General features: G+C 67.6%; 47 protein-coding genes, 1 tRNA gene and 2 pseudogenes (1 of these 50 running past the window's edge). 30 read left to right on the forward strand and 20 right to left on the reverse strand.

Annotation, left to right across the window (positions count from 1 at the left end):
* Window positions 1-506: 506 nt before the first annotated feature.
* The 3 genes from mksF to mksB are packed head-to-tail and all read right to left on the reverse strand — an operon-like array spanning window position 507 to window position 5246.
* Complete coding sequence (gene mksF / locus FSV73_RS10050; RefSeq protein WP_145007323.1) at window positions 507-3308, reverse strand: Mks condensin complex protein MksF; 2802 nt, start codon at window positions 3306-3308, stop codon at window positions 507-509.
* The gene (gene mksE, locus FSV73_RS10055) at window positions 3305-3994 is read right to left on the reverse strand and encodes an Mks condensin complex protein MksE (RefSeq protein ID WP_145007324.1); all 690 of its coding nucleotides are present in this window, start codon (window positions 3992-3994) and stop codon (window positions 3305-3307) included. Before mksE ends, mksF begins: the two co-directional genes overlap by 4 nt.
* Window positions 3984-5246 (reverse strand): Mks condensin complex protein MksB, encoded by a 1263-nt coding sequence (mksB, locus tag FSV73_RS10060; RefSeq protein WP_145007326.1) that lies wholly within the window; start codon window positions 5244-5246, stop codon window positions 3984-3986. The genes mksE and mksB overlap by 11 nt, the downstream gene beginning before the upstream one ends.
* A 159-nt stretch (window positions 5247-5405) precedes the next feature.
* Between mksB and FSV73_RS10065 the strand changes: the two genes are divergently transcribed.
* The 3 genes and pseudogenes from FSV73_RS10065 to FSV73_RS10075 all read left to right on the forward strand — a co-directional run.
* Window positions 5406-6236, forward strand: coding sequence for an energy transducer TonB (locus FSV73_RS10065; protein WP_145007328.1), 831 nt, complete (start codon window positions 5406-5408; stop codon window positions 6234-6236).
* Complete coding sequence (gene rimI, locus FSV73_RS10070) at window positions 6233-6685, forward strand: ribosomal protein S18-alanine N-acetyltransferase (RefSeq protein ID WP_145007330.1); 453 nt, start codon at window positions 6233-6235, stop codon at window positions 6683-6685. Before FSV73_RS10065 ends, rimI begins: the two co-directional genes overlap by 4 nt.
* Before the next feature lie 100 nt (window positions 6686-6785).
* A pseudogene (locus FSV73_RS10075) lies at window positions 6786-6914 on the forward strand (leucine zipper domain-containing protein); the annotation flags it as partial.
* A gap of 53 nt (window positions 6915-6967) precedes the next feature.
* On the opposite strand, the gene FSV73_RS10080 reads toward FSV73_RS10075, so the two are convergent.
* Complete coding sequence (locus FSV73_RS10080; RefSeq protein ID WP_145007332.1) at window positions 6968-7501, reverse strand: hypothetical protein; 534 nt, start codon at window positions 7499-7501, stop codon at window positions 6968-6970.
* Between the two features lie 127 nt (window positions 7502-7628).
* Here FSV73_RS10080 and otsB point away from each other — a divergent pair, with 127 nt between their 5' ends.
* Both otsB and otsA read left to right on the forward strand, forming a co-directional pair.
* Window positions 7629-8387, forward strand: coding sequence for a trehalose-phosphatase (gene otsB, locus FSV73_RS10085; protein ID WP_145007334.1), 759 nt, complete (start codon window positions 7629-7631; stop codon window positions 8385-8387).
* Between the two features lies 1 nt (window position 8388).
* Window positions 8389-9837 carry an alpha,alpha-trehalose-phosphate synthase (UDP-forming) gene (gene otsA, locus FSV73_RS10090; RefSeq protein ID WP_145007336.1) on the forward strand — a complete coding sequence of 483 codons (1449 nt, stop codon included), beginning with the start codon at window positions 8389-8391 and terminating at the stop codon, window positions 9835-9837.
* Window positions 9838-10130: 293 nt separating this feature from the next.
* Here the strand turns inward: otsA and FSV73_RS10095 are convergent.
* Both FSV73_RS10095 and FSV73_RS10100 read right to left on the reverse strand, forming a co-directional pair.
* A tRNA-Met gene (locus FSV73_RS10095) sits at window positions 10131-10207 on the reverse strand.
* 129 nt (window positions 10208-10336) lie between these two features.
* Entirely contained in the window at window positions 10337-11383 is a 1047-nt protein-coding gene (locus FSV73_RS10100) for a LacI family DNA-binding transcriptional regulator (RefSeq protein ID WP_145007338.1), read from the reverse strand.
* A 137-nt stretch (window positions 11384-11520) separates the two neighbouring features.
* Between FSV73_RS10100 and FSV73_RS10105 the strand changes: the two genes are divergently transcribed.
* From FSV73_RS10105 to FSV73_RS10115, 3 genes are all read left to right on the forward strand, one after another.
* Window positions 11521-12447: a sugar phosphate isomerase/epimerase family protein gene (locus FSV73_RS10105; RefSeq protein WP_145007340.1), complete on the forward strand. Its 927-nt coding sequence runs from the start codon at window positions 11521-11523 to the stop codon at window positions 12445-12447.
* 14 nt (window positions 12448-12461) lie between these two features.
* Window positions 12462-13631: a Gfo/Idh/MocA family protein gene (locus FSV73_RS10110; protein WP_145007341.1), complete on the forward strand. Its 1170-nt coding sequence runs from the start codon at window positions 12462-12464 to the stop codon at window positions 13629-13631.
* Window positions 13632-13692: 61 nt separating this feature from the next.
* The gene (locus FSV73_RS10115) at window positions 13693-14619 is read left to right on the forward strand and encodes a sugar phosphate isomerase/epimerase family protein (protein WP_145007343.1); all 927 of its coding nucleotides are present in this window, start codon (window positions 13693-13695) and stop codon (window positions 14617-14619) included.
* Window positions 14620-14661: 42 nt separating this feature from the next.
* Here FSV73_RS10115 and FSV73_RS10120 read toward each other — a convergent pair whose 3' ends face one another.
* Window positions 14662-15573: a MurR/RpiR family transcriptional regulator gene (locus FSV73_RS10120; RefSeq protein ID WP_145007345.1), complete on the reverse strand. Its 912-nt coding sequence runs from the start codon at window positions 15571-15573 to the stop codon at window positions 14662-14664.
* Between the two features lie 226 nt (window positions 15574-15799).
* Here FSV73_RS10120 and FSV73_RS10125 point away from each other — a divergent pair, with 226 nt between their 5' ends.
* From FSV73_RS10125 to FSV73_RS10155, 7 genes are read left to right on the forward strand one after another with little or no spacing between them, the layout of a single operon-like run.
* A complete protein-coding gene (locus FSV73_RS10125; protein WP_145007347.1) occupies window positions 15800-17737 on the forward strand; it encodes a bifunctional 5-dehydro-2-deoxygluconokinase/5-dehydro-2-deoxyphosphogluconate aldolase in 1938 nt (645 codons plus the stop codon).
* 25 nt (window positions 17738-17762) lie between these two features.
* On the forward strand, window positions 17763-18662 hold the full coding sequence (gene iolE / locus FSV73_RS10130) for a myo-inosose-2 dehydratase (protein ID WP_145007349.1): 900 nt from the start codon (window positions 17763-17765) through the stop codon (window positions 18660-18662).
* Between the two features lie 11 nt (window positions 18663-18673).
* Window positions 18674-19489 (forward strand): 5-deoxy-glucuronate isomerase, encoded by an 816-nt coding sequence (iolB, locus tag FSV73_RS10135; RefSeq protein WP_145007351.1) that lies wholly within the window; start codon window positions 18674-18676, stop codon window positions 19487-19489.
* A 51-nt stretch (window positions 19490-19540) separates the two neighbouring features.
* Window positions 19541-21040, forward strand: a complete 1500-nt coding sequence (locus tag FSV73_RS10140; RefSeq protein ID WP_145007353.1) for a CoA-acylating methylmalonate-semialdehyde dehydrogenase — start codon at window positions 19541-19543, stop codon at window positions 21038-21040.
* A 24-nt stretch (window positions 21041-21064) separates the two neighbouring features.
* Complete coding sequence (locus FSV73_RS10145; RefSeq protein WP_145007355.1) at window positions 21065-21904, forward strand: TIM barrel protein; 840 nt, start codon at window positions 21065-21067, stop codon at window positions 21902-21904.
* Between the two features lie 39 nt (window positions 21905-21943).
* Window positions 21944-23881, forward strand: coding sequence for a 3D-(3,5/4)-trihydroxycyclohexane-1,2-dione acylhydrolase (decyclizing) (gene iolD, locus FSV73_RS10150; protein WP_145007357.1), 1938 nt, complete (start codon window positions 21944-21946; stop codon window positions 23879-23881).
* A 43-nt stretch (window positions 23882-23924) separates the two neighbouring features.
* The gene (locus FSV73_RS10155) at window positions 23925-24935 is read left to right on the forward strand and encodes a Gfo/Idh/MocA family protein (RefSeq protein WP_145007359.1); all 1011 of its coding nucleotides are present in this window, start codon (window positions 23925-23927) and stop codon (window positions 24933-24935) included.
* Between the two features lie 81 nt (window positions 24936-25016).
* On the opposite strand, the gene FSV73_RS10160 is transcribed toward FSV73_RS10155, so the two are convergent.
* Window positions 25017-25229 carry a hypothetical protein gene (locus FSV73_RS10160; RefSeq protein ID WP_145007361.1) on the reverse strand — a complete coding sequence of 71 codons (213 nt, stop codon included), beginning with the start codon at window positions 25227-25229 and terminating at the stop codon, window positions 25017-25019.
* Here FSV73_RS10160 and FSV73_RS25570 point away from each other — a divergent pair.
* From FSV73_RS25570 to FSV73_RS10185, 6 genes are all read left to right on the forward strand, one after another.
* The gene (locus FSV73_RS25570) at window positions 25228-25392 is read left to right on the forward strand and encodes a hypothetical protein (RefSeq protein ID WP_186309209.1); all 165 of its coding nucleotides are present in this window, start codon (window positions 25228-25230) and stop codon (window positions 25390-25392) included. The two genes, FSV73_RS10160 and FSV73_RS25570, sit on opposite strands and share 2 nt — an antisense overlap.
* 128 nt (window positions 25393-25520) lie before the next feature.
* Window positions 25521-26450: a sugar ABC transporter substrate-binding protein gene (locus FSV73_RS10165; RefSeq protein WP_145007363.1), complete on the forward strand. Its 930-nt coding sequence runs from the start codon at window positions 25521-25523 to the stop codon at window positions 26448-26450.
* Between the two features lie 266 nt (window positions 26451-26716).
* Window positions 26717-27076, forward strand: a complete 360-nt coding sequence (locus tag FSV73_RS10170) for a hypothetical protein (protein WP_145007365.1) — start codon at window positions 26717-26719, stop codon at window positions 27074-27076.
* 46 nt (window positions 27077-27122) lie between these two features.
* Window positions 27123-28673 carry a sugar ABC transporter ATP-binding protein gene (locus tag FSV73_RS10175; protein ID WP_145007367.1) on the forward strand — a complete coding sequence of 517 codons (1551 nt, stop codon included), beginning with the start codon at window positions 27123-27125 and terminating at the stop codon, window positions 28671-28673.
* A 60-nt stretch (window positions 28674-28733) separates the two neighbouring features.
* On the forward strand, window positions 28734-29759 hold the full coding sequence (locus FSV73_RS10180) for an ABC transporter permease (protein WP_145007369.1): 1026 nt from the start codon (window positions 28734-28736) through the stop codon (window positions 29757-29759).
* 204 nt (window positions 29760-29963) lie between these two features.
* The gene (locus FSV73_RS10185; protein WP_145007371.1) at window positions 29964-31079 is read left to right on the forward strand and encodes a Gfo/Idh/MocA family protein; all 1116 of its coding nucleotides are present in this window, start codon (window positions 29964-29966) and stop codon (window positions 31077-31079) included.
* Here FSV73_RS10185 and FSV73_RS10190 read toward each other — a convergent pair.
* Genes FSV73_RS10190 through FSV73_RS10220 form a run of 7 tightly spaced genes read right to left on the reverse strand, consistent with a single transcriptional unit; the run spans window position 31076 to window position 38785 of the window.
* Window positions 31076-32665 carry a gamma-glutamyltransferase family protein gene (locus tag FSV73_RS10190; RefSeq protein ID WP_145007373.1) on the reverse strand — a complete coding sequence of 530 codons (1590 nt, stop codon included), beginning with the start codon at window positions 32663-32665 and terminating at the stop codon, window positions 31076-31078. The genes FSV73_RS10185 and FSV73_RS10190 overlap by 4 nt on opposite strands.
* An 11-nt stretch (window positions 32666-32676) precedes the next feature.
* Window positions 32677-33549, reverse strand: a complete 873-nt coding sequence (locus tag FSV73_RS10195; protein WP_145007375.1) for an ABC transporter permease — start codon at window positions 33547-33549, stop codon at window positions 32677-32679.
* Entirely contained in the window at window positions 33546-34493 is a 948-nt protein-coding gene (locus tag FSV73_RS10200) for an ABC transporter permease (protein WP_145007377.1), read from the reverse strand. The genes FSV73_RS10195 and FSV73_RS10200 overlap by 4 nt, the downstream gene beginning before the upstream one ends.
* Before the next feature lie 2 nt (window positions 34494-34495).
* Entirely contained in the window at window positions 34496-35998 is a 1503-nt protein-coding gene (locus tag FSV73_RS10205) for an ABC transporter substrate-binding protein (RefSeq protein ID WP_145007379.1), read from the reverse strand.
* On the reverse strand, window positions 35995-37083 hold the full coding sequence (locus FSV73_RS10210) for an ABC transporter ATP-binding protein (RefSeq protein WP_145007381.1): 1089 nt from the start codon (window positions 37081-37083) through the stop codon (window positions 35995-35997). Before FSV73_RS10210 ends, FSV73_RS10205 begins: the two co-directional genes overlap by 4 nt.
* Window positions 37080-38066: an ABC transporter ATP-binding protein gene (locus FSV73_RS10215; protein ID WP_145007383.1), complete on the reverse strand. Its 987-nt coding sequence runs from the start codon at window positions 38064-38066 to the stop codon at window positions 37080-37082. The genes FSV73_RS10210 and FSV73_RS10215 overlap by 4 nt, the downstream gene beginning before the upstream one ends.
* Window positions 38063-38785: a FadR/GntR family transcriptional regulator gene (locus FSV73_RS10220; protein WP_145007385.1), complete on the reverse strand. Its 723-nt coding sequence runs from the start codon at window positions 38783-38785 to the stop codon at window positions 38063-38065. Before FSV73_RS10220 ends, FSV73_RS10215 begins: the two co-directional genes overlap by 4 nt.
* A gap of 339 nt (window positions 38786-39124) precedes the next feature.
* On the opposite strand from FSV73_RS10220, the gene FSV73_RS10225 reads away from it, so the two are divergent.
* The 5 genes from FSV73_RS10225 (at window position 39125) to FSV73_RS10245 (ending at window position 45558) form a co-directional block, all read left to right on the forward strand.
* Entirely contained in the window at window positions 39125-40393 is a 1269-nt protein-coding gene (locus FSV73_RS10225; RefSeq protein ID WP_145007387.1) for a DUF445 domain-containing protein, read from the forward strand.
* Between the two features lie 373 nt (window positions 40394-40766).
* Window positions 40767-41843 (forward strand): UV DNA damage repair endonuclease UvsE, encoded by a 1077-nt coding sequence (gene uvsE, locus FSV73_RS10230; protein WP_145007389.1) that lies wholly within the window; start codon window positions 40767-40769, stop codon window positions 41841-41843.
* A gap of 287 nt (window positions 41844-42130) precedes the next feature.
* Window positions 42131-43048 carry an aldo/keto reductase gene (locus FSV73_RS10235; RefSeq protein WP_145007391.1) on the forward strand — a complete coding sequence of 306 codons (918 nt, stop codon included), beginning with the start codon at window positions 42131-42133 and terminating at the stop codon, window positions 43046-43048.
* Complete coding sequence (locus FSV73_RS10240) at window positions 43049-44341, forward strand: NTP/NDP exchange transporter (protein WP_145007393.1); 1293 nt, start codon at window positions 43049-43051, stop codon at window positions 44339-44341.
* A 98-nt stretch (window positions 44342-44439) separates the two neighbouring features.
* A complete protein-coding gene (locus FSV73_RS10245) occupies window positions 44440-45558 on the forward strand; it encodes a metallophosphoesterase (protein WP_145007395.1) in 1119 nt (372 codons plus the stop codon).
* Here FSV73_RS10245 and FSV73_RS10250 read toward each other — a convergent pair.
* On the reverse strand, window positions 45530-46441 hold the full coding sequence (locus FSV73_RS10250; protein ID WP_437179279.1) for a LysR family transcriptional regulator: 912 nt from the start codon (window positions 46439-46441) through the stop codon (window positions 45530-45532). The two genes, FSV73_RS10245 and FSV73_RS10250, sit on opposite strands and share 29 nt — an antisense overlap.
* Window positions 46442-46602: 161 nt before the next feature.
* Between FSV73_RS10250 and FSV73_RS10255 the strand changes: the two genes are divergently transcribed.
* The 3 genes and pseudogenes from FSV73_RS10255 to FSV73_RS25920 all read left to right on the forward strand — a co-directional run.
* Entirely contained in the window at window positions 46603-48105 is a 1503-nt protein-coding gene (locus FSV73_RS10255) for an MFS transporter (RefSeq protein WP_145007399.1), read from the forward strand.
* A gap of 233 nt (window positions 48106-48338) precedes the next feature.
* Entirely contained in the window at window positions 48339-49292 is a 954-nt protein-coding gene (locus tag FSV73_RS10260) for a GlxA family transcriptional regulator (RefSeq protein WP_186309210.1), read from the forward strand.
* 205 nt (window positions 49293-49497) lie between these two features.
* Window positions 49498-50163, forward strand: a pseudogene (locus FSV73_RS25920) (winged helix-turn-helix domain-containing protein); the annotation flags it as partial.
* Window positions 50164-50787: 624 nt separating this feature from the next.
* Here the strand turns inward: FSV73_RS25920 and FSV73_RS25785 are convergent.
* The 4 genes from FSV73_RS25785 to FSV73_RS10285 all read right to left on the reverse strand — a co-directional run bounded on the left by FSV73_RS25785 (window position 50788) and on the right by FSV73_RS10285 (window position 54388).
* Window positions 50788-51237, reverse strand: a complete 450-nt coding sequence (locus FSV73_RS25785) for a helix-turn-helix domain-containing protein (protein ID WP_145007403.1) — start codon at window positions 51235-51237, stop codon at window positions 50788-50790.
* A gap of 275 nt (window positions 51238-51512) precedes the next feature.
* On the reverse strand, window positions 51513-52100 hold the full coding sequence (locus FSV73_RS10275; protein ID WP_145007404.1) for a DedA family protein: 588 nt from the start codon (window positions 52098-52100) through the stop codon (window positions 51513-51515).
* A 179-nt stretch (window positions 52101-52279) separates the two neighbouring features.
* Window positions 52280-53002 (reverse strand): pirin family protein, encoded by a 723-nt coding sequence (locus FSV73_RS10280; RefSeq protein ID WP_145007406.1) that lies wholly within the window; start codon window positions 53000-53002, stop codon window positions 52280-52282.
* A gap of 162 nt (window positions 53003-53164) precedes the next feature.
* Window positions 53165-54388, reverse strand: a complete 1224-nt coding sequence (locus FSV73_RS10285; protein WP_145007408.1) for an MFS transporter — start codon at window positions 54386-54388, stop codon at window positions 53165-53167.
* 97 nt (window positions 54389-54485) lie between these two features.
* On the opposite strand from FSV73_RS10285, the gene FSV73_RS10290 reads away from it, so the two are divergent.
* Window positions 54486-55181 carry the 5' portion of a LysR family transcriptional regulator gene (locus FSV73_RS10290; RefSeq protein ID WP_145007409.1) on the forward strand. The gene runs 225 nt beyond the window's last position, so only the first 696 of its 921 coding nucleotides appear in the window; the start codon lies at window positions 54486-54488; the stop codon falls past the right edge of the window.

A 55181-nucleotide genomic window follows, 5' to 3' on the forward strand; every position in this document is an offset into this window, starting at 1 on the left:
GTTTCCCCATGTGAGAGTAGGTCATCGTCAAGCGCCTAACACCCAGCACCCCCGCTCAGTTCACTCTGGCGGGGGTGTTGTCTTTGGGGCGGAGAAAGTTTGGCTGGGGTGCTAGGAGCGCTTGGGGGCGAAGCCGGCAGGTCAGGTGGCTGGGGTTGCCCTCACCCCAACCCTCTCCCCGGGGGGAGAGGGGGCTAAGAGTTGCTGCGGGGGACTTGAGTGCGGCCTGTTGGCCCCTGTACCTGCTGAGCCCCCAAGAGCAAGAGCAACCATAGCCCGGCTGCGCCGGGCCATGGCCGTGATCAGGACGACCACACAACCGTAGGTTGGGCTGAGCTTGCGAAGCCCAACGTTCGAGCGGTACGTGGGCTAGGGGCTAGGGGCTAGGGGCTAGGGGCCACGGAGCGGGCCTGGATGTTGGGCTTCGCTGGGCTCAGCCCAACCTACCAAAACAAAGACATGAAAAAGCCCGGCATTGGCCGGGCTTTTTGCGTTCTGGAGGAGACTCAGGCGGGTTCGGGCAGGGCCAGGTCGCGTTTGGCGATGTATTTCCAATCCGCTTCGTCGATGTAGATGCCACCGGGACCGCTGCCGCCTTCGAGGTCGATGGCGACCTGGGCGCTGACCTGGGGTTTGACGCTGGCCAGGATGGGCACGAAGCCCAGTTGCTGGCTGGTCTCGATCAGGGCCTGCTGGTTGCGTTCGTCGATGTCGGCGGCTTCGTCCAGGTAGTAGGGCAGGCGGATCTTGGCGGCCTGTTCCCGATCCATCAGGTGCAGCAACAGGTACATGTTGGTCAGCGCCTTGATGGTCATGGTGGTGCCGTTGGAAGCAGCGCCATCGATGTCGGTGTGCAGGATCGGCTGGCCACCCTGCTTGGTGATCTCGAAGGCCAGTTCAAAGAGGTCCTTGAGGCCAAGCTGGTTGCCGTTGGCGGCCACCAGGCGTGCCAGGTATTCCTTGGCGTCCTCGTTCTTCTGGTCCTGGCTGCTGTCCTGAGTGAGATCAAAGACCGAGAGGGTCTCGCCTTCCTCGTACTGCCCGGCGCTATGGATGATCTGGTCGATGTGCTTGAGGGCATCCTTGTTCGGGGCGAGGACGATGCGGAAGCTCTCCAGGTTGGAGACCTGCTTGCGGTTGATCTCGCGGTTGAACAGCTGCAGCTGGTGTTCGAGGTTGTCGTAGTCGCTGCGGATGTTTCTCAGGGTCCGGGCGATGTCGGTGACGGCGGCGCGGCGGGCCTTGGCCAGGGTCAGGGCTTCGTCCTGGCGATGGGCATAGGCATTGACCAGCAGTTGCAGGCGGCGCTCGGGATCTTCTTCGTTGTCGAACTTGGCCACGCCCTTGAGCCGGACCTGGGCGTAGAGGGCCTCGATCTGGGTGTCGGCGCGCTGCAGGGCCTGCCAGGTGTCCTGGTAGTCGTTGAGCAGCGGCAGCAGGTTCTCCAGGGAGTCGTCCACCCCTTCCATGAAGGGCGTGCCCAGGGGCAGGTCGGTGGGTAGCAGCTGGCGACGCCGCAGGGCGTCGGCCAGGGTGCGGTCCTTGGCTTCCAGGTCGGCCAGTTGGCGACCAATCAGTTGCAGCTTGGCGGAGAGTTGCTGGACGCGTTCGGTGAAGGCATCACCGGCGCGGCGCAGTTCGTCCTGGGCGGCTTCCAGCTGAGCCAGCTGTTCGAGCTTTTCGTTTTCCTCAGCGCTCAGGGTCTGGCAACGGCGGAAGCCTTCCAGGGCCTTCTGGGCATCCAGCACCTGATGGTACAGGGCCTCGGCCTGGGCCTTACTCGCCTGGCGGTCGGCGCTGACGCCCTGCTGGGCCTTGAGCTGCTTGAGTTCGCGATCCAGACGATCCTTCTGATCACGCAGGGTAGCACGGTCGGCCAGGGCCTGGAGGGTGGGCGGCTCGATGCCCGACAGGTCGAGGGACAGGCCGGGGAGTTCGAAGCGGTCACCCTGGAAACCTTCCAGTATCCCTTCGAGGGTCTTCAGCCAGCTGCCGTCCTCGGCCAGTTCGACGCCCTTGGGACCCAGCGGCAGGCTGAACAGCTGGCCATTGAACAGGCGCATCAGGCGGTCGACATCGGCCTGGCTGAATTCCTCGCGCAGGCGGGCGTAGCTGTTGTTGTCGGCGTGGTCGAGTTGCTGGCGCAGGCCCTTGAGACGTTGTTCCAGTTCGCGGACGCGCTGGTCGAGGTCTTCGCTGCTGAACTGCCGCGACTGGGAAAGGGCGCCGGCCAGTTCGTCATGGGCGTCCTTGGCCGCCAGGAGCTGGGCTTCCAGGGGCGCGGTGGAGTCCACCAGGGCGAAGCGGTGCTTGAGCTGGGCCAGTTCGGCCAGCCAGCGCTGCAGGCCGCTGATCTCGCGTTCCAGGCGCATCAGCTCGTTGGTGCCGCTACGTTGGTTCTGCTGCAAGCTGTCCTGCTCCTGGCGGTAATGTTCGCTCTGGGCCAGGAGTTCGTCGCGGCGGTCGAGGGCGTAGTGTTGCCAGGTGCCGAGCAGGCTATCTAGTAGCGGCGAGAGGCGATGCAGCTTGCCTCTCAGGCGGTCGCGCTGTTCGACGCCGTTGGCCAGGGCTTCCACCAGGGGACCGGCGGCCACCAGGGACTGGTAGTCCTGCTCCATGCGGCGCACGTCGCGGAAGGCTTCTTCGCAGGCGGCGATGTAGTCGACGCTGCCGGATCTCAGGCTGTGCTCGAAGGCGTCGAGGAACAGCTGCTTGAGCTTGGCCGCGGTGATCTCGCGCATATGCAGCAGGTTGATGAACAGGGCGCGGAAGGTCTTGAGGCTCTGCTCGCTGGTGGACCTGAGCGGAATGAGGGTGAGGTCCAACGGGATGCTGGTGTGGCCGCCGACCAGCAGCCGGCGCAACTCCTCGGGCTTGACCTCGTAGGCCTTGAGGCCGGCGCGTTCCAGGCTGGCGAAGAGTTCGCGCTGGCGCAGGCAGGCGCCGTCGCGCTGGTAGTGCGCCAGATCCAGCTCGCCGGCATAGGCGAAGAACTGGTGGCCGAAGCCGCCGCCCGGGCCGCGTCCGGCCACGCCGATGACGTGGGGGCCATGGGCCAGGCGCAGTTCGATGAGGATGTAGCTGGTGTCGGTGGCGAAGTAGAACTTGCGCGACTGTTCGTTGCTGTACTTGCCGAAGCTCATGTCGGAGAGCCGCGCCAGGATGGGGAATTGCAGGGCGTTGATCGAGGCGCTCTTGCCCAGGTTGTTGGCGCCGTAGACCGACAGCGGCTGCTCCAGCGGGAACAGGCCCAGGCTGTAGCCGGCGGTGTTGAGCAGGGCGAAGCGGCTGATGCCGTAGCGGATCATAGGTCGAACTCCCGTTCTGCGGCGATGGCGCGGGCCAGGGCGGCCTCTTCGTCATCCTCGCTGCCTTCCTCGTTAGGGCTGTCCTCGTCCAGGCCGTCTTCGTCACCGGCGAGGGTCGGCGCCGGTAGCGGCAGGTCGCTGGCGTGCAGGCTCGCGGCCAGGTCACGGTCCTGCTGCACGGCCAGGCAGACGTCGAGGAAACGGTGCATGGGTGGCAGGAAGCGGTAGCTGCCATTGCTGTCCAGGGCGAAGCCGAGCTGGGTCAGGCGGCGCAGGATCTTTTCTTCCAGCTCCTCCTGGGTGGTGACCTCGGCCTGCAGGAAGAGGTCGCGGTACTTGTCCAGCAGCGCCGGCAGTTCGGGACGGCCGAGGGTGCCGCCGTCGAGCACGGCCAGGGGATCGCGACCCTGGTCGGCGAGGTGCTCTACCAGGATGAAGGTGAACAGCGCCAGGCGCTGGGCGGTCTTGTTGACCTGGGCGCCCATCTGCTCGGGGACGAAGTAGTAGAAACCGCGCGGATCGCAGACCAGCTCGAAGCCGAGGGCGCGGAACAGGGCGCGGTACTGGTCCTGCTGCTGGCTGAGCTGGGCGTAGCACTCGGGCTCGCTGCGCGACAGGTGATAGCCCTTGAACAGCTCGCGGAAGATGGGCGCGAGCTGGGTCATTTCGTTGAGATCAAGTTGCATGGGCATCGCTCGCGGGGGATCGGGCGGCCAGGGCGTAGGAGCACAGGCTGACGCGGTGTTCGAGGGTGTCGTAGTGGCGGCGGTCCAGGCGCTGGCGCTGGAAGCGCGCATCGCGGGACAGGCGCGAGAACCAGTAGAGCAGCTCGTCGGTGTCGCCGGCCGGTTCCTGCTCCAGCAGCCAGGTCATGAGATCGGGCAGCGGCAGGGCGTCCTGGCAGAGGTCGAGCATCTCGCGGGCGGTACGAGGCGCGGCGGGGCGCTCGGCGTCCCGTTGCCGATTGCTCTGGCTGGGGAAGCGCGCCGGCTTGGGTTCGAAGCGGGCCAGGGCGTAGACGTAGCTTTCCACCTGGGCGGCGCTGCCGAGGAAGACGCTTTGCGGCCGGCTGAACAACGGCAGGGCGGCCTGGGGCACGGCGTCGAGGCCCTTGCGGCGGATGGCGGCCAGGGCCAGGGCGGCGCCGCGGGTGACGGCGTTGTGCCGGCGCGCCTCTTCGCGCAGCGGCAGCAGCAGTTCGCGGGCGCGTCTCAGGGCCAGCTGGGCGGCATTGTGCATTTCCAGGATGCGCGCCTGGGTGCGCAGCAGCAGGTCGTCGTCGACCAGGTGACCGAGGCGCTGCTGTTCGCCCAGCAGGTGCAGCAAGACCTGTTCGACCCGGTGTACGCCGCGCTCGAAGGCGCCATCGGCGGCGACCAGCTGGATCATCGGCTCGACATATTCGTCCCAGGTGGCCAGCACCTCGGCGTAACGCTGGCGCAGGGGGATCTGGCGATCGCTGGTCTTGGCCCGTTCGGCAACGCCTTCCAGGGCGTGGCCGTCGTTGGCCAGCTTCTTGAGGACGTCGCGCACGCGCATGTCCAGCAGCCGCAGCTGGCGGGCCAGGTCCGGGCCGTCGCGGTTGTCGAAGGCCTCGCGGATATGGCCGGCGAGGCGCTCCAGGTGGCGCAGGTAGGCCTCGATCTCCAGGCACAGGCCGAGGCGGTGCTCGCGGCGCAGGTAGCCGAGGAAGTCGTGGATCTGACCGTTGAGTTCGAAGCGATTGGGGCTCTTGGCCACTGGCACCAGGATGTCGAGGCGGATCCAGGTGTCGAGCAGGGCGGTGAGGTCGGCCGGCGTGCGCTCGGGCAGCTGTTCGGCCAGGCGGGCGCGCAGCTCGGCCAGGCCCAGGGTGCCGCTGTCGAAGTGGGCACACAGCGGATCGATGAGGTGCCAGTGTTCGGCAAGGGTACGCAGGACGCGTTTGGGGTCGATCATGGTGGGGAACCGCACCAGGCAAAAGCGCCATTGTACTCCAGACGCCAGAGCCTTCGATGTGACCGCGGTGGGACCGATGGGCAGCGCGGCCTTTCGATCCGGGACGATCCGCGCGACAATGCCGCCCCGAATCGCTCCTGCGAATCCCAGGATCCGCCCATGCCCGACCCCGCCGCTTCCGCCAGCCCCTCGCTCGCCGCCGAGACGCGTCGGCGCGCCTATCTGCAGGCGCTGCAGCTGGATGTCTGGGTGCCGCGCACGGCCTTGCCTTTCGCGGCGCCTTCGCGGCCGGAAGCCTTGTGGGTAGCGGAGCCGGAAGAGTCGCCCGTGGTGGCGAGGGTGGTACGCCCGGAGCCGGCGGCCAAGGCGGCTCCAGCTGCGGCGGTGGTCGAGGCGCCGGCGGTGGCTCGGCCGCGAATCGAGATTCCGCGGCCCGGCCTGGTGAAGCCGGCCGCGACCGCCGTGGTAGAGCCGGAGCCGGAGCAGGCGCCTCCGCCAGCACGGGAACCGGCGCCGCGTTTCGCCCTGCAGCTGTTGCAGGCCGGACGCTGCCTGCTGCTGCTGGAATTGCCGACTGGGGACACCCTGGGTTCGCGCGATCCGGCGGCACTGCTGCTCAAGGATCTTCTGCGCGCCGCCGGCCTGCCGGATGCGCCGAAGATCATCAGCGAGGAGCCCATCCGCTGGCCGCTGCTGAACAGCGGTCAGCTCGATCAGGGGCCGGCGGCGGCCTGCGAGTTCGTGCAGAGCTATGTGTCCGGGCACCAGGAGCGCCTGGGCGAAGGCCTGGGGCTGTGGTTGATCGGCGTGGCGGCACGCCGGTGCGCCGGGGTCGAGGACCTGCAGGCGACCGGCGTGGAGCAGGAGACGGTAATGGGCGCAGCCTGGCTGGTGCCGGGACTGGATGTATTGATGGAAGAGCCGGCCGCCAAGGCCGCGCTCTGGCAAGCCATGCGCCCCCTGCGGCGCCGCTGGATGGAACAGCAATGAACGATGCGGTGCGCTTTCGGCGGATGACCGAAGCCGATCTGAACACGGTATTGAAGATCGAATACCAGGCCTTCAGCCACCCCTGGACCCGCGGCATCTTCCTGGATGCGCTCAAGTCCTACGACTGTTGGGTGATGCTGGTAGGTGACCAGCAGGTGGGGCACGGGGTGATCAACGTCATCCTCGACGAGGCCCATCTGCTCAATATCACGGTCAAGCCGGAGAACCAGGGGCGGGGTCTCGGCCTGCAGCTGCTGGAGCACCTGTTGCTGGAAGCCCGCCGGGCCAAGGCCAACGAGTGCTTCCTGGAGGTGCGGGCCAGCAACCAGGCGGCCTATCGCCTGTACGAACGCTATGGCTTCAATGAAATCGGCCGCCGGCGGGACTATTACCCCGCGGTCGGCGGCCGGGAAGATGCGCTGGTGATGGCCTGTACGCTGCTGGACTAGGCCTGCAGCAGGCCTAGTTGTGATCTCTCAGTAGGTTGTTCATCCGGGGCATTCCCGGAATTCTGGAAGCGCGACCAACACAGCCTTCCAGGAGCCCCGGATGAACCTGCATAAACATGCCCGTCTTACCCCTCGAGGTCGAGCCCTTCTCGTACAACGCATGCTCACTGGGCTGCGTGCCGAGGATGCAGCACAAGCGGCGGGAGTCAGTGTCCGTACGGCCTACAAACCGCCCATCAGTCGGGCTCCGTTGCCACTGAACAACGTACTGGGTTTACACACCTAGTGGTCGGCGCGTTTTTCGTTCAGATCCAGGGCGGCGTCGCCGGCGAGGTCTTCGTCGCTGGCATCCAGGTCGGCGTAGTGGGCGTCCCGCTGCGTTTCGGCTTCGTTGGGCTCGCTGGCATCGCCGTCCCAGGCCTGGCCATCCAGCGGGTGGCTGCGCCCCAGTTCGGCTTCGTCCTGGCCTGAGCCGCCGCCAATGTCGCTGTCCTCGACCACGCTCAGCTCCTTGTCGTTGGGCCAGGCGTCGCCATAGTCGGTCGGGGAGCGCGCGCCGGTCTCGTCCAGCAGGGTTTCCGGGCTGGCATCGTCCATGGTCGGCTGGTGATCCAGGGTCTCGCCGCCGGTCAGGCCGGCCTGGCGGACGCGCTCCTCGGGGAATTGCCCTGCGTAGTCACGCTCGTCCATCTCGTCGCCGGCACGGCCCTGGCGGTCGTCCTTGCGGTCGCTGAAATCGAGTTCGCGCATGTCGCCCATGCGGTCCTGGATGTCGTCGATCTCTTCGGGCGTCTTGGTGATGTCGGGCTTGTTCATGGTGGTCTCCAAAGGCTTGGCTGCTAGAGCGTCTCCCTGATTCCGACTACGAGCCGGCGGGCGGAATTCCTCCGCGCCGCCGGAAGGTGTGAACGAACCATACGGTGACCCGGCAGTCGTACCTTCCATGATCGACCTCGACAGCCTCACCTCAGCGGGCCAGCCCCTGGCCTTTTTCTTCGATCTGGATGGCACCCTGGCAGAATTGCAGCCACGTCCGGAACAGGTTTTCATTCCCGCCGAAACCCTCGCTGCGCTCGACTTGCTGGCGCGCCAGCATGGCGTGGCCGTGGTGTCCGGGCGGCCCTTGGCGGAGATCGACGGCTTCACCGTGCCGCTGCGTCTGCCGGCGGCGGGTGTCCATGGTGCCGAGTGGCGCGATCCGCAAGGCAACACCCACAGGGTCGAGCTTGATGCTGGCCTGCTGGCGCAGGTCGGCCAACGGCTGGAGCGCGCCCTGGCGGACCATCCGGACCTGCTGCTCGAGCGCAAGAGCGTGGCCTTCGCCCTGCACTATCGCCAGGCGCCCGAGAAGGAGGCGCTGGTGCGGGAGCTGGCGGAAGGCATCGCGGCGGAGCATCCCGAATTCAAGCTGCAACCCGGCAAATGCGTCTTCGAGCTCAAGCCCGCGGGCGCGAGCAAGGGCGAGGCCATCACCAGATTTCTAGAACTGGAACCCTTCGCCGGCTGCCTGCCGGTGTTTCTCGGTGACGATCGCACCGATGAAGCGGGGTTCGCTGTCGTCAATGCGCGGGGCGGCCTGTCCGTCAAGGTAGGGGAGGGGGAGACGGTCGCCAAGACGCGCCTGCCTTCGGTTGAAGCGGTAGCCCTCTGGCTGCAGCACCTGAGCCGTGACCTCGCGCCACATTATAAGCAAGGAGATTAGGATGAGCCGTTTAGTGGTGGTATCGAATCGGGTGGCCCCGATCGAGGAAGGCAAGGCGACCGCGGGTGGCCTGGCGGTGGGTGTCCTGGATGCCCTGCGCAAGTCCGGTGGCATCTGGTTCGGCTGGAATGGCGAGACGGTCAAGGAAAACGGGCCGGCCAAGACCCAGACCAAGGACAACATCGACTACGTGACCTTCGGCCTGACCAAGCGCGACTACGACCACTATTACCGTGGCTTCTCCAACGCCACCCTCTGGCCGATCTTCCACTACCGCATCGACCTGGCGCGCTACAACCGCGAGGAATACGACGGCTATCGGCGGGTGAACATGGCCATGGCCGAGCGCCTGAAGCCGCTGCTCAAGCCCGACGACATCATCTGGGTACACGACTACCACCTGATCCCCTTCGCCGAAGCCTGCCGCATGCTGGGTATCCGCAACCGCATCGGCTTCTTCCTGCACATTCCCTTCCCGGCGCCGGAAATCCTAACTGCCATCCCGCCGCACAACGAGTTGCTCAAGACGCTGTGCTTCTACGACCTGATCGGTTTCCAGACCGATACCGACCAGCTGGCATTCCAGGACTACATCACCCGCGAGGTGCGGGGTGTGCTGGAGAAGGATGGCAGCCTGACCGCCTATGGCCACAACTTCCGCGTGGGCGTCTATCCCATCGGGGTAATGCCCGACGTCATCCAGAAGCAGGCCGAGTCCTATCGTACGCGCCGCCAGTTCATCTCGCGCAGCATCGAGGGCGTGCCCTACAAGACCATCGTCAGCGTCGACCGCCTGGATTACTCCAAGGGTCTGGTGGAGCGCTTCCAGGCCTTCGAGAAATTGCTGGAGCACTTCCCCGAGCATCATCGGGCGGTGCAGTTCGTGCAGATCGCGCCCTCTTCGCGGGCGGACGTGGTGTCCTACCAGAATATTCGTCGTCAGCTGGAAAGCCATGCCGGGCACATCAACGGCCATTTCTCTGAGCTGGATTGGACGCCGATCCGCTACCTGAACAAGAGCTACGATCGCCGCACGGTGATGGGGCTGTTCCGCTCCTCCGATGTCGGCCTGGTGACGCCGTTGCGTGACGGCATGAACCTGGTGGCCAAGGAGTACGTGGCGGCCCAGGATCCGGAAAATCCGGGCGTGCTGGTGCTGTCGCGCTTCGCCGGGGCGGCTCGTGAGCTGAATTCGGCGCTGATCGTGAACCCTTACGACCATGTCGGCATGGCCGAGGCCCTGGACCGCGCGCTGCGCATGCCGCTGGAAGAGCGCAAGTCGCGTTACGAGGACATGATGCGGGTGATCCGCCAGGCGGACCTGGCCTCCTGGCGCGACAACTTCCTGCGCGACCTGCGCGCCTTCAGCTCCAAGGCGCTGGTGCAGTCCATCGACAGCAACGACGTCGAGGAGGAAGAGGTAGTGAGCAAGCAGAAGGTCGCGCTGTAACGACGGCGGCTGCAAGAGAGCCCGGCTTAGGCCGGGCTTTTTCATGGGGGTGAAAACGCGGGCTTACGCTGAGCCGTTGGTAAGCGACGGGGTGGCGGTACCCTCACCCTAGCCCTCTCCCGGAGGGAGAGGGGACTGAAAGTCTGGAGCGGTAAGCGCAGGGCGGTTGCACCCTTACCCTAGCCCTCTCCCAAGGGGATAGGGGACCAAGAGCGACGCCGCCCGGGGTTTTCGTGCCTGGAAAAATCCAGGCAATAAAAAAGGGCCAGCTTACGCTGACCCTTGGAAATAGGTGGTGGCTACGCAGGGACTTGAACCCCGGACCCCAGCATTATGAATGCTATGCTCTAACCAGCTGAGCTACGTAGCCATCCGAGGCGCGCATTATTGGCAAGGGCGGGGTGGCTGTCAAGCCTGGGAAGGAATAATTTTCTGCTGAGCGATCAGAGGCTTAAGGCTGGCAGCCCAGGAAGGAAGTCGCGGCCTGAGCGACGCCGGGCTAGTGGCATTCCGGCACATCGAGTTGCAGGGGCAGCAGCTCGTAGCCCGGTTGCCCGTTAGCGAGGCTGGCCGTCACCAGGGCGTCCACCCCACGGCGTGCCAGCGGCTCGCGTGGATGGGAGAGCACGGCCTGGACGAGTCCCTGGGTCAGGGCTGCCCGGGTGACGGGGGTGAGGTCGTGGCAGACCACGGTGGGCAACCGCAGGCCCTGACGCTGCAGCTCTTGCAAGGCTTGGATCACCCCTTCGATCCCACCGCCGGCCACATAGAGGCCCGCCAGGTTCGGATAGGCGCTCAGCAGGTCGAGGGTGTTGCCGCGGGCGTAATCCGGATCTTCCAGGGTCAGGCGTGACGCCAGCAACTCCCAGTCGCCCGGCGCCTCGGCCAGGTAGCTGCGAAAGCTCAGTTCGCAAAGTTCCTGGCACTGGAATCTCTGGCTGCCGACCATCACCGCCACCGGACCGGGCTGCGGTGCGAGCCGGGTGACGAACCAGCCGGCCACGCGGCCCATGCGGCGGTTGTCCACGCCCAGGTAGCCGGCGCCGGCACGGGTCGCCAGCTCGGACAGCATCGCCAGCACGGGCATGCCGTTCAGGCGCAATTCCGACACCGCTTCGCGTACCGCGACATGGTCGACCGCCACCAGGCCGAGGGCATCGACCTCGCCGCGCTGCGCCTTGATACGGCGCGCCACCGCCAGGGGGTCAAGGTCATCCAGGTAGCCGATCATCACCCGCACCCGGGCGCGCGTGGTCGCCGCGGCGGCTTCTATCAGGGCCTGGGCCAGGCCCTGATAGAAGGCCACGCCGCTTTTCTGCAGCAGGAAGCCGAGCCGCAGCGTCGGCCTGTCGTGGCGCAGCCGTTGTTCGATGACGCCGTGGGCGTGGAAACCGAGCTTGGCGGCGGCGCTGGCGATGCGTTGCGCGGTATCTACCCGCACCCCGGCGCGCAGGTTGAGTACCCGGTCGACCGTCGACAGGCTGACCCCGGCCTCGCGGGCCACATCGGCCATGGTGGGGCGACGGGCAGGTGCGGAATCTGACATGAAATGAAAGGCTCCCGGCGTTGCCTTGAGGGGTTTTGACAGGGTCGCGCCGGGCACTATAGCAGCCTCGGCAGGCCGGTCTTAGCATCCAGAACAGGCCTGACCCAGGTGAGAAAACAACAACAAGGGAGTCGTCCATGGCTATTCACATCTCCACCGCGCCCTGCTGCTGGGGCGTCGATGACGTCAAGAATCCCTGCCTGCCGCCCTGGCGGCTGGTCCTGCGCGAGGCGGGCCTGGCCGGTTACCGTGGCATCGAGCTGGGGCCCTATGGCTATCTGCCGCTGGATGCCGCCGAAGTCGGCCAGGCGCTGAACGACAACGGCCTGCACGTGGTGGCCGGCACCATCTTCGACGACCTGGTCGATCCGGCGAATCTGCCCGCCCTGCTGACCCAGACCCACGACATCTGCACCCTGCTCAAGCAGTTGCCCGCGGTGGCGCCGGAAGCCGGGCAGCCTTTCCCGCTGCCCTACCTGGTGGTGATCGACTGGGGCCATGACGAGCGTGACTACGCCGCCGGCCATTCCGCGCGGGCGCCGCGTCTGGACGCTGTGGCCTGGAACGCCATGATGGCGCACATCCGCGCCATCGCGACCCTGGCCTGGCAGGAGTACGGCGTGCGCGCGGTGATCCATCCCCATGCCGGTGGCTATATCGAGTTCGCCGATGAGCTGGCGCGGCTGGTGGACGACATCCCCCACGAGATCGCCGGCCTCTGCCTGGATACCGGCCATCTCTACTACGCCGGCATGGATCCCGCCGCCACCCTGCGCCAGTACCAGGCACGCCTGGACTACCTGCATTTCAAGGACATCGACCAGGGGGTGTTCGACCGGGTGCTCAACGAGCGCATCCGCTTCTTCGAGGCCTGCGCCCAGGGCGTGATGTGTCCGCTCGGCCGGGGCGTCATCGACTATCCCGCGCTGCGGACGCTGATCGACGAGCTGGGCTACCAGGGCTACATCACCGTGGAGCAGGAGCGCGATCCGCGCAACGCCAGCGGCAGCCTCGCCGACGTGGCCGAGAGCCGCGCCTACCTCACCCGAGCCGGTTTCCACTAACAAGGACTCTGAAGATGATCAACGGCAGCAAGCGTATCGTTCGCCCCCTGCGCTGGGCCATGGTGGGCGGCGGGGTCAACAGCCAGATCGGCTATATCCATCGCTCCGCCGCCCTGCGCGACCAGAATTTCGTCCTGGTCGCGGGCGCCTTCGACATAGATCCCGCCCGCGGCCAGGCCTTCGGTGAAACCCTGGGCGTCGCCCCCGAGCGTTGTTACGCGGACTACCGGAGCCTCATCGCCGGAGAGGCCGAACGCGAGGATGGGGTCGAGGCGATTTCCGTGGCCACTCCCAACGGCACTCACTTCGCCATCACCAAGGCCGCGCTGGAGGCCGGCTTGCACGTGGTCTGCGAGAAGCCGCTGTGCTTCACCCTGGCGGAAGCCGAGACCCTGCGCGAGATCGCCCAGGCGCATAACCGTATCGTCGGCGTGACCTATGGCTATGCCGGCCACCAGCTCATCGAGCAGGCGCGGGAGATGATCGCCGCCGGCCAGCTCGGTGAGATCCGCATGGTGCACCTGCAATTCGCCCATGGCTTCCACAGTGCGCCGGTGGAGGCGCAGAGCGAGGCCACCCAGTGGCGGGTGGATCCGCGGCTGGCCGGGCCGAGCTATGTGCTGGGCGACGTCGGCACCCATCCTCTGTACATCGCCGAAACCCTGCTGCCCGACCTCAAGATCAAGCGGCTGCAATGCAACCGGCAAAGCTTCGTCAAGAGCCGCGCGCCCCTGGAGGACAACGCCTACACCCTGATGGAATATGAGGGGGGTGCCATGGGCTGGGTCTGGTCCAGTGCGGTCAATGCCGGTTCCATGCACGGCCAGAAGGTGCGGGTGATCGGCTCCCTGGCCAGTCTCGAGTGGTGGGACGAGCGGCCCAACCAGCTGAGCTTCGAGGTCCAGGGCCAGCCGGCGCAGGTGCTCGAGCGCGGCATGGGCTATCTGCACGCCAACGCCCTGCTGGACGACCGCATCGGCGCCGGCCACCCGGAAGGGCTGTTCGAGGCCTGGTCCAACCTCTACTACCGCTTCGCCCTGGCGATGGATGCCGCGGACCGCGGCGATACGGCGACGCTGGCAGGGCTGCGCTATCCGGACATCCATGCCGGGGTCGAGGGCGTGCGCTGGGTGGAGCGCTGCGTGGAGTCCGCCGATCGCGGTGGGGTCTGGATCGATTATTGATGCCCAGGAGCGGCTCCGTACGGGAGCCGGTCCGGCCATTTCCACAGCTGGGGAAAGCACCATGAAAATAGCCATAGATCCCTACATGTACCGCAACCTGAGCCTGGCGGAGACCTGCCGCCACGTGGCGGAAGCGGGCTTCGAGTACCTCGAGCTGTCGCCGCGGGAAGACTTCCTGCCCTGGTGGAAGCGTCCGCGCGCGCACCGGGAGCGCATCGCCGAGTTCAAGCGGGCGCTCCAGGACCATGGCCTGCAGGTGGCCTCGCTGCTGCCCATGTACCGCTGGGCGAGTCCTCACGAAGACGAGCGGCAGGCCGCCGTGGGTTACTGGAAGGAAGCCATCCAGGCGGCGGTGGAGCTGGGCTGCGACACCATGAATTCCGAGTTCGGCCGCGGTCCTTCGCCCGAGCGGGGCCACAAGATCAGTTGCTGCGGTGGCAGCCACAGCCACGAATCCAGCGAGGCGGCCTGGTGGCGCTCCATGGAGGAACTGGTGCCGATCTTCGAGCGCGAGGGCATCACCCTGAACATGGAGCCGCATCCCGAGGACTGGTGCGAGACGCTGCACCCGGCCATCGACATGCTCAAGAGCCTCGGCTCGAACAACGTCAGGTTCCTCTACTGCGCGCCCCATACCTTCTATTTCGGCGACGACATGGCGCAGATGATCCAGGACGCCGGATCGCTGATCGGCCACGTGCATATCGCCGACACCTGGAACCACAAGGCCTCTTCCGGGCTGCGCTATATCGTCAATCCGCCCGGTGCCCAGGTCACCGTGCACCAGCACATGAATATGTATCAGGGCGAGATCGACTGGGACCTGTTCTTTTCGTCCCTAGCGAAGGTGGGGTTCGACGGCATCGTCACCTCCTGCGTGTTCGGCTGGGAGGAGCGGGCCGACGAATCCAGCGCCTTCATGCGCCAGGAGATCCAGAAGTACGTGGACAGGTACTGGCCCGGCGCTCCGCAGGGGGCCGCTCGGTAGCCCAGGCGTTCGCCATCGGGGACCGGGCCGCGCCGCTGCGGCTCAGTCTTCGTCCGGTCCTGGCTGGATGTCGTCCATCTTCAGTTCGAGGCGATAGGCCAGCGCCAGGAACAGTGCCTGGCAGAGGCACAGCGTCGCGGTCAGCGAGCGGAAGGCGAAGGCACTGCCTTCGCTGACCAGCAGCAGGCCGTCGGCGCGCTTGGCCAGCGGCGACAGGGTGCTGTCGGTGATGATCAGGGTCTTGGCCTTGTGATGCTGGGCGATGCGCGCGCACTGCTGGCTTTCCTTGCCATAGGGGCTGAAGCTGATGGCGATCAGCAGGTCGCCCTGGGCGATGCTGCGCATCTGCTCGCGGTAGCCGCCGCCCAGGCCGGTGATGAGGTGGATGCGCTTCTTGGTGTGCTGCAGGTTGTAGACCAGATAGTCGGCCACCGCGAAGGAGCGGCGCACCCCTACCACATAGATGTTCTCGGCATTGACCAGCAGCTCGATGGCCTGGTCGAAGGCCACGTCGTCGAATTCCTCGCCCAGCCGGTCTATGCCGGAGCGGGTGGCGTTGATGCATTCCCGCGCCAGATCGCTGCCGCTCTCACTCTTGCTCTTGTTGGCGATCAGGGTGCGGATGCGTTGCTGGTAGTTCTGCACCGGCGTGGTCTTGTGGGTGTAGGCCTCGCGAAACAGCGCCTGCATCTCGCTGAAGCCGCGGAAGCCGAATCTCTGGCAGAAGCGCACGATGGCCGAGGGGTGCACCTCGCACTGGCTGGCGATGTCGCTGATGCGGTCGACCATCACCCGGTCGCTTTGCTGGCTGACATAGACCGCTACGCGCTTGAGCTGGCGCGGCAGGCTTTCGTAGTCGTTGGCGATGGCGGCCAGCAGGGCTTCGACGCTGGTAGGTGGTTCGGCGTGGGGGCCGCCAATAGGCAGGTCGTCAGGCAATGTCTCGGCGGACATGGAGGGTCTCTCTTATCGGTACTGTCGGCACGGTAACCCATTCGCCGGATGGCGTCGAAGCGCCGAACACCCGAGCACGGGGCGATTGATTGGAAAATTAATTCTATAAAATTGCATTTGAAAAAAATATTGATTTTTGCAGGGGCGCGTTCTAGCCTGGGTCCATTCCGAACATGCGCGATCCTGCTACGGCGATCGCGGCGATAACAATAAACAGGAGCCACCCATGGGTGATCAATTCTTCGCCAGCGGCCGCCAGTTGGACGTGATCTGCCTCGGACGCCTGGGTGTCGATCTCTATGCCCAGCAGATCGGCGCTCCGCTGGAAGATGTCGGCAGCTTCGCCAAGTACCTCGGGGGCTCCTCCGCCAACATCGCCTTCGGCACCGCACGCCTGGGGCTGAAGTCGGCGATGCTGACCCGGGTCGGCGACGACCACATGGGGCGCTTCCTGACCCGTGCCCTGCAACGCGAAGGCTGCGACACCCGCGGCATCACCGTGGATCGCGAGCGGCTGACCGCCATGGTGCTGCTGGGCATCAAGGACCGCGAGACCTTCCCCCTGGTGTTCTACCGCGAGAATTGCGCCGACATGGCGCTGGGCGCGGAGGACATCGACGAGGCCTTCATCGCCAGCGCCAAGGCGCTGTTGATCACCGGTACCCACTTCTCCACCGAGGGGGTGTTCCAGGCCAGCAGTCGGGCCCTGGACTATGCCGAGCGCCACGGCGTGAAGCGGGTGCTGGACATCGATTACCGCCCGGTGCTCTGGGGCCTGACCGGCAAGGCCGATGGCGAGACCCGCTTCATCGCCAGCGCCGAGGTCAGCGCCCATGTGCAGCGCATCCTGCCGCGCTTCGACTTGGTGGTGGGCACCGAGGAGGAATTCCAGATCGCCGGGGGCAGCGAAGACCTGCTCACCGCCCTGCGGCGGGTGCGCGAGGTGACCGCGGCGACGCTGGTGGTCAAGCTCGGCGCCCAGGGCTGCACGGTGCTCCATGGCGCCATCCCGGCGCGGCTGGAGGAGGGCGAGATCCATCGCGGCATCCGCGTCGAGGTGCTCAATGTGCTGGGCGCCGGCGATGCCTTCATGTCCGGCTTCCTGCGCGGCTGGCTCACCGGCGGCGACGATGCCCAGTGCTGCCGGCTGGCCAATGCCTGCGGCGGCCTGGTGGTGTCGCGCCATGCCTGCGCCCCGGCCATGCCGACCCTGGCGGAGCTGGACTATCTGTTCGCCAGCCCGGTGCCCATCACCCGGCCGGATCTGGATGCCACGCTCAATCGCCTGCATCGGGTCGGCACCCTGCAGCGCGACTGGCGCCCGCTGTTCATCTTCGCCTTCGACCACCGCTACCAACTGGTGGAGGCCGCCCAGCAGGTGGGGGCCGATCCGGCGCGGATCCCGGCGCTCAAGGCGTTGTTCGTCCAGGCCATCGAGCAGGTCGAGGCGGATCTGACCCGGCAGGGCGTGGCGGCGGATGTCGGGCTGCTGGCCGACGAGCGCTTCGGCCAGGATGCCCTGAATGCCGCCACCGGCCGCGGCTGGTGGGTGGCGCGGCCGGTGGAATTGCAGAATTCGCGGCCGCTGGCCTTCGAGCACGGTCGCTCGGTGGGCAGCACCCTGCTGAGCTGGCCGAGCGAGCAGATCGTCAAGTGCCTGGTGCAATTCCATCCCGACGACGAGCCCTTGTTGCGCCTGGAGCAGGAGGCCCAGCTCAAGGGCCTGTACCAGGCCGTCCAGGCCAGTGGCCATGCGCTGCTGCTGGAGGTCATTCCGCCCAAGCAGCATGCCTCCCAGCGACCGGACGTGCTCTACCGGGCCATCAAGCGGCTGTACAACCTGGGCATCTATCCGGAGTGGTGGAAGATCGAGGCCCAGCCGGCGGCGGTCTGGCAGCAACTCGACGACCTGATCGCCGAACGCGATCCCCATTGCCAGGGCGTGGTGCTGCTGGGGCTGAATGCGCCGGCGGAAGACCTGGCCGAGGGCTTCCGCCAGGCCCGCGCCAGCCAGCGTTGCCAGGGCTTCGCCGTGGGCCGGACCATCTTCGGCCAGCCGAGCCGAGCCTGGCTGGCCGGCGAGATCGACGACGCCGGGCTGATCGCGCAGATCCGCGGCAACTTCGAATTCCTGATCCAGGCCTGGCGCGACGCCCGCGCCTGATCGCCACCCGACGAGCAAGGCTGACATGACCGCACAACAACAACTCAAGATCGGCATCAACCCCATTTCCTGGGCCAACGACGACCTGCCGGCGCTGGGCGGTGACACCCCGCTTGCGACCATCCTGCGCGAGGGCAAGGAGATCGGCTTCCAGGGTTTCGAGCTGGGCGGCAAGTTTCCCAGCGAGCCCAGGGCCCTGGGCGAGGTGCTCGGCCAACACGACTTGGAGCTGGTCTCCGGCTGGTATTCCAGCGGCCTGGCCCATCGCGACGTGGAGACCGAGATCGAGGCGATCCGCCCGCACTGCCGGCTGCTGGCCGAGAATGGCGCCAAGGTGCTGGTCTATGGCGAGGTGGCCGGCTCCATCCAGGGCCAGCGCGTTCCGCTGATCGAACGGCCGCGTTTCCACAGCGACGCCGCCTGGCAGGCCTATGCCGAGAAGCTCGACCGCCTGGCCGCCTTCACCCTCGGCCAGGGCCTGCGCCTGGCCTACCACCACCACATGGGCGCCTACGTGGAGTCGCCCGAGGACATCGCCCGCTTGATGGCGCTGACCTCCAAGGACGTCGGCCTGCTGTTCGATGCCGGCCACTGCTACATGGGTGGCGGCGATCCGCTGAGCGTGCTGCAGCAGCACCTCGACCGGGTCTGTCACGTGCACTTCAAGGATGTGCGCAAGGCCGTGGTGCAGCTGGCGCGCAACAACCAGTGGAGCTTCCCGGACTGCATCCTCAACGGCACCTTCACCGTGCCGGGCGACGGCGACATCGATTTCTCGGCGCTGCTCAAGGTGCTGGTGGCCGGCGGCTACCAGGGCTGGCTGGTGGTGGAAGCCGAGCAGGATCCGGCCGTGGCGCCGGCCTACGAATACGCCAAGAAGGGCTACGACCATCTGCGCCAGCTGGTGGCGCAGGCCACCGCCTGAGGAGACTTGCGATGAATCTGCTCGTCAAAGCCGACCGTAATGCCCGCGACATCGTCAGCGTACCGGCCGGTGCCCTGGACTACGTCGGCTTCGCCGCCCATCGCCTGCAACCGGGGGAATCGCTGCCGGTGGTGGCGGGTGATCGGGAAGTCTGCATCGTGCTGCTCAGCGGCGGCGCCAGTATCGAAGGCGGTCATCCACAGCTGGGCGACTTCGCCTGGCGGGGGCTGGCCGGTCGCCAGAGCGTCTTCGAGGACGTCTCGCCCTATGCCGCCTACCTGCCGCCCGGCAGCGAGGCCCGGGTGACCGCCGACAGCGCCGCCGAAATCGCCGTCTGCACCTCGCCCGGCAATCCAGTGGTGGCAGACCGGCTGCCGCCGCGGCTGATCGAGCCGGCGAGCTTGGCGCGCTCCACCCGCGGCAAGGGCGCCAATACCCGCTACGTCTGCGACATCCTGCCGGACACGGCGGCGGCCCATTCGCTGCTGGTGGTGGAGGTGCGCACCCCGTCCGGGCATTCCTCCAGCTATCCGCCCCATCGCCATGACCGCGACAACCTGCCGGAGGAGAGCCTGCTGGAGGAGTCCTACTACCACCGCATCGATCCGGGCCAGGGCTTCGTCTTCCAGCGCGTCTACACCGACGAGCGCGACCTGGACCAGGCCATGGCGGTGGAAGACCACGACGTGGTGCTGGTGCCGCGTGGCTACCACCCGGTCAGCGTGCCCTATGGCTACCAGTCCTATTACCTCAACGTGATGGCCGGGCCCAAGCGCGTCTGGAAATTCCACAACGATCCGCAGCACGAGTGGCTGCTGACCCGGTAACCCCCTTTCGCCTTCGCCATGCGGCGACCCCAGGACACGAGGATTCAGGACATGAGCGACACTCCCGTCATCGGGCACTACATCAACGGCGCGGTCTCGACCCAGGCCGAGCGCTTCAGCGACGTCTTCAACCCGGCCGAGGGCGTGGTCAAGGCGCGGGTCGCCCAGGCCACGGCGCAGACCGTGGACCAGGCCGTCGCCGCCGCCAAGGCGGCCTTTCCGGAATGGTCCGAGCAATCGGCGCTGCGCCGGGCGCGCATCCTGTTTCGCTTCAAGGAATTGCTCGACCAGCACCACAAGGAGCTGGCGGCCACCATTACGAGTGAGCACGGCAAGGTCTTGTCCGACGCCATGGGCGAGGTGACCCGTGGCATCGAGGTGGTGGAATTCGCCTGCGGCGCACCGCACCTGGCCAAGACCAGCTACACCGACAACATCGGTGGTGGCATCGACAACTGGAGCCTGCGCCAGCCACTGGGCGTCTGCGCTGGCATCACCCCCTTCAACTTCCCGGTGATGGTGCCGCTGTGGATGATTCCCATGGCGCTGGCCACCGGTAATACCTTCATCTTGAAGCCGTCCGAACGCGATCCCTCCGCCAGCCTGCTGCTGGCCGACCTGCTCAAGCAGTCGGGGCTGCCGGATGGCGTGTTCAACGTGGTCCAGGGTGACAAGGTGGCGGTGGACGCCCTCCTGCAACACCCGGACGTGGAAGCCATCTCCTTCGTCGGCTCCACGCCCATCGCCGAATACATCCACCAGGAAGGCACCCGCCGCGGCAAGCGCGTCCAGGCCTTGGGCGGCGCCAAGAATCACATGATCGTGATGCCCGACGCCGACCTCGACCAGGCCGCCGACGCCCTGATCGGCGCCGGCTACGGCTCGGCCGGCGAGCGCTGCATGGCCATCTCCATCGCGGTGGCGGTGGGCGAGGTGGGCGATGCCCTGATCGAGAAACTGCTGCCGCGCATCGATGCCCTGCGGGTGCGCAATGGCGTGGAGTCTGACGCCGACATGGGCCCGCTGGTGACCGGCCAGCACAAGGCCAAGGTCGAGGGCTATATCACCAAGGGGGTGGAGGAGGGCGCCAGGTTGCTGGTGGACGGCCGCAACTTCAAGGTGCCCGGCGCCGAGCACGGCTTCTTCGTCGGCGCCACCCTGTTCGACGGCGTGACACCGGAGATGACCATCTATAAGGAAGAGATCTTCGGCCCGGTGCTGGGCATCGTGCGGGTGCCGGACTTCGCCAGCGCGGTGGCGCTGATCAACGCCCATGAATTCGGCAACGGCGTCTCCTGCTTCACCAGCGACGGCGGCATCGCCCGGGCCTTCGCCCGCACCATCAAGGTCGGTATGGTCGGCATCAACGTGCCCATCCCGGTGCCCATGGCCTGGCATTCCTTCGGCGGCTGGAAGCGATCGTTGTTCGGCGACCACCACGCCTACGGCGAGGAAGGCCTGCGCTTCTACACCCGCTACAAGAGTGTGATGCAGCGCTGGCCCGATAGCATCGCCAAGGGCGCCGAATTCAGCATGCCCACCGCCAAGTAACCCCTTCACACCGCCGGAGCTGCCATGAGTCGACCCCTGCGTTTCGCCCTCAACCGCATGGTGGCGCCGTCCCTCGCGCTGCCGGCCTTTCTCCAGCTGACGCGGCAACTGGGCTGCGATGCGGTGGAGATCCGCAACGATCTCCCCGGCATCGAGCTGGCGGATGGCACCCCGGCAGACGAGGTACGGGCGCTGTGCCAGGCCGCGGGCGTGCGCATCCTGTCGATCAATGCGCTCTATCCCTTCGACGTCTGGAACGCCGAGCGCCGCGCCCAGGCGCTTGAGCTTGCGGCCTATGCCCAGGCCTGCGGCGCCGAGGGCCTGGTGCTCTGCCCGCTCAACGATAGTGGTGACCACCGCGACGCGGCCCAGCGCGCCCGGGACCTGCGTACCGCCCTGAGCGAGCTGGCGCCGATCCTGCGCGAGTATGGCGTGCTGGGCTTCGTCGAGCCGCTGGGTTTCCCGGAGAGCGCGCTGCGCCTCAAGCGCCAGGCGGTGGAGGCCATCCGCGCCATTGGCGGCCTCGACGTCTTCCGCCTGGTACACGATACCTTCCACCACCACCTGGCCTGCGAGACCGAGTATTTCGCCGAACTGACCGGGCTGGTGCATATTTCCGGGGTCGACGACGCCGGCCTGCCGGTCGAGCAACTGCGCGATGCCCATCGGGTGCTGGTGGGTGCAGCCGACCGCCTGGGCAATGCGGCCCAGCTCGAGCGCCTGCTGGAAGACGGCTATCGCGGTGCGCTGTCCTTCGAACCCTTCGCCGCCTGTGTCCATGCGCTACCCGATGTGGCGCCGGCATTGGCGCAGAGCATGCGCCTGCTCCAGGAGCGGCTAGGCTGCGCCGTGGCGACGGCGTGAGCGGCCCGCCCGCGACTTCCATAACAACAAGGTGAATCCATGAGCACCCAACGTCTGACCATGGCCCAGGCCCTGGTGAAATTTCTCGACAACCAGTACCTCAGTGTCGACGGCGTCGAGACCAGGTTCGTCGCTGGCGTCTTCACCATCTTTGGCCACGGCAATGTGCTGGGCCTCGGCCAGGCCCTGGAGCAGGATGCCGGCGAGCTGGTGGTGCACCAGGGGCGCAACGAGCAGGGCATGGCCCACGCCGCCACCGGCTTCGCCAAGCAGAAGCTGCGCCGGCAGATCTACGCCTGCACCTCCTCGGTGGGCCCGGGTGCGGCCAACCTGCTGACCGCCGCGGCCACCGCCACCGCCAACCGCATCCCGCTGTTGCTGCTGCCGGGTGACGTCTACGCCAGCCGCCAGCCCGATCCGGTGCTGCAGCAGATCGAACAATTCCACGACCTGTCGATCAGCACCAACGACGCCTTCCGCGCGGTGAGCAAGTACTGGGATCGCATCAACCGCCCCGAGCAATTGATGAGCGCGGCGATCAACGCCATGCGCGTGCTGACCGATCCGGCCGAGACCGGCGCCGTGACCCTGGCGCTGCCCCAGGATGTCCAGGGCGAGGCCTACGACTATCCCGACTACTTCTTCGCCAAGCGAGTGCACCGCCTGGATCGCCGGCCGCCGGTGGCCGCCGCCATCGAGGATGCCGTGCGGCTGCTGGCCCGCAAGCGCAAGCCGCTGCTGATCTGTGGCGGCGGGGTGAAGTATTCCGGCGCCGCCGAGGCCCTGCAGCGCTTCGCCGAGCGCTTCGAGATCCCCTTCGCCGAGACCCAGGCCGGCAAGAGCGCCATCGTTTCCAGCCACGAACTCAATGTCGGTGGCATCGGCGAGACCGGCTGCCTGGCCGCCAACCTGCTGGCCAAGGAGGCCGACCTCATCATCGGCGTGGGCACCCGCTACACCGATTTCACCACCTCCTCGAAGTGGCTCTACCAGCATCCCGAGGTGGAATTCCTCAACCTCAACGTGGCCGCCTTCGATGCCGGCAAGCTCGACGGCCTGGCCGTGGTGGCCGATGCCCGCGAGGCGCTCACTGCCCTGACCGAGGCGCTGGGCGCCACGGGTTATCGCGCCGGTTGGGGCGCCCAGGTGGGGGAGGCGCGCGAGCGCTACCACCAGGAGGTGGCGCGGGTCTATGCGGCCGGCTACACGGGTGCCGACTTCGTCCCGGAGGTCGACGACGACCTGCCGCGCGCGGTGCTGGAGGAATTCGTCCGCCTGACCGGCTCCTCCCTGACCCAGAGCCAGGTGCTCGGCCGCCTCAACGAACGGCTGGACGACGACGCCATCATCGTCGCCGCCGCCGGCAGCCTGCCGGGTGACCTGCAGCGTGCCTGGCAGAGCAAGGGTGTGAACACCTATCACCTGGAATACGGCTATTCCTGCATGGGCTACGAGATCAATGCCGCCCTCGGCGTGAAGCTGGCCGAGCCTACGCGCGAGGTCTATGCCCTGGTCGGCGACGGCTCCTACCAGATGCTGCACTCGGAGCTGGCCACCTCCATCCAGGAGCGGCGCAAGATCAACGTGGTGCTGCTCGACAACATGACCTTCGGCTGCATCAACAACCTGCAGGTCGGCCATGGCATGGGCAGCTTCGGCACCGAATTCCGCTACCGCAATCCGGAGACCGGCAAGCTCGATGGCGACTTCGTGCCGGTGGACTTCGCCATGAGCGCCGCCGCCTACGGCTGCAAGACCTACCGCGTGAAGACCCTGGAGGAGCTCGATGCCGCCCTGGCCGATGCCCGCCAGCAGACGGTTTCCACCCTGATCGATATCAAGGTGCTGCCCAAAACCATGCTGCACGGCTACCTGTCCTGGTGGCGGGTCGGCGGCGCCGAGGTCTCCACCAGCGAGAAGATCGCCGCCGTTGCCCGGGTGCTCCAGGAAAAAGCCGCCCAGGCCCGCCAATACTGACCGCCGCTCACTCCACAACAAGTCCAAATCGGAGAATGAAGTCATGACCTTGAACATCGGTGTCATCGGAACCGGCGCCATCGGCCGCGAACACATCCGTCGCCTGAGCCATACCCTGCTGGGCAGTCGCGTGGTGGCGGTGACCGACATCAACGCCGAGCAGGCCACCCGGGTGGTTCAGGAGCTGGGCATCGCCGCCGAGGTCTACCCGGACGGCCATGCGTTGATCGCCGCGGCGGACGTCCAGGCCATCGTGGTCGCCTCCTGGGGCCCGACCCACGAGGAATACGTGCTGGCGGCCATCGCCGCCGGCAAGCCGGTGTTCTGCGAAAAGCCCCTGGCGACCACCGCCGAAGGCTGCAAGCGTATCGTCGAGGCCGAGCAGGCCCATGGCCAGCGCCTGGTACAGGTGGGCTTCATGCGGCCCTACGACGCCGGTTACCGCCAGCTCAAGGCCGTGCTGGAGGCAGGGCGCATCGGCGCGCCGCTGATGATCCACGCCGCCCACCGCAATCCCACGGTGAGCGAGCACTACAGCACCGACATGGCCATCACCGACACCCTGATCCATGAGATCAACGTGCTGGCCTGGCTCCTGGACGACCACTATGTGTCCGCCCAGGTGGTCTTTCCGCGCAAGGCGCCGGCGGCGCGCGAGCACCTGCGCGATCCCCAGGTGGTGCTGCTGGAGACGGCCAAGGGCGTGCGCATCGACGTCGAGGTGTTCGTCAACTGCCAGTACGGCTACGACATCCAGTGCGAGATCGTCGGCGAGCGCGGCATCGCCCGCCTGCCCGAGCCGACCTCGGTGCAGTTGCGCAGCGAGGCGCGGTTGTCCAACGAGATCCTCATGGACTGGAAGGACAGGTTCATCGCCGCCTACGACGTGGAGTTGCAGGCCTTCATCGATGACCTCGCCGCCGGCCAGCTGACCGGACCCTCGTCCTGGGACGGCTACATCGCCGCGGTGACTGCCGATGCTTGCGTAAAGGCGCAGGACAGCGCGGCCATCGAGCCCATCAGCCTGCCCAGCCGGCCGGCCTTCTACGGCTGACCGCCGGCGAGCGTCATCGGGTGTGTCATCGCTGGCTGGGAAACAGCCTTGGCCGGGCCTTTTTGTGATCCGGCCGAGGTTTCAGCCCGGCCCGCTAGGCAGGTGGGCACCGGCCGGTGATAGCGTGCTGGCGCCTGTTTCGCTGGTCCGCCGAGTAATCTGCATATTTTTTCCATAGCGTTTGTATTGGAAATAAAATTCCAATAGAGTGGTTTCAGGTAGCTGCACGAACACGACCTTGCGCCGCTCGGCCAAGGCGTAACCAACAAGAACAAGATCAGGTGCCGTCCCCATGAAGACTTCCGTATCCCCTGCGGTCAACTCCAGCCCCGCGTCCGACCTCACCCCGCCCCTGCCGGCCATCCTGGGGTGGCTGCTCCGGCTGTGCAGTCACGAGCGCTCGGACGCCGTGATCGGCGCCATGCCCGGCGCGCCCGTCCTCTACCGCCTCAAGTGACGCCCGCCTGACCTGATCGCGAGTACCCCTCGAGGCCGGGCCGAGCGTGCCTGGCCTCTTGCCTGCGGGTGCCTCGCGTCGGCCCAGCGCTGCCCCTTCGCCATCCCGCCCAGAACGGAGTTTCGTCCATGCCTTGCAAACCTCGCCTTGCCGCCCTTGCCGTGTCCCTGCTGCTGGCCAGCACCTCGGTGCTCGCCGATATGAAGATCGGCGTGAGCATGCCCACCTTCGACGACAACTATCTGACCTACCTGCGCGAAAACATGAGCAAGAAAGCCAAGCAGGACGGTATCGAGTTGCAGTTCGAGGATGCCCGCAACGATGTGGTCAAGCAGCTGAACCAGGTGCAGAGCTTTCTCAGCCAGAAGGTCGATGCGGTGATCGTCAATCCGGTGGATACCGCGGCCACGCGCAACCTGATCGAGTCGGCGACCAAGGCGGGTATTCCCCTGGTGTTCGTCAACCGCAAGCCGAACGACCCCAAGTTGCCTGCCGGGGTGGTGACGGTGACGTCCAATGACCTGGAGGCCGGGCATCTGCAGGCGCAGTACATCGCCGATAAGCTGGGCGGCAAGGGGCAGGTGGCGATCCTGCTGGGTGAACTGTCCAACAACTCGACCCAGGTGCGGACGGCGGGTTTCAAGGAAATCCTCGCCAAGTATCCCAACATCAAGATCGTCGAGGAGCAGACCGGCATGTGGCTGCGTGACAAGGGCATGGACCTGACCAGCAACTGGCTGCTGGCGGGCAAGGAGATCGATGGCATCCTGTCGAACAACGACGAGATGGCCATAGGCGCGGCCATGGCGCTCAAGCAGGCCGGCAAGAAGGACGTCCTGGTCGGCGGCGTGGACGGAACGCCCGATGCCCTGGCGGCCATCAAGCGCGGCCTAATGGCCGCGTCGGTGTACCAGGATGCGCGCGGCCAGGCCGAAGGGGCGATCAACGCCGCGGAAAAGCTGGCGAAGAAGGAAAGCGTCGACCAGAACGTGACCATTCCCTACCGGCTCATCACCGCGGAGAACGTGGCGGAATTCCAGGCCATGCTCAAGCAGTAGCACGCCGGGACTCAGGCGGCCCGCGGCGGTCGCCCGAGGGGGAGGCTGGTCCGCACCCTCCGCTAGACAACTACCGGTCTCTGCAGCAGGCCGCACTGCGCCAGAAAGGCTCCCGATCGGGGGCCTTTTTTCATGGGCGTGCGAAAGCATAAAAATTCCAAAAAGATATTGACTGGAAAATAATTTCCAATCAAAGTCGGGCTATGGGTAGCTGCCTTGGGCCTCGTCCCGGGTAGCCGCTACGACAACAATAAGAAGGTGTGATCATGACGTCCGCTCGCTTGGCGCTCGTGCTTGTCCGCATTCCGCTCCCTGGCTGCCCGGGTCCGTTGCTGACCCTCAGCGGTGTCGCCACGGTGGAGTTGCCGGTCCGCCTCGGCCTCGACGCCACTCCGGCCCCCAGCGCCACCACCCGGCAAAACGCCGAGTCCAGCCGCGCCAACGGCATTCCCCCGGTTTCTGTCGGCCGCTGCGCGCAGGTCAGCAGCCGTCCCGCCGGCCTCTTCGTCGACACCCAGGAGCGCGCCGGCGGCGCTCAGCCGCCGGTCGTCTCGCGGCCGGGTGCTCCCCGGGTCGCGCGCCACCTCGTCACCCCTGACAACCCTCAGCAGTTCCAGCGTCTATGACTGAAGCCGCGAGCGGCCCTGGGTGGCTCGCGAGGAGATCCCGATCATGCTCAGTTCTGCCACCACCGCGGTGCCCGACGTCCCGCCAGCCGCCGCTTCCAGCGACTACCTGCTCGAAATCGTCGACGTCACCAAGGAGTTTCCCGGCGTCAAGGCGCTCTCCCACGTCCAGTTGCGGGTGCGGCCGGGCACGGTGCTGGCGCTGATGGGCGAGAACGGCGCGGGCAAGTCCACGCTGATGAAGATCATCGCCGGCATCTACCAGCCCGACGCCGGCGAGATCCGCCTGCGCGGCGCGCCGGTGCGCTTCGAGACGCCGCTGCAGGCGCTGCAGTCGGGCATCGCCATGATCCATCAGGAACTCAACCTGATGCCCTTCATGACCATCGCCGAGAACATCTGGCTGGGCCGCGAGCCGCTCAATGCGCTGCACCTGGTGGATCACGGCAGGATGCGCCGCCAGACCCAGGCGCTGCTCGACCGGCTGCGCATCCGCCTGGACCCCGACGAGGCGGTGGGCGAGTTGTCCATCGCCGGGCGGCAGATGGTGGAGATCGCCAAGGCGGTGTCCTATGACAGCGATGTGCTGATCATGGACGAGCCGACCTCGGCCATCACCGAGACCGAGGTGGCGCACCTGTTCTCGATCATCGCCGACCTCAAGGCCCAGGGTAAGGGCATCGTCTACATCACCCACAAGATGGACGAGGTGTTCCAGATCGCCGATGAGGTGGCGGTGTTCCGCGATGGCCAGTACATCGGCCTGCAGCGCGCCGACAGCCTGAATGGCGACGGCCTGATCACCATGATGGTGGGCCGCGAGCTGAACCAGCTGTTTCCCGAGCGCACGGCGCCGCGCCAGGAGGTCTTGCTGGCGGTGCGCGACCTGGGCCTGGACGGGGTGTTCTCCGGCGTCTCCTTCGACCTGCACGCCGGCGAGGTGCTGGGCATCGCCGGGCTGATGGGCTCGGGGCGCACCAATGTCGCCGAGACCCTGTTCGGCGTGACCCCGGCCACGGCGGGGGAGATCCGCATCGATGGCCAGTCGGTGCGCATGAGCGATCCTCACTTGGCGATCCAGAAGGGCCTGGCGCTGCTCACCGAGGATCGCAAGGACACCGGCATCTTTTCCTGCCTGACGGTGGGGGAAAACATGGAGGTCGCGGTGCTGCCCGGCTTCGCCCGCGCCGGCTTCGTCCAGCAGGGGCGGCTGGATCTGCTCTGCGAGGAGATGCGCAAGCAGTTGCGGGTGAAGACCCCTTCGCTGGACCAGTGCATCGCCAATCTCTCCGGCGGTAACCAGCAGAAGGCGCTGATCGCCCGCTGGCTGATGACCCAGCCGCGCATCCTGATCCTCGACGAACCCACCCGCGGCATCGACGTGGGGGCCAAGGCCGAGATCTACCGGCTGATCGCCAAGCTGGCCGCCGAGGGTCTGGCGGTGATCATGATTTCGTCCGAGTTGCCCGAGGTGCTGGGCATGAGCGACCGGGTGATGGTGATGCACGAGGGCACCGTCACCGGCTTCCTCGACCGCAGCGAAGCCACCCAGGAGCGGGTCATGCACCTGGCCTCGGGCAATCCCGTCCTGCACTAGAACGCCTGACCCACGGCGGGCTCCTGCCCGCCGCTCCCGGCATACAAGAGGTAGAACAAGATGAGTGCCCTTCTTGACAAGAAAACCGCCGAGCTACCTTCCGCGCGCCCGCGGCGCCGCATCCCCACCGAACTGGGCATCCTGCTGGTGCTGCTGGGCATCGGCCTGGCCTTCGAAGCCTTCGGTTGGGTCCTGCGCGACCAGAGTTTCCTGCTGAATTCCCAGCGCCTGGTGCTGATGATCCTGCAGGTCTCGGTGATCGGCCTGCTGGCCATCGCCGTGACCCAGGTGATCATCACCACCGGCATTGACCTCTCTTCCGGCTCGGTGCTGGCGTTGTCGGCCATGGTGGCGGCGAGTCTGGCCCAGACCTCCGACTTCGGCCGGGCGGTGTTTCCCTCGCTCACCGACCTGCCGGTCTGGATACCGGTCATGGCCGGCCTCGGGGTGGGGCTGCTGGCGGGCGCCATCAACGGCAGCATCATCGCCTTCACCGGTATCCCGCCGTTCATCGCCACCCTCGGCATGATGGTCTCGGCCCGCGGCCTGGCCCGCTACTACACCGAAGGCCAGCCCATCAGCATGCTGTCCGACAGCTACACCGCCATTGGCGCGGGCGCCATGCCGGTGATCATCTTCCTGGTGGTGGCGGTGATCTTCCACATCGCCCTGCGCTACACCAAGTACGGCAAATACACCTACGCCATCGGCGGCAACATGCAGGCGGCGCGCATCTCCGGGATCAACGTCAAGAAGCACCTGATCATCGTCTACAGCATCGCCGGCCTGCTGGCGGGGCTGGCCGGGGTGGTGGCCTCGGCGCGGGCCGCCACCGGCCAGGCCGGCATGGGCATGTCCTACGAACTGGACGCCATCGCCGCCGCGGTGATCGGCGGCACCAGCTTGGCGGGCGGGGTAGGGCGCATCACCGGCACCGTGATCGGCGCCCTGATCCTCGGGGTGATGGCCAGCGGCTTCACCTTCCTCGGCGTCGACGCCTACATCCAGGACATCATCAAGGGCCTGATCATCGTGATCGCCGTGGTCATCGACCAGTACCGCAACAAGCGTAAGGCCAAGCGCTGAGGCGCACAGGTACCCGCCGCTTTTCCCCCTCTCCCCCTGAGAGAGGGCCGGGGTGAGGGCCAAGCCTGCACCCCACTGCCTTTCCCCCTCTCCCCTTGGGAGAGGGCTGGGGTGAGGGCACTCCCACCCTTCACCCACCCCTTTACCCGGCCGGCTACTGGCTTGGCCGGCCGGGTCTTTCTACACACCCTGACGGAGAGTGACATGCGCGACCTCGGCATCGGCCTGATCGGCACCGGTTTCATGGGCCACGCCCACGCCCAGGCCTTCCATCACGCGGCGAGCAGCTTCACCCTGCCGGTGCGTCCACGCCTGGTGGCCCTGGCCGACGCCGATCCCGAGCGCGCCGCGCGGTGCGCCGATGCCTGGGGCTTCACCCGCAGCTGTGACTGGGAAAGCCTCATCGCCGACCCCGCGGTCGAGCTAGTGGCCATCACCACGCCCAATCTGCTGCATGCGCCCATGGCGCTGGCCGCCCTGGCGGCGGGCAAGGCGGTCTATTGCGAAAAGCCCCTGGCGGTCAGCCTGGAAGAGGCCACGCGGATGCGCGACGCCGCGCGCAGCGCCGGGGTGGTCAACCGGGTCGGCTACAACTACCTGCAGAATCCCCTGCTCAAGCAGGCGCGCGAGCTGATCCAGAGTGGCGAGCTGGGCGAGATCCTCAGCTTCAGCGGCGAATTCAGCGAAGACTTCATGGGCGATCCCCAGGGGCCCTTCACCTGGCGCTGCGAGACCCGCCAGGCCGGCGGCGCCCTGGCCGATCTGGGCAGCCATATCCTGTCGCTGGCGCGCTTCCTGCTCGGCCCGGTGGCGGCTCTGTGCGCCGATCTGCACACCGCCCATGGCCAGCGGCCGCACCAGGGCGGCACCCGGGCGGTGGAGATCGACGACCAGGCGCACCTGCTGCTGCGCTTCGCCAATGGCGCCCGCGGCACCCTGACCACCAGCTGGCTCAAGCACGGCCGCAAGAATCGCCTGGCGGTCGAGGTCTGCGGCACCCGCGGCACCCTGGTCTTCGACCAGGAGCGACTCAACGAACTGCGCCTCTTCCAGGTCGGCGATCGCCCGGGCCTGGCCGGCTTCCGTACCCTGCTGGCCGGCCCGCACCTGGCGGACTACGCCGCCTTCTGCCCGGCGCCCGGCCACCAGCTCGGCTACAACGAGCTCAAGACCCTGGAGGTCCGCTCGCTGCTGGAAGCCCTGGGCGGCAACCCCGGGCATACCGGCGTCGACTTCCAGGAAGCCTGGGAAGTGGAACGCCTGGCCCAGGCCGCGCGCCAGTCGGCGCAGGAAGAGCGCTGGGTCAGGCTGGACGCTTAGTACCCCGCCACCAGGCCGTCCTTGCGCGGGTCGGAGCCGCCCACGTAGCCGCCGGCGACGCGCTGGATGATCTGGGCGCCGCCGAAGGCGAACACGCCGGAGGGCTCTTCCACCGTCACCTCGTGGCCCAGGGCCCGCAGCGCTTCCAGGGTGGCCGGGTCCAGGCTGCTTTCCACCGCGACCCGGCGGCCGCCTTCGAGGCGCCAGCGCGGGGCATCGGCGGCGGCCTGGGGATTCTGCCAGTACTTGAGGATGCGCAGCATCAGCTGCAGGTGCCCCTGGGCCTGCATCGGGCCGCCCATTAGGCCGAAGGCCATCAGCGGGGTGCCGTCGGCGTTCATGGCGAAGCCGGGGATGATGGTGTGGAAGGGTCGCTTGCCCGGCGCCACGCTGTTGACGTGGTCCGGCGCCAGGGTGAAGCCGGCGCCGCGATTCTGCAGACTGATGCCGGTACCCGGCACCACCACGCCCGAGCCGAAGCCCATGTAGTTGGACTGGATGAAGGAAATCATCATGCCGCTGTCGTCGGCCGCCGACAGGCAGACGGTGCCGCCGGGGCGCGGGGCGCCATAGCCGGGATCGCCGGCGCGCGGCCCGAGCAGCCCGGCGCGTTCGCGCAGGTAGGCCGGGTCCAGCAGGTGTTCGGCCTGGACGCGCATGTGCGCGGAGTCGGTGACGTGCTGGTAGAGATCGGCCAGCCCCAGCTTCATGGCCTCGATGGACCGGTGCAGGGTGGCGGGGCTGTCCACCGGGTCGTCGCCGATGCCGGCGGCTTCGAGGATGCCCAGGCCGGCGAGGGTGGCGATGCCCTGGCCATTGGGTGGCAGCTCATGGACCACGGCGCCGGCGAAGGGCACCGAGAGGGTGTCGATCCAGTCGGCCCGGTGGGCGCGCAGGTCTACTTCGTCCAGCACCGCGCCGTGCTCGCGGGCATGGCGGGCCATGGCCTGGGCCAGTTCGCCCTGGTAGAAGGCGGCGCCTTCGCTCTCGGCGATGGCCTCCAGGGTTCGCGCATGGTCAGGCAGGCGTACCAGGGTGCCGGCGCGGGGCACGCCGTTGGCCAGGAAGCAGGCGGCGAAGCCGGGTTGGTCCTTGAGCTGCTCGGCGCCGCGGCGCCAGAGTTCGGCGATCACCGGGGTGAGCAGGAAGCCGTCGCGGGCATAGTGGATCGCCGGAGCGGCGAGGGTGGTCAGCGGCAGCTTGCCGTAGCGCTGGGCCAGGGCGACCCAGGCTGAGACGGCACCGGGCACCGTGACCGCACCCCAGCCGCGCGCCGGCATGGCGCTCTGGCCGGCGAAGAATTCCGGCGTCCAACCGCGCGGCGCGCGACCGGAGGCGTTGAGGCCCTGCACCTGCTTGCCGTCCCAGACGATGGCGAAGGCGTCGCTGCCGATGCCGCAGCCGGTGGGTTCGACCACGGTGAGCACCATGGCGGCGGCCACCGCGGCGTCCACCGCGTTGCCGCCGCGGCGCAGCATCTCCACGCCGGCCTGGGCGGCCAGCGGCTGCGAGCAGGCCACCAGGTTGCGGCCCATGACCGGCGAGCGGGCCGAGGAATAGGGGTTGTGATAGTCCAGATCGAGCATGGGTAGGGATCTCATTGGTGACGAGGATCGAGGGCGTCGCGCAGGCCGTCGCCCAGCAGGTTGAAGCCCAGCACGGTGAGGTAGATGCAGACGCCCGGGGCGATGGACATCCAGGGCGCCTGCTCCATGAAGTTCTTGGCGGTGTTGAGCATGGAGCCCCAGGAGGGCATCGGCGGTTGCTGGCCGAGACCGAGGAACGACAGGCTGGCCTCGGCGAGGATGGCGGCGGCGATGGTCAGGGTGGCCTGCACCACCAGCGGCGAGAGGATGTTGGGCAGCACGTAGCGCCAGAGGATCCAGCGATCCGGCAGGCCGATGGCGCGGGCCCCTTCGAGGTAGTCCTCGTGGCGGATGGCCAAGACCTGGCCACGGGTCAGCCGGGCGAACACTGGCATGGCGGAGAGGCCGATGGCGATCATGGCGTTGCCCAGGCTCGGCCCGAGGAAGGCGCCCAGGGCGATGGCCAGCACCAGGAAGGGACAGGACAGCAGGGCTTCCACCAGGCGCGAGACCAGGGCGTCCAGCCAGCCGCCGAAGTAGCCGGCGACCAGGCCCAGGGGCACCCCTACCAGCAGGGCGATGGCCACCGAGACCACCCCGGCCAGCAACGAGCTGCGCGCGCCCCATAGCAGCCGCGAAAGCAGGTCGCGGCCGAGTTCGTCGGTGCCCAGCCAGTTCAGCGCCGAGGGCGCCTTGCGTACCGCCAGGAAGCTGGTCTTGAGCGGATCGAAGGGAGCCAGCCAGGGCGCCAGCAGGGCGGCCAGGGCGAACGCCAGGATCAGTGCGGCGCCGAGCAGCGCGCCACGGTTGGCGCTGAACTTGCGCCAGAAGGGCGAGCGGGCGGGCCTCAGGGTGGCCGGGCGGGGCAGGGTCAGGGCGTTCATGCGGCTTGCCTCAGGCGCGGGTTGATCAGGCGGTAGAGCAGGTCGGCGACCAGGTTGAGCAGCACGAAGCCCACCGCCACGCAGAGCACCACCCCCTGGACCACCGCGTAGTCGCGGTTGAACACGGCGTCGACGATCATCTTGCCGAAGCCGGGGATGCTGAAGACCTGTTCGGTGAGCACCGCGCCGCCGAGCAATTCGCCGAACAGCAGGGTGGTGAGGGTGACGATGGGCATCAGCGCGTTGCGCAGCGCATGGCGCAGGATCACCACCCGCTCGCGCAGGCCCTTGGCCCGCGCGGTGCGCACGTAGTCGGCGCGCAGCACCTCCAGCATGGCCGCCCGGGTATGGCGCATCAGGGTGCCGGAGAGGCCGGCGCCCAGCACGAAGGCCGGCAGGATCAGGGTGCGCAGGTTGCGCAGCGGGTCTTCGTGGAAGGGCACGAAGCCGGAGGCCGGCAGCCATTGCAGCTTCACCGCGAACAGTAGGATCAGGAGGATGCCGAGCCAGAAGTGCGGGATGGAGATGCCGGACAGGGCCACCAGGTTGGCGCCGTAGTCCACCGCCGTGCCCCGGCGCACCGCGGCGAGGATGCCGGTGGGAATGCCGATGGCCAGCGCGATGAGGATGGCCAGCAGCGACAGCTCCAGGGTCACCGGCAGCTTCTCGGCGATCAGCGCCGTCACCGGCTGGTCGGTGCGCAGCGAGATGCCCAGGTCGCCCTGCAGCACCCCGCCCATCCAGTGCAGGTATTGCACCGGCAGGGGATCGTTCAGCCGGTACTTCTCGCGCAGGAATTCCAGCACCTGGGGATCGCGTTCCTCGCCGGCCATGGCCAGCACCGGATCGCCCGGCAGCAGTTGCTGCAGGGTGAAGACGAACAGCGACACCAGCAGCAGGGTGGGCAGGGCACTGAGCAGGCCACGCAGGAAGAGGCGCAGCATGGCTATTGTCCGCGGCTGACGCCGGCCAGGCGAATCAGGCCGTCAGGGTTGGGGATGAGGCCCTTGATGTCGGCGCGGGTGGCGATGATGCGCGGGTCGAAGTAGAGGTAGAACACCGGCAGTTCCTCGCGCAGCAGGGTCATGGCCTGGGCGTAGAGCGCCTGGCGCTGGGCCTGGTCGTTGATGGTGCGAGCCTGGTTGAGCAGCTGGTCCAGCGCCGCGTTGCAGTAGTGGCCGTCGTTCTGGTTGCCCTTGCAGGTGACGAACTGGTGCACGTTGCCATCCGGGTCGGGGCGGCCGGACCAGGCGCTCAGGCCGAGCTGGAAGTTGCCGGCGTGCTGTTCGGCCAGCAGGGTGGCGTATTCGGTGGCGATCAGGTTGACCTCGAAGCCGGCCTCGGCGGCCATGGCCTGGATCAGCTGGCCCACCTGCTGGGCGATGGGGTTGTTGGCGATCTTCAGCTCCACCTTGACCGGCAGGGCGACGCCGGCGGCCTTGAGCAGCGCCTGGCTGCGCGCCACGTCGCGGGCCGGCACGGCGAAGGCCTTGTCGTAGTAGGGGCTGCTCTGCGGGAAGGGCTGCACGCTGGGCGCATAGAGGCCTTCGAAGACCACCTGGTTGAGCGCGTCGCGATCCAGCGCCAGGTCGAAGGCCTGGCGCACCCGCTGGTCGCCGGCGAAGGGGTTCTTCGCCCGGTCGCCGTTGGCCATGTTCACCATCAGCTGCATGTAGCCCAGCCCCGGGGTGTTGTAGAGGGTGAAGCCGGCCTGGCCCTGCAGGCCCTTGACGTCGGTGGGCGCGACCCGCTCGATGATGTCCAGGTCGCCCGAGCGCAGGTTGGCCAGGCGTACCGAGGTGTCCGGGATGGGCAGGAAGACCACCTTGTCGAAGTGATAGGCCGCGGCGTTCCAGTATTGCGGGAAGCGCTCCAGCACGATGCGGTCCTGCTGCACCCGCTGCACGAAGCGATAGGGACCGGAGCAGACCGGCTTGCTGCCCACGTCGCCCGCGGAGGCCTTGGGCGCCAGCATCATGCCGGCGCGGTCGGAGAGCTGGGCGAGCAGGGTGGCGTCGGGTTGCTTGAGGCGGATGCGCACGGTCTGGGGATCGACCACCTCCACGGTATCCACCGAGGCCAGCTCGCTCTTGCGCAGCGAGTCGGGCAGGGTGCGGGCGCGGTCCAGGTTGAACTTCACCGCGGCGGCGTCGAAGGTCTCGCCGTCATGGAAGGTCACGCCGGGGCGCAGTTGCAGTGTCAGGCTGCGGTTGTCGTCGCTCCACTGCCAGGCGGTGGCCAGCTGGGGCACCAGCTCCAGTTGCGGTGAGACGTCCACCAGCTTGTCGCACAGGGCGGTGTAGACCAGCCGGCCGGAATAGGTCCGCGAGCGGTGCGGATCGAGCACGTCGGGATCGTCCTGGATGCCGATGCGCAGGGTGGTCTCGGCCACGGCGGAGCCGCCGGCCAGGAGCAGAAGGGTGGCGGTGAGCCAGGCGGAGGCTTTCATGGGGTGGACTCCAGGAGGGACTGATGACGGTTGAACAGGGCCAGGCGGCGGGTGAAGGCCGGGCTGGTGGCGATCAGCGGCGGCGGCGAGGCGCCCGCGCCGGCGATCTCGCGCCAGAAATGACAGGCCACCCGGCCTTCGCCGGCGGTGGGCTCCAGCAGCGGCTTGGCTTCGCGGCACAGCGGCCGGGCGTGAGGGCAGCGGGTATGGAAGCGACAGCCGCTGGGCGGCGCCGTGGGGCTGGGCAGGTCGCCACCGAGCAGGGTGCGTGGTCGCCGCGCCCGCGGATGGCTGACCGGCACCGCGGCCAGCAGCGCCTGGGTGTAAGGGTGCAGGGGCGTCTCGAACAGCGCCTCCACCGGCGCCAGCTCGACGATCTCGCCCAGGTACATCACCGCTACCCGGTCGCTCATGTGGCGGATCACGCCCAGGCCGTGGGCGACGATGATCAGGGTCAGGCCGAAACGCGCCTTGAGGTCTTCCAGCAGGTTCACCACCTGGGCCTGTACCGAGACGTCCAGCGCCGACACCGGCTCGTCGCCCAGCAGCAGCCGCGGCTCGGCGGCCAGGGCGCGAGCGATGCCGATGCGCTGGCGCTGGCCGCCGGAGAATTCGTGGGGATAGCGGCCGGCCAGTTCCGGCGCCAGGCCCACGGTGCGCAGCAGCTCGGCCACCCGCTCGGCGCGCTGGCCGCGATCCAGCGGCTGGTGCAACCACACGGGCTCGCCGACGATGTCGGCGACACTCATGCGCGGATTCAGCGAGGCGAAGGGGTCCTGGAAGATGATCTGCAATTCCTGGCGGACCTGACGCAGCGCGGGCGGGCTGAGATTGCCCAGGTTGCGGCCTTCGTAGATGACGTCGCCAGCGGTGGGGGCGAGCAGGTTGAGCAGCAGGCGGCCGAGGGTCGATTTGCCCGAACCGGACTCGCCCACCAGGGCCAGGGTCTCGCCGCGGCGCACCGTGAAGGAGACGTCGCTCACCGCCTGCACCGGCGGCCTTGGGCGCTGCAGGAAACCGGCCTGGCCGCCGAAGTGCTTGGTCAGGCCGATGGCTTCGAGGATGGGACGTTCCACGGCGTTCATGCAGAGGTCTCCAGGTGCTGTTCCAGGGGCGCGCGGAGGCAGGCCACCTGCTGCCCGGGGGCGAGCTCCACCAGTGGTGGCGGGGCGAGGCGACAGGCGTCGAGGACGAAGGGGCAGCGGCTGGCGAAGCGACAGCCGGCGGGCATCTCGGCGGGCGTCGGCACCCGGCCGGCGATGGTCGCCAGCCGCCCCGTGCGCGGGCCCAGCGAGGGCATGGAGCCCATCAGGCCAATGGTGTAGGGGTGCTGTGGATCGTCGAACAGCTGGGCGACCGGGCCGGACTCCACCACCCGGCCGGCGTACATCACCGCCATCTCGTCGGCGACCTCGGCGACCACGCCGAGGTCGTGGGTGATGAGGATCATGGCGCTGCCGGTCTCGGCCTGCAGGCTGGCGATGAGTTCGAGGATCTGCGCCTGGATGGTCACGTCCAGCGCCGTGGTGGGCTCGTCGGCGATGACCAGCGCCGGATCGTTGGCCAGCGCCATGGCGATCATCACCCGCTGGCGCATGCCGCCGGAGAGTTCGTGGGGATAGGCCGCGAGCCGCTGGGCCGCGGCCGGCACCCGTACCTTCTCCAGCATCTCCAGGGCGCGCTGGCGGGCGGCCTGGGTGCTGCCACCGCGATGACGCAGTATCGTCTCCATCAGCTGCTCGCCGACGGTGAAGGCCGGATTCAGCGAGGTCATGGGCTCCTGGAACACCATCGCCAGGCGATCACCGCGCAGGTCACTGCGGCGCGCCGCGGGCATGGTCAGCAGGTCTTCGCCCATGAAGCGCGCCTGGCGCGCCTGGATGCGGGCGCTCGGCGGCAGCAGCCCCATCAGCGCCATGGAGGTCACGCTCTTGCCACAGCCGGATTCGCCCACCAGGGCCAGGGTCCGGCCCGGCTGCACGGTGAAGCTCAGGCCTTCCACCACCGCGGCCGGAGCGCCGGCGAAACGTACGCTGAGATCGTCCACCACCAGCACCGGGGCGCTCATAGGGCCTGCTCCAGGGTCTGTTGCAGCACGCTGTCCAGCGCCAGTTGCAGGGCGCGCAGGTGGGCGCGCATCACCGCCGCGGCGCGCACCGGATCGCGGGCATCGAGGGCTTCCACCAGGGCCTGGTGGTCGTCGTGATAGGCCAGCAGGCGCTGGGCGTTGCGTGCCCGGTGGCGCAGGTCGCGCCAGATGGGGTCGAGGCGGATGGCGTCGAGCATCTCGAACAGGTCCAGCAGCAGGCGATTGCCGGCGGCCTCGGCGATGCTGCGGTGGAAGGCGCTGTCCCACAATTCGATGGCATCGGCGTCCTCGCTGCTGCCCAGGCGCTCGAAGGCGGTGCGCTCGGCCATGCGGCGGATCAGGGCGCGCTGTTCGCCACTGGCGCGCTGGGCGGCCAGGGCGGCGAGATTGGGCTCCAGGTGCAGCCGCGCCTCCATGACCTCGATGAAGTTGGTGCGCCCGGAAAGCTGGGTGAGCGTGAGGGCTGCGCTCGGCGGCGTGGGGCCGACATAGGTGCCCTTGCCCTGGCGGCGCCAGACCTGGCCCTCGGCCTCGAGCACCGCCAGGGCGCGGCGGATGGAGCGGCGGCTGACACCGAATTCGCTGGCCAGCTCGCGTTCCGGCGGCAGCGGCTTGTCGGGGACGCTGCTCTGCTGGGCCACCAGGTTGCGCAAGGCATCCAGGGCCAGGCGGGCACTGTCGTCGGTATGGATCTGCATCGAACCTTTGCCTCTTAGGTCTGGGCGATCGCCAGGCGCGAAGCGCGCTGTCAGCGCGTTCGCCGGGGGATCCGGATGCCAGTAGCGGGTGCAAGGGCGATGCCATTGGAAATTGGTTCGCCGGGTCTTTCGGCGCGAGGCTCTGGGGCGATGCCTGGCACCCGGTCGCGGACCGCACCGCTGGCATTGGTTCGCGTCTGGGCGAACCTTTGCGCGGCCGCGCGCCGGGCGCTGCGCTAGGATGGGGCCGGGTCGCACCGTGGCGGCGCGTCGGAAACTCCACCGGGGCGCCGCTTTCTACCCAGCATCCGTTCCAGACCAGAGGACCGTCCCATCGTCATGACCACGCTCGCCCGCGACGGCCTCGCCCCGGTCCGCCGCATGAAGCTCATCGCCCTGCTGCTGCTGTGCCTGGCGGCGGCGCTCTATTGCCTGGCCACCGCCCTGGAGGCCCGCCATCCGGCCTGGGGCTACGCCGCCGCCTTCGCCGAGGCGGCCATGGTCGGCGCCATCGCCGACTGGTTCGCGGTGACCGCGCTGTTCCGCCATCCGCTGGGGCTGCCGATCCCCCATACCGCCATCATCCCGCGCAACAAGGCCGGAGTCGGGCGCAAGCTGTCCGACTTCATCTGCCTGCACTTCCTCGCCACGCCCCAGGTGCTGGCCAAGCTGGAAGAGCTGGACGCCGCCGGCCGCCTGGCCGGCTGGTTGCGCCAGCCGGACAACGCCACCGCGGTGGCCAACCAGGCCACCGGCGTCGCCCGCTATTCCCTGGAAGCCCTGCGCGAGGTGCGGGTGCAGGCCTTCATCCGCCGGGTGGCGGTGGAGCGCCTGCAACGGCTGGACGTGGCGGCGCTCTCCGGCGAATTGCTCGATGTGCTGACCGCCGACGGCCGTCACCAGGCGGTACTCGACGAGGTGCTGCAGGAGATCGACCGCCTGCTGCAGGACGAGGACACCCAGGCGCTGATCGCCCGCACCATCGGCGGCGAGTTGCGCACCCTCAAGTACCTGGGACTGGACGAGCGGGTCGGGCGCTGGTCGGCGATCAAGGTGGTGCAGGCGGTGTCGCGTCTGATCGGCGAGATCAGCCAGGACCGCGAGCACGAGTTGCGCCGGCACTTCGACGGCTATCTGGTCGGCTTCATCGAGCGCCTCAAGCAGGACCCGGCCTTTCGCCTGCGTGGCGAACAGCTGCGTGACCGGCTGCTGGAGCATCCGGCACTGGCGGGTTATCTGCAGGAATTGTGGGACGAGCTGGTGAACTGGCTGCAGGCCGACCTCGCCGCGCCAGATTCGCGCATCCGCCGCCGCCTGGGCCGGCTGCTGGCCGAGCTGGGCGAGACCCTGAGTCGCGACGAGGCCATGCGCCGGTGGATCAACGAACAACTGATCGCCGTGGCCCCGCCCTTCATCGACCGCAACCGCCAGCGCATCGGCGACTACATCGCCGCCCGGGTGGCCGCCTGGGACACCGACGAACTGGTCCAGCAACTGGAGCAGAGCGTCGGCAAGGACCTGCAATTCATCCGCATCAACGGCACCCTGGTGGGCGGCCTGGTGGGGCTGGTGCTGCATGCGCTGACGGTGTGGTGGGGGCCGGGGTAGGGGGGAAGAGTGCATCGCTGCCATGGCGGCGATAGACCGTAGGTTGGGTTGAGACGGCTCCATCGTCGAAGCCCAACATTGGCGGCCCCCGAGGCGATGTTGGGCTTCGCTGCGCTCAACCCAACCTACGGCGGCACGGAGGAGCAGTCGCATCGGCGGACCGCCATGGCTGCGCTAACTACTGAGCTGCCGGCGCTCACCGGATACACCCAAAACCCCGCGCCCTGCCGGACCACCCCCTCTCCCTCCGGGAGAGGGCCGGGGTGAGGGCAAACCCGGACGCCAAACGCCAGGCCCCCTCCACCCATCACCCCACCCGCACCCAGGCGGCGCCCTGCGGACTAACCCCTATAGTCCCTGTCCCGAGCGTCCCATGTATCGAATCGGCTTCGCCTGCATGTACCGTCACCCCGAGCGCAGCCTGTCGCTCAAGGCACTGGAGCAGGTCGAGCGGGTCTTCAACACCCGCACCACCACCCTGCGCTGGCTGGGCAGCGTCGAGCGCGCCGCCGCCGAGGCCAAGTTGCTCGACGTGGTCACCCACAACCTGGATGCCCAGCTGAGATTCGTCGAGCACGTCGCCGACCTGCCGGAAAACCTGCGCATGCTGCGCCTGAGCAGCGACCTGCTGCCCTTCTACAGCCACGCCGAATTCGCCTACTTCTATCGCTCCCAGGAGTTGCAGGCGCTGCTGGAAGATCGCTTCGGCCGCCTGGGCGAACTGGCGCGTCGCCGCGACGTGCGGCTGTCGCTGCATCCCGGGCAATTCTGCGTGCTGGGCTCGGATCGCCCGGAGGTGGTAGAGAACAGCCTGGCGGAATTCGAATACCACGCCGACATGATCCGGCTGATGGGCTACGGCCAGCGTTTCCAGGACTTCAAGTGCAACGTGCACATCGCCGGCCGCCTGGGCGTACCCGGCATCCGCGCGGTCTGGCCGCGCTTGTCCAGCGAGGCGCGCAACTGCATCACTTTCGAGAACGATGAAAAGACCTATGGCGTCGACGACTGCCTGCAACTGGCCGACCTCGCCCCGGTGGTGCTCGACATCCACCATTGCTGGATCCACGAGGAGGCCTACATTGATCCCTGGGAGCCACGGGTGGCGCGGATCATCGACAGCTGGCGCGGGGTGCGCCCGGCCATGCACTACTCCCAGCCGCCGGAAGCGCTCATGGAAATGGGCGTCTCGCCCAGCGAGCGGATCGATATCAAGTTTTTGCTGCAGCAGATCAGCAAGCGACTGCTATACGCGCACAGCGACATGATGTGGAACGACTGGTGCAACCGCTACGCCTGCCAGTTCCTCGACCGCTTCGACATCATGTTCGAGGCCAAGCACAAGAACGTCACGGTGCGGGATTTCTACGACCGCTACCTGGGTGGCGATGGAAGTTTGCCGCCGGCGGATCACGGCATTCTCGCGGGACAGGATGCCGCCAACCCGTAGCGTGGAAAACCGCGCAGCGTTTTCCACTGGGCAGTCAGAGCTAACCAGTGGACAAGGCTACGCCGTTGTCCACGCTACGTGAGCCAGTACGTAGGTTGGGTTGAGACGGCTCCATCGTCGAAGCCCAACAACAGGATGTTCAACCTGGGGCACTGTTGGGCTTCGCTGCGCTCAACCCAACCTACGAGGGCGCCGCAACATATCGCAATGAGCCCAGCGAGCGACCGGCCGGAAGAATGGCTTAACTCAAAGGTCATCCTTCCCAACTGCCCGTCGCGAGGCCCGCCATGCCGACCCGCCGCCATTTCCTGCAGACCACCACCGCCTTGGCCGCCGCCGTGACGGCGGCGCCCTGGCTGTGGCAGAGCGCCCAGGCCGCCGAGCCGCTGCTGACCCGCAAGATTCCGCGCAGCGGGGAAGCGCTGCCGGTCATTGGGCTGGGCACCTCGGGCAACCTCAATGTCGACCTCAACGACGCCGCCCTGGCGCCGCTGCAAGAGGTGCTCAAGGCCTTGCTCGATGGCGGCGGCACCCTCATCGATACCGCGCCCAGCTACGGCAACTCCGAGCGGGTGGCCGGCGAGCTGGTCAAGCGGGCCCGGGCCCTAGACAAGGTCTTTCTCGCCACCAAGATTTCCTCTACCGGACGTGAGCGCGGCGCGGCGCAACTGGCCGCCAGCTTCCAGGCCCTGCAGACCGACCGCCTGGATCTGGTCCAGGTGCACAACCTGCAGGACACCGCCAATCAGCTCGCCCTGCTGCGCGAACAGCAGCAGGCCGGCAAGGTGCGCTACGTGGGCGTCACCCACTATCGCGAGGCGGCGCTGGACGATCTGCTCGCCACCCTGAAAAAAGAGAAGGTCGACTTCGTACAATTCAACTATTCGGTGGGCGAGCGCGAAGCCGAGCGGCACCTGCTGCCCTATTGCCGCGACCAGGGCATCGCCGTGCTGATCAACCGGCCGTTCCAGCGTGGCAACCTGCTCTCCGGCACCCGCGGCAAGCCGCTGCCGCCGCTGGCCGCCGACCTGGGCGCGACCAGCTGGGCGCAACTGCTGCTCAAGTTCATCCTCGCCGACCCGGCGGTGACCGCGGTGATTCCGGCCACCAGCAATCCGCGCTACATGGTCGATAACCTCCAGGCCGGCCGTGGGCGGCTGCCCGATGCCCGCCAGCGCGAGGCCATCGCCGGGTTGTTCGCCTAGATGAAGGACTGGCTCGGTCGCGTCCTCGACGCCCGCGCCGGCGAATCGCCCGCGGCCCTTGCGGGCTTCGCGTTGTTTCTCTGCCTGTTCGCCGGCTACTTCATGTTGCGGCCGATCCGCGAGGCCATGGGCATCGCTGGCGGGGTGGACAATCTGCAGTGGCTGTTCACCGCTACCTTCGTGGTGATGCTGCTGGCCGTACCGCTGTTCGCCTGGCTCAATTCACGAGTGGCGCGGCGGCGCTTCGTCGACTGGGTCTACGGCTTCTTCGCCCTCAACCTGCTGGCCTTCGCGGCCTGCTTCGCCAGCTTAGGCGACAGCGTCTGGCTGGCGCGCACCTTCTACGTCTGGATCTCGGTCTACAACCTCTTCGTGGTCTCGGTGGCCTGGAGCCTGATGGCCGATGTCTTCGACGGCGCCCAGGCGCGGCGGCTGTTCGCCTTCATCGCCGCCGGGGCCAGTGTCGGTGGCCTGCTCGGCCCGGTCTTGGCCGCGGCCCTGGCCCCGCTGGTTGGCGAGGCGGGCCTGGCGCTGCTGGCCGCCGCGCTGCTGCTCCTGGCCCTGGCACTCAAGGCCTATTTGATGGGCTGGCGCGAGACCCGCGGTGCCGGGCGACCGGGCGCAGCACCGACCGAAAGTCCGCGGCGCCCGGTGGCCGGCAATCCCTTCAGTGGTCTCACCCGGGTGCTGGCGTCGCCCTACCTGCTGGCGGTGAGCGCCTTCGTCATCCTGCTGGCCACGGTCAGCACCTTTCTCTATTTCGAGCAGGCACGGCTGGTGGCCGAGCTGTTCCCCGATCGGGCGCGTCAGGTACAGGTGTTCGGCCTGCTGGACTTCGTGGTCCAGGCCGGCGCCCTGGTCAGCCAGGTGCTGATCACCGGCCGCCTGGCCCAGCGGCTGGGCGTGCGCGTCCTGCTGGCCGGGGTGCCGCTGCTGATGTGCGTGGGTTTCGTGGGGCTCGCGCTGCTGCCCACCTTCGCCATGCTGGCGGGTCTGATGATCGTGCGGCGCATCGGCGAGTACGCCTTCATCCGTCCCGGTCGCGAGATGCTCTTCGCGCCGCTGGACGCCGAGACCCAGTACAAGGCCAAGAACTTCATCGACACCGTGGTCTACCGCGCCGGCGACGCCGCCAGCGGCTGGGCCAAGAGCCTGCTGGACCTGCTCGGCCATGGCGCCTGGCTGCCAGCGCTGGTCGGTGCCGCTTGCGCGGCGCTCTGGGCCTGGCTCGGCTTTTACCTGGGCCGGCGAGCGGACCAGGCGGCCCAGGCCGACGACGCGGAACCGCGCTGAATGCCGCCTGAATCGTTGTAGCCGGAAACAACCCGGAACTCAGAGGGGCGACCGGCGGGGTGCTAAGGTAAGACCTTCTCATCGCCCCAGGGCCCTCCATGTTCCGTTCCCGCGCCATGATGTATCTGGTCCTTTTCGCCCTGCACCTGTTCATCGGCCTCAGCGTCATCGGCGATCTCGGCCTGTCGCTCGCCGGACAGCTGCCGTTCTGGCTCCTGCTGGTCCTGTCCTTCGTCCTGGTCCCCCTGGGCTTTCGCTCGCGGGACATGACGTCGCGACTGCTGGCCTGGGCGGCGCTGATCGCCATGGGCGTGTTTTCCAGCCTGGCGGTATTCAGCCTGCTGCGCGGGCTGGTCATGGCCCTGGCCAGTCTCGTCGGCCACCCGCTGGACGCCGCCTGGCGTGCCGGCAGCGCCTGGGCGGTGCTGGGCCTGGTGCTGCTGGTGGCGCTACGCAGTGTCTACAACGCCCGGCGCACGGCCAAGGTCAAGGAGGTGGAGCTGGCCCTGCCGGCGCTGCCCGCCGGTCTGGACGGCTTGCGCATCGTCCAGCTGAGCGATCTGCACATCGGCCCCACCATCAAGGCCGGCTATCTGCAGCGCATCGTCGACCGCGTCAACGGCCTGGACGCCGACCTGGTGGCCATCACCGGCGACCTGGTGGACGGCAGCGTGGCCGAGCTGCGGCATGAATTCCTGCCACTGCAGCAGCTGAAAGCGCGCCTGGGGACCTACGCCATCACCGGCAATCACGAGTACTACTCCGGTGCCGAGGCCTGGGTGCGCGCCTGGCGCGAGCAGGGGCTGACGATGCTGATCGACGAGCACCGGGTGCTGGAGCACCAGGGCACGCCCTTCGTCCTGGGCGGCATCACCGACTACTCGGCGCCGCTCTACGTCCCCAGCCACCGCAGCGACGCCGCGGCCGCCTTCGCCGGCGCCCCGGCAGGGCTGTTCCGCCTGCTGCTGGCCCACCAGCCGCGCTCGGCACCCAAGGCCGAGGCCGCTGGCGCCGACCTGCAGCTCTCCGGCCACACCCACGGCGGCCAGTTCTGGCCCTGGATGTATTTCGTGCGCCTGCAGCAACCCTGGGTCGCCGGCATCCACCGCCTGGGCCGACTCACCGTCTACATCAGCCGCGGCACCGGCTACTGGGGCCCGCCGCTGAGATTCGGCGCGCCGAGCGAGATCACGCTGATCCGGTTGCGTCGGGATTAGGGTTCACCAGGGCATGGGCCTTGAACAGCCGTTGCTCGATGAACTCGACGAATACCCGGACCTTGGGGGAAAGGTGGCGGCTGGAAGGCCAGAGCGCCCAGAACTGGCCTTCGTCCCGCGTGAAGGCATCCAGCAGCGTCTGCAGCTTGCCCTCCGCGAGGGCGTCCCGAACCAGGAAGTCCGGCATGAAGGCGATGCCATGGCCGTCCTGCGCCGCCATGAGCAAAGCTTCCATATTGTTGAGCACCAGGGTGGCCGGCAGGTTCAGGCGGATGAACAGTGGATCGGCCGACAGACTCCAATCCATGATCTTGCCCGTGGTGACGAAGCGATAGCGCAGGCAGTCGTGCTGCTCCAGATCCGCCGGGACGGTGGGTCGTCCACGCCGGCTCAGGTAGGCGGGTGCGGCGCACAGGACGAAGCGGAAAGGGCCTAGGCGCCTGGCCATCAACTTGTTGTCGGCCAGGCCGCCGCTGCGGATGACCACATCGAAGCCTTCCTCGATCACGTCGACCAGCTCGTCGTTGAAATCCAGCTCCAGCTCGATCTCCGGATACCGCTGGCGAAAGGGCACCAGGTGTGGCAGCAGAAACCGATAACCAATGGTTGGCAGACTGATCTTGAGCCGACCTTGGGGCGTCTGCGCGGCTTGGGAAAGCAGAGCACGAGCCTCTTCCAATTCATCCAGCACACGCTTGCAGCGTTCGTAGAACAGCGCGCCCTCCGGTGTGAGACTGACCTTGCGGGTGCTGCGATGAAACAACCGGACCTTCAAGGAGGCTTCGAGCTTGGCCACATTCTTGCCGACGGCGGACGCTGAAATCCCCATGGCTTGGCCAGCCTTCACGAAGCTCAAGGCCTCCGCGGTCTTCACGAAAGCCATCAGGTTGGTGAGGCTGTCCACTTCGATTGAATCCTTTTGCTCCGTTATCAGTGGATCTTAGCCTTGTTTATCGCTGATTACGTCCTGGATAAAGTGAGCTGAAGTCGTCGCGCGCTCATCCCGACAGTCCGGCCGGCTGTCGAATCCGCAGGAATTCCGCCATGCACAAGCCTTCAGCCGAGGTCACGCCTACCGCATCCGGCCGCTATTCGATCGTCCTGGCCATCTGCCTGGCCGCGCTGGTACTGCCGCTGAGCTTCACCGGCGGCGCCGTGGCCACGCCTGCCATAGGCGCGGCTTTCCAGGCCGATGCCGTGGCCATGGCCTGGATTACCAACGCCTTCATGCTTAGCTTCGGCAGCCTGCTCCTGGCTGCGGGGACACTGGCTGATCGCTATGGCCGCAAGCGCCTGTTTATCGGCGGCTTGGCCGGCTTCACCCTGGTTTCCCTGCTGCTCGCCAGCGCCCCTTCGATCCTCTGGCTCGATACTTTGCGGGGACTCCAGGGCGTGGTGGCAGCCGCAGCCCTGGCAGGCGGTAGCGCGGCGCTAGCCCAGGAGTTCGACGGGCCGGCGCGTACTCGCGTTTTCAGCCTGCTCGGCACGACCTTCGGTCTAGGGTTGGCCTGCGGCCCACTGCTTTCCGGGATGTTGCTGGAAGGGTGGGGCTGGCGAGCCATCTTCCTGTTCACCGCCCTGCTGGCCGGTGTTGCCGCGCTGGTGGCGCTGAAGTGGATGCGGGAGAGTCGTGATCCGCAGGCGAGTCGTCTCGATGTTTCAGGAGTATTGAGCTTTTCCTGCATGCTGGTGGCCTTCACCACTGCCGTCATTCTGGGACCTCGACAAGGCTGGACCTCGCTTTGGGTAACATCGCTGTTGCTGCTCGCAGCGCTTGGCCTGCTGTTGTTCGTGCGCGGACAACTAGGCAGCCAGCGGCCGATGCTGGAGCTGCGGCTGTTTCGCCTGCCACTTTTCCTCGGCGTGCAACTGCTGCCTATCGGTACCTGCGTCTGCTACATCGTGTTCATCGTCCTGTTGCCGCTGCGCATGATCGGCGTGGAGGGCTTGGGGGCGACCCGCGCAGGTCTGGTACTGCTGGCGCTGACCCTACCGTTGCTGGTGGTCCCGCTGCTGGCGGCCTGGCTGACCCGTTGGATGCCAGCCGGACGCCTTTGCGCGCTCGGATTCCTGTTCGCGGCAGCTGGTCTCCTGGCGCTCAGCCGCTTCGCCATGGGCAGTGAACTCCCCGCGACGTTGCTCTGCCTGGCCATGATCGGCGTGGGTACCGGGCTACCCTGGGGGCTGATGGATGGCCTGGCGATAGGCGTAGTTCCCCGGGAGCGGGCCGGCATGGCGGCCGGTATCTTCAATACCGTCCGGGTCGCCAGTGAAGGGGTGATCCTGGCAATAGCTTTCGCGCTCTTGAGCGCCTTGATAGAGCAACAGCTCGCCCACTCGCTGGTCGGTTGGTCCGCCTCGGCACGGCTGGCGTTGGCCCAGCAACTGGCGCTGGGCGACGTTCAGGGCGTATCTCTGGCCACCTCCGACATGCTCCGCCAGGCTTACCTGGACAGCTTCGGAACGCTACTGAAAGGCGCGAGCCTCGTTACTGCGCTGATCGGGCTAGTCACACTGGTAATGCTCAAGCCAAGACACCCGGGCTAGCGCGATTTGGGCAGATTGATGCGCGAGGTTTCCAGCGAAACGGCGACTGGTCGCGGAGTCGGTATGAGTGGCTATGGAGGTATGCCGGTAAATGCAAATCCTGATGTGCAATGGGTAATACACAGACAAAAGCAGCTTGCCCTCCTGGCGTAAGTTCTTATCCTCACCCCAAACCTACCCGGATGGCACTGCCTTCCAAGGACACACTGCAACGCGGATAAGGATGTATCGCCATGACGAGGACAGTGGCTTTCTTGCTGGTCCCCGAGGTGCTGATGCTGGATTTCGCCGGGCCGGTGGAGGTGTTCTCCATCGCCAATCGCTATCTGCCAGCCGCCGACCACTATCGCCTCGTGACCATCGCCGCCGGGCGCAGGCGCACCCTGCGCTGCTCCAATGGCATGACGATACGCACGGACCTCACCACCCAGCAGCCGCCCGGGGCCTATGACCTGCTGCTGGTGCCCGGCGGGCCGGGGGCCTACCTGGAGCCGCACCCGGACGTCGCCGCCTGGCTGCGCCAGGTACCCGAGCACTGCGTCCGTTATGGCGCGGTCTGCACCGGGACCTTCCTGCTCGGCAGCGCCGGGCTGCTCGATGGGCGCCAGGTGACCACCCACTGGAATTATCGCGAGCGCCTGGCACGGCGCTTTCCCCGCGCCCAGGTGACCGCCGACGAGATCTATCTGAGCGACGGGCCGCTGCTGACCTCGGCCGGGGTCACCGCCGGCATCGACCTGGCGCTGGCGCTGGTGGCCGAGGATCATGGCAAGGTCATCGCCCGCGAGGTGGCCAAGGTGCTGGTGGTGGTGACCCAGCGTCAGGGCAAGCAGGCCCAGTTCAGCCCGCTGTTCGACGAGCCCGAGGCGGCCACCGCCATCACCCGGGTGCAGCACCATGTGCTGGCGCATATCGACCAGGCCTATTCCATCAGCCGGCTCGCCGAGCTGGCGACCATGGGCACCCGCAACTTCGCCCGGGTGTTCAAGCGCGATACCGGCATGACGCCGCTGGAATTCGTGCTGCGGGCGCGCATCGATCACGCCCGTGGATTGCTGGAGACCAGCGACCTGCCGCTGAAGACGGTGGCCTTTCGCAGCGGCTTCGCCAGCGACAGGTGCATGCGCGCCGCCTTCCAGGGCCATCTGGGCCTGACCCCGGCCCAGTACCGCTACCAATTCAGCTGAAGACGACCGCGATGGCGGTATCACGCCCATCGATGGCAGCTTCCGGCCGTAGATCGTCGTCCCTCCTGCCAGGGCTTTGGCCAGAATGGTATGACCTATCGGCGAAGGAGAGGCGCAGACGCCCGACGGGTCCGCCTGCGCGAGGCGCGGCAGGCCTGGCGCGACGTGGCGCAGCATGGTCATGCATGAACTCAAGCCCTTGGCAATGGCGGATGCCTATCGGTTCTGTGGCCTGACCCTGGACCCCCGGCGGCGCCTGCTGCTCGACGGCGAGCGGCCGCTGCCGCTCGGCGGACGGGCCCTGGACCTCCTGCGGGTGCTGCTGGAGCAGCCCGGCGAGCTGATCGACAAGCAGACCCTGATGGCCCGGGTCTGGCCTGGCAGCGTCGTCGAGGACATCAATCTGCGGGTGCACATCGCCGCCCTGCGTCGGGTACTGCGCGCCTACAGCGCCCGGGATCCCATCCTCAGCGCCCGCCAGCGCGGCTATGGCTTCGCCCTCGCGGTGGAGCGGCTGGACGAGGACGACCTCGCGCCGCTGGCCGAGACGGCACTGCCGCTCACGCCGCTGGAGGGTCGCGCGGCCAGCCTCGTCGAGCTGCGCCGGTCGCTCGCCCAGCGGCGACTGGTCTCGGTGGTCGGGCCCGGGGGCGTGGGCAAGTCACTGCTGGTCCAGCATCTGCTGCCCACCTTGGTGGAGAGCTTTCCCGATGGCGTGCAGAGCCTCGATCTCGCCACGCTGGGTACGGTCATGGCGCTGATCGAGCGCCTCGCCAACGAGCTGGGGCTGGCCGCGGGTAGCGGACTGCCCGCCTTGCAGGAGGCCCTGTCCGCGCGCCGCCTGCTGCTGGTGCTGGACAACGCCGAGCGGCTGGTCGAGCCCTGTGCCTGGTTGGTGGAGCGGCTGCTGCAGGGCTGCCCGGCACTCAAGGTGCTGGTCACCAGTCGCGAAGCCTTGCGCGTGGAAGGGGAGGCGGTGCTGCGCCTGGCGCCCCTGGCGGTCGCGAGCCAATCCTCGCCACGCCTGCGCGACGCCATGCGCGAGCCGGCCTTTCGCCTGTTCGTCCGCCGCGCCCGGGCGCGCTTGCCAGGGCTGCAGTTGCGGCCGGGCGATGTACAACTGGTCGGCGAGATCTGTCGACGCAGCGAGGGGGTCCCGCTGGCCCTGGAGATCCTGGCCGAGCAGGTGGCTGCGCAGGGTCTGGCGGGGGTGCTGGCGCAACTCGAAGGTGGTTACTACCTGGACGCCCAGGGTCGGCGGACCGCGGCGCAGCGCCAGCGCAGCCTCGGCGCCATGCTCGACTGGAGTCTGCATAGCCTGAGCGAAGCCGAATTCGCCGTACTGGCCACCCTGGCCGAGGCGGGCGAACGCTTCAGTCGCCAGCAGGCCCTGGCGCTGGCGGCGCAGCGCGGCCTGGAAGAGGCGCATTTCATCCCCCTGCTCGGCCAGCTGGTGGACAAGTCGCTGATCCTGGTGGAAGGCGGCGGTGAGCGCCTAGGCTACCGCCTGCTGGCCATGCTGCGGCTGCACCTGCGTCAGCTCCGCCAGCAACCGCCGTTCCAGGGCCTGCTGTTGCCAGGCCAGCGGTGGCACACCCACGGCGCGGGTGAACACCCGGCTCAGATGCGCCTGATCGAAGAAGCCGCATTCCAGGGCGATCGCCGCCAGGGGTAGGGCGCGCTCGGCCAGCAAGTGCTGGGCGCGGACGATGCGCTGGTGGCGCAGCCATTCCAGCGGGGCGAGCCCGGCGCTGAGCTTGAACTGCCGGGTGAAGTGGCTGCGCGACAGGCCGCAGACAGAGGCGACCTGGCTGACGCTGATGCCGCGCTCCAGGTGCAGCAGCAAGACTTCCTTGGCCAGGCGTTCCTGCCAGGCCGCCAAACCGACCAGGCGCGTATCCGGCCGCCTGGATAGAGCTGGGGTGCTATCGACGGTCATGGACATGGCGCTCTCCCTAACAAACCAACCCTGAATCGGCGGTCTGGATGAGAATGATTCCGTGCGGTTGTCTGACGTGCGAGTTGCCTATCGTTAATTAGCGTTAAGGCGGTAATTGCTAGTGTGGTGTGTCAGAAGTTCGCGCAAGAATTGGCGAGTGATTTTTTGATCTGGGCTAGGCGCTGCGACGAGTCATAGCAGGGCTATGGCGAGGAGTGGCAACGCTGGCCAGACCGAAAAAGCGCCGCCAAAATTGTGCAGTTAACTTCTGACACACCACACTAGGCGCAGCAGTGTCGCGGATCGGGGTGACGAGCACGGCGCTGGGAGAGGAGATGCCAACCGAACAAGGCGATCGCGAGTGCAGCGGCGAGCAACAGCGGGGCCGGACCATAGCCTTCGAGTTCGTCCAGCAGGGCCAGGATGTGAGCGTCGAACAGGCGACCCAGGGTCAGGCCGGAGCCGATCCAGAGGGTGGCGCCGCCGAGGTCGTAGGCGAGGAAGCGACGCAGGGGCATGGCGCTGGCCCCTGCGCTCAGGGTCGCCAGGGCGGCGGCGCCGGGTAGGAACTTGGCCACCAGCAACAGGCCGGGCAAGCGGGGGGCGGCCGGGACGTGCCCCGGCAGATGACGCAACAACCAGACGCCGTGCCGGCGGCCGGCCCAGTACCAGAGCAGATCGGCCAGCCCGGTGACCGCGACGCTGGCCAAGAGCGCCAGGAGCAACTCGGCCTCGTCGGCCGCCGCGCCCATCACCACCAGCGAGGGATAGGCCGGTACCGGCAGGCCCAGCTGTTCGCCAAAGACGTTCAGCGTCAGCCAGAGGGTGGCGTTACCGGCCACCAGGGAGGTCAGGGCTTGGGTGCTCATGGCGCGTTCTCGGCAAGGGGAGGCCGTGGGAGCGGCCTCCTAGCGCAAACGGGGCCTACGATTTCGCGAGCTAGAGCCAAACAAGGCGAAAAGACCTGAGGAAGCGGAGTTTACGAGTGGTAAATGAGCATTCCGAAGGTCTTTTCAACGCAGTTTGGCCGACGCGCAGCAAATCGTAGTCAGGGCATTTGCGGCAGTTCGTTGGGCCGCAGATCAAACACCAGCACCTCGGCGTCGGTGCCGTGGGCCAGCTGGAGTTCGCGCTCGCCGCGCAGCCGGACGCCATCACCGGCCTGCAGCAGGACGCCATTCAGCTCCAGGCTGCCGCGGGCGACGTGCACATAGGCATGGCGCTCGGGTGCCAGTTGCAGGGTGGCGCTTTCGCTGCCGTCGAACAGACCGGCATAGACGCGGGCGCTCTGCCGGACCTCCAGCGAACCCTCGGCGCCATCCGGCGAGATGATCAGCGCCAGGCGGCCACGCTTGGCTTCGGCGCTGAAATGCTGCTGCTGGTAGCGCGGTTCGGCGCGGCGCATGTTGGGCACGATCCAGATCTGCAGGAAGTGCACCCACTCGCTGTTGGAGTGGTTGTACTCGCTGTGGCTGACGCCGCTGCCGGCGCTCATCAACTGGACGTCACCGGGACGGATCACCGAGCCGGTACCCAGGCTGTCCTGGTGCTCCAGGGCGCCTTCGAGCACATAGGAGAAGATCTCCATGTCGCGGTGCGGGTGCTCGCCGAAGCCCTGGCCGGGGGCCACGGTGTCGTCGTTAATCACCAGCAGGTCGGAGAAGCCCTGCTCCGCCGGGTTGCGATAGCTGGCGAAGGAAAAGGTATGGAAGGACTTGAGCCAACCGTGGTTGGCGGCGCCGCGATCGGAAGCTTTACGAATGGCCAGCATGATGAGGCTCCTTCTGTAGGTGAGGGCGCGGTCGGTGCCGACGCCATGGAAGACATCCTACTGTGGAGCCGGACTTTGATTAATGAGCTGAAAGTGGAATGGTCGTCCTGTTCTGGTTGACGATCTCTGGGCCGGGTGTCGCCAACCCGGCCACGGTTCGCTTCAGATTCGAGGCGTACCGGCGGGCCAGAGCCGTACCAGCAGCGCCAACAGCGCGGCGCTGAGCGCCAGCCCGGCGACGCCGCCCCAGCCCAGGCGCACCAGCAGCAGGCTGCCCAGGGCCGCGCCACTGGCCATGCCGATGAACATGCCGGTGAAGAGCACCGCGTTGAGCCGGCTGCGGGCCTCGGGTTCCAGGCCGTAGACCTGCGCCTGGTGCGCGATGAGCGTGGCCTGGACGCCGAGGTCGAAGACCACCGTCGCCACCCCCAGCAGCGCCAGGCCGGCCACCCCCAGTAGCCAGGGCAGGGCGAGCAGGCTGGCGAAGGCCAGGGCGGTGAGGGCTATGCCCAGGCGCGTCACCCATTCCGAACCGTGGCGATCCGCCAGGCGCCCGGCCCAGGGCGCGGCCAGGGCGCCGGCGGCGCCGGCCAGGCCGAAGGCGCCAGCCGCGGCGCTGCCCAGTTGGAAAGGGCCGGCATGCAGATAGAGGGCGAGGGTCGACCAGAAGGCGCTGAAGCCGACCGACAGCAGGCCCTGGGCCAGGGTCGCGCGGCGCAGCGCGGCATGCCGGCGCCAGAGGGTGCCCAGCGAGCCGAGCAGCGCCGGATAGCTCAGCTGGGTGGTCGCCGGAAAGCTCGGCAGCCCACGCCAGACCGCCACGCCGATGGCGGCGATGCTCGCCGCGGCCAGCACGAAGAGCGTCCGCCAGCCGAACAACTCGCCGACCAGGCCGCTGACCACCCGTGACAGCAGGATGCCCAGCAGCAGCCCGGTCATCACCGTGCCGACGATGCGGCCACGCTCGGCCGGTGGCGCCAGGGTCGCGGCGGCGGGTACCAGGTCCTGGGCCACGGTGGCGGCCAGGCCGGTGACCAGGCTGGCCAGCAGCAGGGCGTGCAGCCCCGGCGCCAGGCTGGCGCCGAGCAGGGCCAGCAGCAGGACCGCCAGCTTGGCCAGGATGATGCGCCGCCGGTCGAAGCGATCGCCCAGGGGTGCGAGCAGCAGCAGGCCCAGGGCATAGCCGAGTTGGGTGAGGGTGGGGATCAGCCCGACGTCGGCGGCGGTCGCCGGCAGGTCGCTGGCCAGGGTGCCCAGCAGCGGCTGGCTGTAATAGAGATTGGCCACGCTCAGCCCAGCGCCGGTGGCCAGCAGGCCCAGCAGGGCAGGGGAGAGGGCGGCGGTGCGCGGCGGGGTCTGGCCATGCGAAAGCGGCATGTCGCTCATGCGGAAGCTCCGGGTCGGGATGCGTTGGGTGCATTCTTCGCCAGAAGGCCCACGGCTTGTAGCCGAACGTCCGGTACAGGGGGTATACGTAGGCCGTATGAACACCACCTTTTCCCATGACCGCCTCGATCTGCTCGAGACCTTCGTCCGCATCGTCGAGGCCGGCAGCCTGTCGGCGGCGGCGCGCCTGCTCGGTACCACCCAACCCACGGTCAGCCGCCGGTTGCAGGCACTGGAGACGGTGCTGCAGATGCGCCTGGTACACCGCTCGACCCACGCCCTGAGACTCACCGAGGACGGCCAGCGCTGCTATCGGCAGGCCCAGCAGCTGCTCGGCGACTGGCAGGCCTTCGCCGCCGCCCTGCACGGCGCCCATGCCGAGCCCGAGGGACGGCTGCGGGTGGTGATGCCCCACGCCTTCGGCCAGGAGCAATTGCTCGATCCGCTGGAGGCCTATCTGCGCCGCTATCCCGGCATGCAGGTGGACTGGGTACTCAGCGATCGCGCGCCCAACTTCGTCGCCGATGGGGTGGATTGCGCCATCCGGGTGGGGGTGGTGGTGGATCCGGACACGGTGGCGGTGCGTCTGGGCGATGTCCAGCGCATCCTGGTAGCGGCGCCTGCGCTGGCCGGACCGCTGTCCGGTCCCGAGGACCTGGCGGCGCTGCCCTGGATCGCCATGAGCCAGTTCTACCAGAGCGAGCTGCACCTGGAGCGCCCTGTCTCGGGCGAGAGCCATATCGTGCCCCTGCGCCCCCGCCTGGCCACGGAAAGCCTCTTCGTCGCCCGCCAC

It is taken from the genome of Pseudomonas oryzihabitans (genome assembly GCF_007665395.1).
GTDB classification, from domain to species: Bacteria; Pseudomonadota; Gammaproteobacteria; order Pseudomonadales; family Pseudomonadaceae; genus Chryseomonas; species Chryseomonas psychrotolerans_C.

What these genes read in the sequence shown, in the direction of transcription:
- mksF (WP_145007323.1), bottom strand. Translation starts at nt 3,308, where the DNA reads ATGATCCGCTACGGCATCAGCCGCTTCGCCCTGCTCAACACCGCCGGC.
- FSV73_RS10240 (WP_145007393.1), top strand. Translation starts at nt 43,049, where the DNA reads ATGAAGGACTGGCTCGGTCGCGTCCTCGACGCCCGCGCCGGCGAATCG.
- FSV73_RS10175 (WP_145007367.1), top strand. Translation starts at nt 27,123, where the DNA reads ATGCTCAGTTCTGCCACCACCGCGGTGCCCGACGTCCCGCCAGCCGCC.
- FSV73_RS10275 (WP_145007404.1), bottom strand. Translation starts at nt 52,100, where the DNA reads ATGAGCACCCAAGCCCTGACCTCCCTGGTGGCCGGTAACGCCACCCTC.
- FSV73_RS10160 (WP_145007361.1), bottom strand. Translation starts at nt 25,229, where the DNA reads ATGGGGACGGCACCTGATCTTGTTCTTGTTGGTTACGCCTTGGCCGAG.
- FSV73_RS10170 (WP_145007365.1), top strand. Translation starts at nt 26,717, where the DNA reads ATGACGTCCGCTCGCTTGGCGCTCGTGCTTGTCCGCATTCCGCTCCCT.
- FSV73_RS10200 (WP_145007377.1), bottom strand. Translation starts at nt 34,493, where the DNA reads ATGCTGCGCCTCTTCCTGCGTGGCCTGCTCAGTGCCCTGCCCACCCTG.
- iolD (WP_145007357.1), top strand. Translation starts at nt 21,944, where the DNA reads ATGAGCACCCAACGTCTGACCATGGCCCAGGCCCTGGTGAAATTTCTC.
- FSV73_RS10100 (WP_145007338.1), bottom strand. Translation starts at nt 11,383, where the DNA reads ATGTCAGATTCCGCACCTGCCCGTCGCCCCACCATGGCCGATGTGGCC.
- mksE (WP_145007324.1), bottom strand. Translation starts at nt 3,994, where the DNA reads ATGCAACTTGATCTCAACGAAATGACCCAGCTCGCGCCCATCTTCCGC.
- FSV73_RS10120 (WP_145007345.1), bottom strand. Translation starts at nt 15,573, where the DNA reads ATGTCCGCCGAGACATTGCCTGACGACCTGCCTATTGGCGGCCCCCAC.
- otsA (WP_145007336.1), top strand. Translation starts at nt 8,389, where the DNA reads ATGAGCCGTTTAGTGGTGGTATCGAATCGGGTGGCCCCGATCGAGGAA.
- iolE (WP_145007349.1), top strand. Translation starts at nt 17,763, where the DNA reads ATGACCGCACAACAACAACTCAAGATCGGCATCAACCCCATTTCCTGG.
- FSV73_RS10245 (WP_145007395.1), top strand. Translation starts at nt 44,440, where the DNA reads ATGTTCCGTTCCCGCGCCATGATGTATCTGGTCCTTTTCGCCCTGCAC.
- FSV73_RS10065 (WP_145007328.1), top strand. Translation starts at nt 5,406, where the DNA reads ATGCCCGACCCCGCCGCTTCCGCCAGCCCCTCGCTCGCCGCCGAGACG.
- FSV73_RS10205 (WP_145007379.1), bottom strand. Translation starts at nt 35,998, where the DNA reads ATGAAAGCCTCCGCCTGGCTCACCGCCACCCTTCTGCTCCTGGCCGGC.
- otsB (WP_145007334.1), top strand. Translation starts at nt 7,629, where the DNA reads ATGATCGACCTCGACAGCCTCACCTCAGCGGGCCAGCCCCTGGCCTTT.
- FSV73_RS10080 (WP_145007332.1), bottom strand. Translation starts at nt 7,501, where the DNA reads ATGAACAAGCCCGACATCACCAAGACGCCCGAAGAGATCGACGACATC.
- FSV73_RS10280 (WP_145007406.1), bottom strand. Translation starts at nt 53,002, where the DNA reads ATGCTGGCCATTCGTAAAGCTTCCGATCGCGGCGCCGCCAACCACGGT.
- FSV73_RS10155 (WP_145007359.1), top strand. Translation starts at nt 23,925, where the DNA reads ATGACCTTGAACATCGGTGTCATCGGAACCGGCGCCATCGGCCGCGAA.
- rimI (WP_145007330.1), top strand. Translation starts at nt 6,233, where the DNA reads ATGAACGATGCGGTGCGCTTTCGGCGGATGACCGAAGCCGATCTGAAC.
- FSV73_RS10125 (WP_145007347.1), top strand. Translation starts at nt 15,800, where the DNA reads ATGGGTGATCAATTCTTCGCCAGCGGCCGCCAGTTGGACGTGATCTGC.
- FSV73_RS10210 (WP_145007381.1), bottom strand. Translation starts at nt 37,083, where the DNA reads ATGAACGCCGTGGAACGTCCCATCCTCGAAGCCATCGGCCTGACCAAG.
- FSV73_RS10250 (WP_437179279.1), bottom strand. Translation starts at nt 46,441, where the DNA reads ATGGCTTTCGTGAAGACCGCGGAGGCCTTGAGCTTCGTGAAGGCTGGC.
- FSV73_RS10140 (WP_145007353.1), top strand. Translation starts at nt 19,541, where the DNA reads ATGAGCGACACTCCCGTCATCGGGCACTACATCAACGGCGCGGTCTCG.
- uvsE (WP_145007389.1), top strand. Translation starts at nt 40,767, where the DNA reads ATGTATCGAATCGGCTTCGCCTGCATGTACCGTCACCCCGAGCGCAGC.
- FSV73_RS10110 (WP_145007341.1), top strand. Translation starts at nt 12,462, where the DNA reads ATGATCAACGGCAGCAAGCGTATCGTTCGCCCCCTGCGCTGGGCCATG.
- FSV73_RS25570 (WP_186309209.1), top strand. Translation starts at nt 25,228, where the DNA reads ATGAAGACTTCCGTATCCCCTGCGGTCAACTCCAGCCCCGCGTCCGAC.
- FSV73_RS10180 (WP_145007369.1), top strand. Translation starts at nt 28,734, where the DNA reads ATGAGTGCCCTTCTTGACAAGAAAACCGCCGAGCTACCTTCCGCGCGC.
- FSV73_RS10195 (WP_145007375.1), bottom strand. Translation starts at nt 33,549, where the DNA reads ATGAACGCCCTGACCCTGCCCCGCCCGGCCACCCTGAGGCCCGCCCGC.
- FSV73_RS10220 (WP_145007385.1), bottom strand. Translation starts at nt 38,785, where the DNA reads ATGCAGATCCATACCGACGACAGTGCCCGCCTGGCCCTGGATGCCTTG.
- FSV73_RS10115 (WP_145007343.1), top strand. Translation starts at nt 13,693, where the DNA reads ATGAAAATAGCCATAGATCCCTACATGTACCGCAACCTGAGCCTGGCG.
- FSV73_RS10285 (WP_145007408.1), bottom strand. Translation starts at nt 54,388, where the DNA reads ATGAGCGACATGCCGCTTTCGCATGGCCAGACCCCGCCGCGCACCGCC.
- iolB (WP_145007351.1), top strand. Translation starts at nt 18,674, where the DNA reads ATGAATCTGCTCGTCAAAGCCGACCGTAATGCCCGCGACATCGTCAGC.
- FSV73_RS10255 (WP_145007399.1), top strand. Translation starts at nt 46,603, where the DNA reads ATGCACAAGCCTTCAGCCGAGGTCACGCCTACCGCATCCGGCCGCTAT.
- FSV73_RS10215 (WP_145007383.1), bottom strand. Translation starts at nt 38,066, where the DNA reads ATGAGCGCCCCGGTGCTGGTGGTGGACGATCTCAGCGTACGTTTCGCC.
- FSV73_RS10165 (WP_145007363.1), top strand. Translation starts at nt 25,521, where the DNA reads ATGCCTTGCAAACCTCGCCTTGCCGCCCTTGCCGTGTCCCTGCTGCTG.
- FSV73_RS10235 (WP_145007391.1), top strand. Translation starts at nt 42,131, where the DNA reads ATGCCGACCCGCCGCCATTTCCTGCAGACCACCACCGCCTTGGCCGCC.
- mksB (WP_145007326.1), bottom strand. Translation starts at nt 5,246, where the DNA reads ATGATCGACCCCAAACGCGTCCTGCGTACCCTTGCCGAACACTGGCAC.
- FSV73_RS10145 (WP_145007355.1), top strand. Translation starts at nt 21,065, where the DNA reads ATGAGTCGACCCCTGCGTTTCGCCCTCAACCGCATGGTGGCGCCGTCC.
- FSV73_RS10105 (WP_145007340.1), top strand. Translation starts at nt 11,521, where the DNA reads ATGGCTATTCACATCTCCACCGCGCCCTGCTGCTGGGGCGTCGATGAC.
- FSV73_RS10185 (WP_145007371.1), top strand. Translation starts at nt 29,964, where the DNA reads ATGCGCGACCTCGGCATCGGCCTGATCGGCACCGGTTTCATGGGCCAC.
- FSV73_RS10225 (WP_145007387.1), top strand. Translation starts at nt 39,125, where the DNA reads ATGACCACGCTCGCCCGCGACGGCCTCGCCCCGGTCCGCCGCATGAAG.
- FSV73_RS25785 (WP_145007403.1), bottom strand. Translation starts at nt 51,237, where the DNA reads ATGTCCATGACCGTCGATAGCACCCCAGCTCTATCCAGGCGGCCGGAT.
- FSV73_RS10260 (WP_186309210.1), top strand. Translation starts at nt 48,339, where the DNA reads ATGACGAGGACAGTGGCTTTCTTGCTGGTCCCCGAGGTGCTGATGCTG.
- FSV73_RS10190 (WP_145007373.1), bottom strand. Translation starts at nt 32,665, where the DNA reads ATGCTCGATCTGGACTATCACAACCCCTATTCCTCGGCCCGCTCGCCG.